Raw genomic sequence first — 57,671 nt, 5'->3', positions numbered from 1 at the left:
AACGGGATGCTCGTTTTTTTTAGATTTTTTGAAGAACCGTGTTCCTGCCGAAGAGCAGTCCCGTCCCTTACCGGTTGCACCCTTACAACCGGGCATCTGTCGGCTTCTATTCGGCAATGTACAAATTGATGGCTATAATTTAATCAAATCGCAACAGACCGAAAAAATAAGGGCAATGGAAGTCTGGTTTCGGTAAATCTATGGGGTTCCAAGAAAGGAAATGGGGCGTTTGTAGTTTGTCGCCGCATTTATAGAAATTGGCACGTACCGATTTCCCGTCTAAAGATTGGATATGATGTAGAAAGAATGCAGAGAATGGGATTATCAATGCAACTTCCCAGCTGCATTCCCCTATTCGTTCTTCAAAATGATCTTTACCCAAAGAGGACCATCGTGACACTTGATTTAAGACCTCTTGGGGAGCATGCCGGCGGTTGGCACGTGTTGCACCGGCACCTATCAACAAGGTGCCGGTGCAATTACACTCCACGTTATAATAAATATCATCACCGCCGGGCATGGAGAAAAACTCCACGCAGGCATCTTCCCAGACGGGGCCATTGTCGTGTCCCGCTACGGCGCGTACCGATTCTTCCGTTACCTGGTAGTGGAGCAATATGGCATTGCCGGTATAGGCAATGCCATATTCTACTTGCGGACGATAAGGGTAACTGTCCTTCCAATTTACATTGGCAATAGACTGATATGTAATGTGCTCTTGCTTGAAGAGAGCAGGAATTTCTTCTACCGATATTGCATCGACATTTATTTTTCTTACAGTCAAATCTTTCATGCCTTTATCTTGATAAGAGTTACCATGCGCATTGAATGACATAAGCATCAGCAAGCCGAAAATCGGTCGGCTGAAATGACTTATCTTCATTAGATGCAAGAAGCGATAAAGTCTTTCATGGCCGCAGTATGCTCTTCTGCACTCTGCAACAGCTTGAATTGGGCTTTTGTACGTACCAGATTGTGTTCGGGATACTGTATCTTGTAATAGGTGTCACCATTAATGTAATCTGCCAAGAAGCGTACACATTGCATGTAAGGGAACAAGGCCGCAGCGTAGGGCAGGTTCTCTATTTCGATGGGAAGCAGGAAATCTTTGGCCGATTCCAAATAACCTTTGGTGAAGGCTTTGAAAATTTCCATGTTGAAGTTTACGTTGTCCAAGTTCTTGTCATCCTCAAGTCCGGTATTGGCTGCCGAGCGGAGGAAATCTCCGTAGTCAGAGAATATGAAAGAGGGCATTACAGTATCCAGGTCGATTACGCAGAGTACGGAGCCGTCTTCGTCAAACATCATGTTATTTACTTTGGTATCACAGTGGCAAACGCGCTTAGGAAGTTTTCCTTCACGATACAGACGTTCGGCTTTGCACATTTCTTCTGCTCTGCGTTCTATTTCGTCCAGATAATGCTGCACTTCTTTTACTCTTCCTGCGGCATCGGCAGCTACGGCATCGTGAAGTTGTTTGAGACGGAATTCCATATTGTGGAAATCGGGGATTGTTTCGCCCAATGTGTCGGGAATGTCGGCAAGCATGGCTTGGAAATTACCGAATGCCTTTCCTGCATAATATGAATATTCAGGATTTACAGTCTCGTATGTTTTGGCGCGGGGGATAAAAATCATGATACGCCAGTAGTTTTCACCATCGAACCAATAAGTTTTTCCATTGTCTGCAGGTAGGAATTGCAATACTTTTCGTTCAATATCGGATTCCCCTTTTTCCTGTAGTTTCGTTCGGATGTGTCGTGTTACAGCTTCGATGTTTGCCTGTAACATGTCTACATTCTGAAAGATTGCATGATTGATGCGCTGCAATACGTAGTCGGGGTTGTTGTTCTCGGTTATGACTTTATAAGTGTCATTAATTAAGCCTGAGCCTAACGGCTTGATTTCACGAACGGCATCTGCCAGCTGAAAGTGAGATACAATAGATAAAAGGTCTTTCATGATTAAAATGATTAAATAAATAAATTAATACTGATGAATGGCCAAAAATAGGCATTTAAATAGACATAACCGAAAAAACGGAAATAAAAAAGAGAAAGATGGCATAAAAACTTTGTATTGATGAGAATGGTATGCTTTGGATTGGTACCGGATATGCGGACTTATAGATTGGAGAAAGATAATCTATACGGTTGGCGTGCTGAAGTGGATAGTTGGCAATGAAAACAAGTATATTGTGATAGAATAAAAGAACTACCCAAGAATACGCCTCGTGTCGTAACCTTGAGTAGTTCTTATTCTTTTTATGGTTTTAATCATGCGTGCGCCTTAAGGGCTTATTTCGCAATAATTAAGTAGTAGTTCTTTTTACCGCGTTGAACCAACAGGTATTTGTCATCCAGCAGGTCGGCTGTGGTAATTACTTGGTCGAAAGCCGTGAGTTTTTCTTTATTCAGTGATACGCCACCTCCTTGAACCAGTTTGCGCATTTCGCCTTTCGAAGCGAATACAGCTGCATTTTCGACGAATAAGTCTACGGCTTTCACTCCAGAAGTCAGTGTATTGCGTGATACTTCGAATTGTGGAACGCCTTCGAATACGGAAAGCAGTGTTTGTTCGTCTAATTTCTTCAGAGCTTCGGATGTCCCGCCACCAAAAAGTATGTTCGAAGCTTCTACGGCTGCGTTGAAGTCTTCTTCGGAGTGTACCATAATAGTTACTTCCTTGGCCAGACGTTTCTGAAGAACGCGCAGGTGTGGAGCAGCTTCATGTTCGGCAGTGAGTGCCTCTACTTCTTCTTTACTTAGAGCTGTGAAGATCTTGATATAACGCTTAGCATCTTCGTCGCTTACATTCAACCAGAATTGATAGAATTTGTATGGAGAAGTATAATGAGGATCAAGCCAGATATTGCCGCTTTCGGTCTTACCAAATTTACCACCGTCTGCTTTGGTAATCAGTGGACAAGTTAAAGCGTAAACTTCACCTCCGTTTGTGCGACGGATTAATTCGGCGCCTGTTGTGATATTACCCCATTGGTCGCTACCTCCCATTTGGAGTTTACAGCCCTTGGTCTCGTATAGGTGGAGGAAATCGTATCCTTGTAACAACTGATAGGTGAATTCAGTGAACGAAAGGCCGTCGCGGGCTTCACCGTTCAGACGTTTTTTCACGCTGTCTTTTGCCATCATATAATTGACGGTAATGTGTTTACCTACTTCGCGGGCGAAATCCAGAAAACTATAATCCTTCATCCAGTCATAGTTGTTTACCAGCTCGGCATGATTGGGAGCATCAGAGTCAAAATCCAAGAATTTGCTCAACTGCTTTTTCATACCTTCCATGTTGTGGCGCAGGGTTTCTTCTGTCAACAGATTACGTTCAGCTGACTTGCCGGAAGGGTCACCAATCATACCTGTTGCGCCGCCAATCAATGCCAAAGGCTTGTGCCCGCAACGCTGAAAGTGACGCAGAATCATGACACTGCACAAGTGCCCGATGTGCAAGGAGTCGGCTGTAGGATCAAAACCAATGTAAGCAGTTACTTGTTCCTTGGCCAGCAGTTCTTCCGTGCCCGGCATCATATCGTGGAGCATGCCACGCCATCTTAATTCTTCTACAAAATTCATCGAATGATTGATTGTTTAATGATTTGATATATAGTTATACCTGCCGCAAAAGTACGACCTTTCTTTGAAGAAACAAAACTTAATGTTTAAAAAAGACACGTCGTATATTGGCGGAAACTGTTTCCATGATTTCTTTGTCGGTTATGCCGCGAAGAAGCGCAGCTTTTTTGTATAAGTCTGCGATAGGTACGTTACTTTCGTCCGTTTCCAGTAACAGACGGTTGGCTGGTGTCTGTTTCAGAGCTTCTTCTTGATAGTTGGCACCGAAGGAAAGATATAGACCATGACGCACAAGTTCAAGAGCTAATTGTACCTTACCACGAAAACCATGGATAATCCAGGGCTCGCGAGGTGACAATTCTTTTTTCAGGGTCAGTAATTCTGCTGTGGACTTTACCAGATGGAGAATTAAGGGTTTGTCGACTGCTTCAGCTACAAGAGCTTGATAGCGTAATGTTTCCATTTGTTGAGGTAAAGGAGTCTTTATGAGCCTGTCTAATCCGGTTTCGCCTATTGCCAGCACTTGCGGATGATATACCAACGACTCGAACTTTGTCTTAGATACGGTTTCCTTCCAGTCGCAATCATTCAGGCTCCAGGGGTGGATGCCTACGGAGTACCAGTTGTCTTTCTGGGGGTAGAAAGCGTTGGGGCGGCAGCAGACAATGGCTTCGCCCGGTACGGATGGAAACTGATGGGTATGGATGTCTATGGGATAAGGTTGCATGGGATGAACTGTTTAGGGGACGGGATCGTAACCCGAACCACCCCACGGATGGCAGCGGAGGATTCGTTTGATAGCTAAGTAGAGTCCTTTAATCGGGCCGTGTTTCTTTAGTGCTTCTACGGCATATTGAGAACAGGTGGGTGTGAAACGGCAAGATGGAGGAAGCAGCGGTGATATGCACCGTTGATAGAAGTAAATGGGGAGTAATAGTAGGTATGTCAATAATTTCCAAATCATTCAGCAGACGGGGCCATCTGTTCGACCGAAATTTCTTCAACGATGCGTGCCAGGGCGGTTTTCATTTTTTCTTCCACCAATGTAGAATCCATCAGCTCGTCGGCCAGGTAAATGAAAGCGATGGCTAATCTGTACTCCTTTTTGTTCAATGCATCTGAATCGAGCAGTATTGGTTTGTTCATGCGGTAAGCCTCACGTATCTGACGTTTTACGCGATTCCGTTTAACTGCTCGTTTGAAGCGGCGTTTGGATACGCTGATCAGAATGGATGCCTGCACATCAAGTTCTTCTACCGGTAGCCATACTACCCGTAAAGGAAAAATAGAGAAGGAACGCGAGCCTCCCGCGAACATCTTCTCTATTATTTTTTTCTTGTTCAGCCTTTCGGGCTTTCGCAATCTGTTCACTTATTCCTTATTGTTCTCCTTAATAAACATGTCAAGAGCCACCGTCATTGAAGGGGCTTTTACACTGGGAGCTTCCAAGTCGAGACGTAGTCCGGCATCGCGTACAGCCTGTGCTGTCGTAGAACCAAAAGTACCTATCTTAATATCTTTCTGCTCAAAGTTAGGGAAATTTTTTTGCAGAGAGGATACTCCTGCAGGACTGAAGAACACCAACATGTCGTAGTCGAATGTTTCACCCGGTTGGAAGTCATTGCTTACCGTGCGGTACATAATGGCTTCACTATGTTGAATTTTGTTCTTGTCCAATGTGTTCTTGATGTCGTCAGTATGTACATCCGACATGGGTACCAAATAATTTTCCGTTTTGTGCTTCAGTATGGCTGGCAACAAGTCGTCAAACTTGCCGGTCTGGCCAAAAAATATCTTACGCTTCCGGTATTGTACATACTTCTGGATATAGAGTGCGATAGACTCGGTTAAGCAGAAGTATTTCATAGTTTCCGGGATCGTAACACGCAGTTCTGCGCACAAATGGAAGAAATGGTCGATGGCGTGGCGGGATGTAAAAACCACAGCAGTATGGTCTAAGATCGAGATCTTCTGTTGTCTGAACTCTTTTGCAGAAATGCTCTCCACTTTAATGAACGGACGAAAGTCTATTTTTACTCCGTACTTTTCGGCTATATTGTAGTATGGAGACTTCTCTGAGGCCGGTTTCGGCTGCGATACAAGCACTTTTTTAATTTTCAACGTCCTAAAATTTTATTATCAAATAATCGTTTAGTTGTATCAGCCCGCTGTATAACATAATGCAAGGGCTGATTTCAAGGGCACAAAAGTATAAAATTAAAAAGAAACTGCCGAACAAATTGTGACAAAAAAGCTTTATCCATTTGTATAACATCAATATTTTAACCAAACCAAGTAGGGAAAGACCGATTATAACATAATTTTGCAGACTGAGATTGAGATAGATTGCCATAAGGATGGAGAGAAAAAGTCCGAAGCCCATATAATATAAGAGAGTGGAATAGGATGTCATCCAGAAATCGACTGTCCCTTTGTCAAAGAAAATCCATCCAAGCATAGAATAGACAGACCATTTTAGAAAGAAATATAATATGCAACCAGCTATGTAGCTGAATAGAAGGAATGAGGACGGTGTCGTGCGGACTATTTCAGGGTAGAGGTCGCTGAAGCAGATGAATAGGTAAATGCCGGCCAGTACGCAAGTTTGGAGGATTAGTATCAGTAGAAAGCGGGTGTCTGTTCCTGATGATATTGCAAAGATGCTGGATCGTTCGCGGTGCATAATGAAGTCTTTGCCTAACTGGAGCAGGAATTTACGGTTGCGGGAGAGCATGTAGGATGATAACAGGAAGCAGCACAGCAGCAACAGCGCGATAGTGTCGTCACGTCCTGGCAGATAAGGCAAGGGAATACCCTGTTCTGAGATGGATAGGGCCTGGAACAGCGGTGAAAACATCATAGGGTAGTGAATTTACGGAAGGAAACGTTCCAGATGGGAGTGGTCTGTATTTGTGTTACGGCCTCTTCAGGTGTATGGGCTACACACCAGATGTCCATGTGGCGGGCACCTATGAAATGCTCTTCGGCCGCGCGAGCGAACATTTCGAGTAGCGGGCCGTAGTAGTCTTTTACGTTCAGAATAACGATGGGGTTCAGATAGAGGCCCAGTTGTTTCCAGGTAATCACCTCGAGTAGTTCTTCCAATGTGCCACATCCACCGGGTAGGGCGATAATGGCATCGCTCAGGGCTGCCATTTTCTGTTTGCGCTCGTGCATGGTGTCGACTTTTATCAGTTCGCTCAATCCTGTATGATGCCAGTTCTGCTCTACCATAAAACGGGGAATGACGCCTGTCACCTGCCCTCCAGCCGCCAATGCTGCATCGGAAACAGCTGCCATCAGTCCCATATTTCCGGCTCCGTTGACTACACGGATACCATTCCGGGCCAGCAAGGTTCCCAATTTACGGGCTGTTTCAAAATATATAGAATCGATTTTCGTACTCGACGCACTATAGACACAGACTGCATTAATCTTATTCATCATGATGACACGGATTGGTTTTGCAGGCAAAGGTACATGATTTCGGTCAGAAAAGTACACTTAGGAACAAAAAAACGAGAGTGCGCCCCTCCTTTGACACACCCTCGGAAAGAACAAATACCGCTTGATTATAATCCGAAAGCGACTTTTACCTTATCTACATAGTCAAGCTTTTCCCAGGTGAAAAGTTCTACCGTAACATCCTTGTTGCCTTCGTAACAACTGCAGAAATGTTTGGTTACAATTTGGGGCTCACGACCCATGTGTCCGTAAGCCGCAGTTTCCTGATAAATGGGGTTACGCAATTTCAGACGATCCTCGATAGCCTTGGGACGGAGGTCGAAAATTTCGTCAATCTTGCGAGCTATCTCGCCGTCGCTCATATTCACATGGCTGCGTCCGTAGGTGTTGACGTAGATGTTGATGGGGCGTGCCACACCGATGGCATAGCTAACCTGTACCAGGATTTCATCAGCCACACCGGCTGCAACGAGGTTCTTGGCAATGTGACGGGCAGCATAAGCAGCCGAGCGGTCTACCTTTGAAGGATCCTTGCCAGAGAAAGCACCACCACCGTGTGCGCCCTTTCCGCCATAGGTATCAACAATAATCTTGCGCCCTGTCAGACCGGTATCGCCATGCGGGCCTCCGATTACGAACTTACCGGTAGGATTGACGTGATAGGTGATGTGGTCGTTGAACAGAGCAAGTACCTTCGGGGCATGGATAGAAGCGATGACACGAGGCATCAATACTTCGATTACATCTTTGCGGATGATGGCCAGCATTTCTTCGTCGGCCTTCAGCTGGGCGGCCTCCGTATCATCGGCCGGCTGGATAAAGTCGTCGTGTTGCGTAGAAACGACGATGGTATCAATGCGTACAGGTGTCCCATTGTCGTCGTATTCGATGGTCACTTGGCTTTTGGCATCGGGACGCAGGTAGGTCATCTGCTTGCCTTCGCGACGAATGTCGGCCAACACCTGAAGGATGCGGTGTGCCAAGTCGAGCGAGAGCGGCATGTAGTTTTCTGTCTCGTTGGTGGCATAGCCGAACATCATACCTTGGTCGCCTGCACCTTGCTCCATTGGATCCTGACGTTCCACACCACGATTGATGTCGGGACTCTGCTCGTGGATGGTACTCAGCACACCGCACGAGTTGCTTTCGAACATATATTCGCCTTTTGTGTAGCCAATCTTCCTGATGACTTCACGTGCAATGAGTTGGAGGTCTACGTAAGCCTTCGTCTTCACTTCACCGGCTAGTACTACCTGTCCGGTTGTTACCAGTGTTTCACAAGCTACCTTCGAACTGGGGTCGTAGGCTAGCAGTTTGTCAAGTACAGCGTCCGATATTTGGTCGGCCACTTTGTCGGGGTGTCCTTCAGACACCGATTCGGATGTAAATAAGTATCCCATTTCAATAACAGTTAAATAATTAATAAAACAAAGTTTGAATGGGAAAGTTCAGCGAGTAGAAGTATCGGCATTGTGGCCGTACTATTCAGAAAAGTATGTGTTTTAGCATTTTTTTCTGTGGTTGCAAGCTACTCAAATCTTTCCACGTAGTTATTTCGGGTGCAAAGGTAGCGTTTTTTCTTCAAAGAACGATGCTTTAGTCAAAATTAACGTTGCTCAAAGATTATTTTTTAGTCTGAAAGTCACCAGTAATCCCTTGTGGTCGGTAGGCCATACACCTAAAGGCAGTAGGAAACGGTCTTTTGATTCTTCGGGCATACGCTTGCTGTTGACAATGGAGCTACGGGGGCCAAAGATAACGGCATCTATCAGTTCAATGGCCGGATGCGGATGGTAGAATACATAGTCTATCCGGTCGCGTTCGTCGACTTTGGGCGCCCACGTCAGTCTTTCGACAGAAATCTGTGGATTGTCGGCAGGGAAAGTAAAACCGGGATAGCCGAGGACGTCAGGATAGAGTTCACGGTATGTGTCTACAAAGCCGTTGTTGTCTAAAAGCAGAGGAACCGTCCAGGGCACAATCAGGCCGTTATGGTCGAACAGGTCTTTTGTTTCGCGCGTCCAGTCGAGGTGCGATGGTTCGTTGAAGTCGCCGCCTAATATTACGATGATGCCTTCGGCAATATCATTCTTTGCCTCAGCAATGAAGTTGCGGATAGCATCATCGCGCAAAGAAGCATCGTTCACCTGCAATACTTCACATACCGTCTGTGGAATGGGAATCTCTTTCCAAGTGAAGCCATCATAACCACGTGCGTTGTAATAAGCGTCGTTCAGGTAGTCTAAATGGGCAGTATAGACAGCTATCCGATGTCCGTGAATGGAACTTACCATTTTGTAAATGCTTCCGTGGTCATCCTTTAAAGGGAAAACGGTCAACGAATCGGTAATTGGATAACGGCTCAGCAGTCCCGAATCGTAGCTGAAAAAGGAATAATAAGTCTCGCCACGTTGCTTCAACGACTGGACGATACGGTCGCAAAAACGGGTATTTTTATAATTTCTCACTTCGCTGAGCGTTACAAAGTCGGGCTTCAGGCGGACTATCTCGTCCACAATGGCATCATATCCTCCTTTCACCTGCGTACCTTCCTGCCAGATATTCCATTGCAGCACGGTAAATTCATTCTTCTGTTGTGCCCTTATACACAAGAAAATCCAAAGAAGCAGGCTGAACAGTCCTAATTTTTTCATATTCCTTTTTGTTTTGACAAGATTTGATGTGCCAGTTCGGGAGCTATTTCATTTAGCGGTCTCATTACAAAATCGCGGAAGTGCATCAATGGGTGGGGCAGCTTCAGTTGCGGAGTGTCTACGAACACTTCTTTCTTTAAAGCATCCAGGCAAATTAACAGGTCAATGTCGATGATGCGATCGTGATAGATACCGTCTACAGATTTATCTGTACGTCCCATCTCGCATTCCACAGCTTGCGTAGCTTCCAGTACCTGCAAGGGATGCAGTGCCGTATCAACCCGGCAGGCTGCATTCAAAAAGCCGTTTGCGGAGTCAAATCCCCAAGGAGCAGTTGCATAAAAAGCAGATAGGGAAACCACTTTCCCTATCCGTTTTTCTATCTTCCAAACAGCATTACGAAGATTTTGTTCCTTATTACCGAGATTGGTACCCAGACCTAAATAATATATAAATGAAGAATCCTTCATTGATTATTTATCTGTGATAAGCATGGCGTCACCATAGGTGCCAAAACGGTACTCTTCCTTTAAGGCCACGTCGTAAGCATGCATCACCTGTTCATATCCTCCGAAAGCAGCCACAATCATTAGCAGGGTAGAAAGCGGCATGTGGAAATTCGATACCATTGCATTGGCTACCGTAAAGTCATAGGGCGGGAAGATAAATTTGTTTGTCCAGCCGTTGTAGGTCTTCAGATGGCCATCGGTGCTGACGGTGCTTTCGATAGCACGCATTACGGTTGTGCCTACGGCGCATACCTGTCTGTTCAGATCCTTGGCATGATTTACGATATTCACAGCTTCTTGATCTACAATCATCTGCTCGGAGTCGGTCTTATGCTTCGTCAGGTCTTCCACATCAATTTCGCGGAAGTTGCCTAAACCTGCATGTAGGGTGATGTATGCGAAGTCGATACCCTTGATTTCCATACGTTTCATCAGTTCGCGGCTGAAGTGCAGGTTGGCTGTCGGAGCTGTTACGGCACCTTCGTGGCGTGCAAAGATGGACTGGAAACGTTCCGCATCCTCCGGTTCTACAGGACGGTTAATGATGCTGTGAGGCAGCGGCGTCTCTCCCAATGCGTAGAGTGCCTTCTTGAATTCATCGTGCGGGCCGTCGTAGAGAAAGCGCAGGGTGCGTCCACGTGAAGTGGTATTGTCAATGACTTCGGCTACCATTGAATCGTCGTCGCCGAAGTAGAGCTTGTTTCCGATACGTATCTTGCGGGCAGGGTCGACGAGTACGTCCCACAAACGCAGTTCTTCATTCAGCTCGCGCAACAAGAATACCTCGATACGGGCTCCTGTTTTTTCCTTGTTACCGTACAGACGGGCAGGGAATACTTTGGTGTCATTGAATACAAACACGTCCTTGTCGTCGAAATAGTCCAATATGTCCTTGAATATCCGATGTTCTATTTCTCCTGTCTTGCGGTGCAGCACCATCAGGCGCGACTCATCCCTGTACCGGGTGGGATGTAAAGCGATCCTTTCCTCAGGAAGCTTGAATTTGAATTGCGACAGTTTCATATCTTTCCTTTCTTTTTATATTAGGTTGATTTTATTGTTCTTCTTCTGTTTCTATCTCTTGTGCATCAATCCAGTCCTTGAAGTCGAGCGGATTAAGGCAGTCCTCAATGCGGACATCCCCCACGCGTGTACGTTCCAGAGCTGCCAGATGGGCACCGCTGTTCAGCGCCTCGCCGATGTCGCGGGCCAGGGCACGGATATAAGTCCCCTTGCTGCATACCACGCGCACCTTTATTTCGGGCAGGTTGCATTCCAGCAACTCTATCTCGTCGATGACGAGCAGCTTGGGCTTCAGTTCCACGTCCTCGCCTTTTCGAGCCAGGTCGTAGGCACGTTTCCCGTTCACCATACAGGCTGAGAAGGCAGGAGGTACCTGCTGTATTTCACCGACAAAACGCTGAAGCGTTTCCTCTACCAGTTCGCGGGTGATGTGATTCGTCGGATAGACGGCATCTATCTCGTGCTCCAAGTCGTAGGAAGGGGTCGTGGCACCCAGCCGGATGGTGGCAATATACTCCTTCGTGTGATACTGAAGCTCTTCTATTCGCTTGGTAGCCCTGCCCGTGCATACAATCATAACTCCCGTAGCCAAGGGGTCAAGTGTGCCGGCATGGCCTACTTTCAACTTCTTTACACCCAGTCGTCGGCAAATGTGGTAGCGTACATGTCCCACCACCTTGAATGACGTCCAGCCCAGCGGCTTGTTCAGGTATAAGAGTTCTCCTTTTTTGAAATTCACGTTTCTCTGTCTTTATAATAATCATCAAAGCAGGTTCAGTACCAACGTCAGTGCACCGGCAATGGCGCAATAGATACCGAAATACACCAGTTTGCCCTTTTTCACGATGTTAATCATCCACTTGCAGGCCAGGCAGCCCGATACGAAAGCGGCTGCGAAGCCTACTATCAGCGAAAGGGCCGGTATGTCGCCTGCAATAGCCTCGCCCTTCATCAGCTTCATGCCGTCGAGCAACGCCTCACCCAGAATGGGAGGAATGACCATCAGGAAAGAGAACTGGGCCAGCTTGGCCTTGTCATCGCCCAGCAAAAGGCCTGTGGCGATGGTGCTGCCCGAACGCGAAAGGCCTGGAAGCACGGCGCAAGCCTGTGCCAGACCGATGATAAAGGCGTCTTTCTTCGAAATTTCGGCCTTCTGACGGGGTTTATAATAATAGGAGAAGGTCAACAGGATTGCTGTCAGCAGCAGGCAGCATCCCACCACTAACAGACCCGATCCGAAGATAGCTTCTACTTTGTCCTTGAAGAATACCCCCACGATGCCGATCGGTATCATTGAGATGATGATGTTGATGACATATCGGGTCTCTTCATTCATCCGAAATTTAAATAATCCTTTGAATATCCAGTCAATTTCCTTCCACAGGATGACCAGCGTACTGAACACCGTGGCAACATGCACCATGATGGTGAAAGCCAGATTTTCCTCTCCTTCGATGCCAAACAGAGCCGAACCTATAGTCAGATGTCCGCTACTGCTCACCGGCAGATATTCTGTCAGTCCTTGAAGAAGTCCAAGGACCAGTGCTTCAAACCATTCCATCTTTTATGATTCTTTCAATTGTTCTTGTTCTTTTCGTGTTTCCTCTGTCTTGGGTTTGCGCAGTACGGCGTATATCATGAACACAAAGCCCAACAGACATACGACGGGGGCCACTTTAATGCGGCGTACACTGAAAATGTCCGACTCGAAGTGCGTCGGAGTGGAAGAGGGCCCCGTCATCAGTAAGAAACCGATGATGACTACAACCATACCGATAGCCAATAAAAGGAAGTTGGTCTTGTCGAAAGCAAACTTTTTCTTATTCATATTCTTAAATCTTTTTTATAATCTGACTGAATTTAAATGCGATAAAGCGCACCGGCTTTCATGCGGAGGTATTTGTTGACCGAGAAAAGGGCGCATAGCCATGTGATAAGCACACCAAAAAGCAATACGGCTATTGATACCAGCAGCATAATTTGAGGCGTAACGACTTTTACCAGTTCAGGCTCCTTTTCTACTAACCAGGTAGCGGCAGCCCACAGAAGGCCGTCGGCCAAAGCAGCTGCCAATACACCTGTCCAGAAGTTACGGTACAAGAAGGGACGCCGGATGAAACTCCAGTTGGCTCCCACCAGCTTCATGGTGTGTATCAGAAAGCGTTTGGAGTAGACAGCCAGCCGTATGGTATTGTTAATCAGTGCGAATGAGATTAAGGCCAGTATGACGGCGAGGCCTAACAGCAGCAAACTGATTTTACGGATGTTGTCGTTCACTGCATTTACTAATTCTTTTTGATAAAGCACGTCCTGTATATCGGTGTTTTTTCGGATTTGCTTTTCTATTTTGGCGATACTGTCCGCGTTGGCATAGGCCGATTTCAACTTCACTTCGATGGAGGCCGAGAAGGGATTATAGCCCAAAAATTCTTGCGGATCGGTGCCCATCGCTTCGGTTTGTTCCTCTAAAGCCTGTTTTTTGGAGATGTATTCGGTGCTCTTCACGAAGGGTTCCTTATCCAAGTCCTTTTGCAGGCGCAGGATGTCACGCTCCTTCATGTCGTCGCTGATGACGATGGAGAAATTGATATTCTCTTTTACATACACCGACAGGTTGTGGGCAGCCAGTACGAAGAATACGACCATGCCCAGCAATAGCAGAACCAGTGTCGTGCTGATGCAGGAAGTAACAAACTGCATGTCAAAGAGGGAGGTCGTGTGATGGGTATGTTTGGACTTCATAAACTCTTTTTTCTGAATACATAAATCATTGAACTGCTGCGCTCTTTTTGCACCAACGAACTGAACCATGCCAGTGTTCCCGTCAGCATCCCGCGCAGGAAGGGGAGCGAACGGTTCATGTAGCGCTCGGAAAGCATGGATACATAGAATGCGTCGAACGGCATCGGATGACGTTCGGACATGATGAAACCATGCTTCGAAGCAAGCTGCTGAATAGTGGAGGGAGTGAAGTGCCACAGGTGCCGGGGCACATTGTAGGCAGCCCAATAGGCTCCATATTTGCGGGCATCGTATGAAGAGCAGTTGGGAACGGCTGCCAGCAGCATTCCTTTGTCTGTCAGCAGGGTGCTCAGGGTTTCCCATGTCTCGTTCAGATGCTCCAGATGCTCCAATACGTGCCAAAGCGTGATGACGTCGAAACTGCCCGATTCATAACCTTTCAAGGCTGTTTCCGGTTGTACATCCAGCCCGAAATGCACCCGGGCAAATTCGCGGGCGGAGGCATTCTTTTCTATGGCTTCCACTTGCCATCCCAACTGCTTCATCGTATCGGCGAAATAGTCCGTACCTGTACCGATGTCGAGCAGGCGTCCGTCTTTTCGGTGGGTGACACGCATCACCAGCTTCGCTTTCCGCTTCAGCATGTAGTGACGCACCCGATGATAGATGCGGTTCATGGCGCCCTTCTTCGTATCCGAATGGGAAATGTAGTCCGGTGTTTCGTAATAACGGCCTATTTCAGCTTCTGTCGGAAAATCTTGCGTGAAGAGGAAACCGCAATGACGGCAGCGGCATAAATGAAAGGCTTCGCCTGTAGCATAGTGGTCTACACAGGTAAGCGTCCTTTCCAAATGATTTCCGCCGCACAGTGGACAGGTTGTTATAGTGAGTGTATTCATTGAAATTCCGGCCTGCGGTGGCATGCCCTCGGATCATTGGGGCATAGCACACCTAAATTTGATGCAAAATAACAAATAAAAAGTGATTTACGTGCCTTTTGTTAAGGAGATTTAAGACATGGGCCTATACGTCTGCATGCTTTGTTCCCTTGTCTTTTCTATCCGTTGTGTCAGGCAGTCATTCCCCGCATTCTCAAATAGTTTCTATCCTTTTGTGATAGGGAAAGCATTGTTTTCTTGCGGGGAAAACATTGCCGGACAGGGAATAATACGTTATATTCCTTTTATATTCCAATGCAGGAAGTATCTATAATCCAGTGATTTGTGATTCGGGGGGGGGTGATTTTAAGATTTTTTTCCCCTTCTTTTGCTTGACAAATGAATATATTACTATATATTTGCACGTCCGTTTTATTTACTTTTAGAGAGAATGCAAACGGGACGGATTCATGACTTTATACCGGGAGCAAGCGGATATAAGAACAAAATTAAGTAAAATAAAACAATCGCGAATATGAAAATAGAAAAATTGATATGGTTCCTATTTTTGCTCTGCGAGTGTTATACCGGCTATGGACAGGAGCGTAAATTCGCCGATGCGTTGAATTTACAGGGGCATTCCAGACAAGGCTACTCGCTCTTCGAACCTACGCTGAGCGAAAACGGCGTCCGTCTGGAGATGCGTGATACGGTTCGTACTTCCGATGTTGCGGTTCCGTCTGGTAAACCTATCTATATGGCACTGAAAACCAATTTGCTATACGACGCAGCACTCGTTCCGAATATCGGAGCGGAGTTCTATGTGGGGCGCGGGTGGTCTGTCGGTGGCTCATGGATGTACGCGTGGTGGAGTAGCGACAGGCGGCATCGCTATTGGCGGATTTACGGTGGGGAGCTGAACCTTCGCAGATATTTCGGGCACCGGGTCGCAGAAAAGCCGTTTGCCGGACACCACCTCGGTCTTTACGGCCAAATGTTGACCTATGACTTTGAAACGGGCGGTACGGGCTATCAGTCGAAATTGAGTTACGGCGGCGGTATCGAGTACGGTTATTCGCTGCCTGTGGGTCGGCGTTTGAATCTGGATTTCAGCGTGGGTGTGGGTTATCTTGGCGGAGAGTACAAGAAATACGACCCCGAAGACGGCTGCTATGTCTGGAAAGAGACGCGACAACGGCATTGGTTCGGCCCCACGAAGGCGGAAGTGTCGCTGGTATGGCTGCTCGACCTCAGAAACTTCAATGACAAGAAAGGAGGCAAGCGATGAAAAAACCGTTCATCTATCTGTTTGCAGCGCTTGTATTCGCTTCGTGCGAACATAAAGAGTTGTGCTACAACCACTCGCATACGATCGACATAGAGGTTGTTTTCGATTGGACGCAAGCCCCGGAAGCTTCTCCGGCCTCGATGTCTCTCTATCTGTTCCCGGAGGCCGGGGTTCCGATCCGCAATGAATTTACAGAGCCTGCGGGCGGTGAAATCCGCGCCACAAACGGCCGTTACGATGCCTTGTGTTTGAACAGCGATACGAAAGTCATCGAATACCGCAATACGGAAAAATGGGAAACATTCGAAATCACGACGGCGACCACAACGCTGATACCGGAGTTCTCCGGGCTGGGAGTCCGCTCCGAAGGGGCCCCTATGGCGCCGGGTGCGGAGAACGAGCGTATCGCTGCGGCCCCTGAAATGATTTGGTACGACTGCCGTGCGGGAGTTCCCCTGTCGATCGAGGAACATCGGCTGACGCTTTATCCCTCGGCGGCGGTGGGCCGTTGCACGGTGGAGATCCGTAATGCCGCGAACCTCGCTCATGTCAAGGGTTTGAGCGCCTCTCTTTCGGGCATGGCGGGCGGTTTCCTTGTCGGTGCAGGCATTGCCTCCGCCGAACGTGTAACGATTCCTTTCGAAATGGCGAAGAGTTCCGAAACCACCCTTGCCGGCTCGGTGCAGACTTTCGGCCACTGCCCCTCAGAGCAGACCACGCACACGCTGATTGTCTATGCCGTATTGGCGGACGGCAGCAAATGGTATTACACCTATGACGTGACGGATCAAATCCATTCGGCCCCCGATCAGCGGGACATCCGCATTCTGCTGGACGGGTTGCCTCTGCCGGAGCCGAATCCCGCCGGATTTCAACCTTCGGTGGAGAATTGGCAAGCTGTGGACGTAGATATAGAAATGTAATTCGCTCTTGTTAGACGAAACAGACAAATTATTCATTACATTATATTATATTATGAAAAAGTTTTTATTATTTCTCGTAGCAGCGACAAGCGTCGCCTGCTCGCAGGACGAAACGACCGATGCCGTCGGCAAAGGTCTGCCAATCGACTTCCGGGCCGCAGTGGGAACGAGGGCCATGGAAATTACGAATGATAAGATCAGTGAGATTGCCGTTACGGCGATCGGCGAGGCGGGTGTAAATTATTTCGACAATGTGAAGTTCTCCAAGAGTGGCAGTTACTTTACTTCCGAGTACCCTTACTACTGGCCGTCGGACGGCAGTACGCTGAGTTTCTATGCCTATGCTCCCACGCCGCTCACAGGTATCGAAGGCGGGTCGGTGACTATTAAGTCCGACAACAAAACGGTGGATTATACGCCGGATAGTGACATTTCGTTGCAAGAAGACTTCATCACGGCTACGGCCACAGGTAACAAAACTGCCAACGAGGCGACGAGTGTGACACTGGCATTCGGACACCGGTTGTCTCAAATCGAGGTCAAGGCCAAGAACTCCAATACTTCCAATGTGTATAAGGTGCAGGGCGTTCGTATCGCGTGGCCCGTGTCAACGGCGACGTTCGATTTCGATAAGTGCACTTGGGTTCTGGGCGTAGACAAAATCACCTATGAAGTGACCTACGCGGGAAGCGAGAAGACACTCGGCAGCGAGGCTGTCTCAATCATGGGAGCAGACGACAACGCGATGCTCATTCCTCAGAAGCTCACGGCTTGGGATCCGAGCAGCGATAAAACGAACTCAAGTAAGGGAGCGTATTTGTCCGTATTGATCAATATTACGGGGGCTTTTGAATATCCCCCTTCCGGTGGTTATGGCTGGGCAGCCGTACCCATCGACACGAATTGGGAAGCGGGCAAGAAATACATCTATACGCTGGACTTCTCGGGCGGTGCCGGCAAGGTCGATCCTACGCTTCCAGGTGGCGGAGAAGACATTATGGGCAGTCCGATCAAGTTCTCCGTTACGGTCGATGCGTGGCAGCCTGTCGAACCTTCGAGTGATATAAATATGTAAACGTCACTCCGGGGCATCGCTCCCGGAAGATTTACCCGGCGGGGTTGAATGTCCCCGTCCGGGTGCAAAGAATATCGAAAATACGTGTATGATGAAAAAGAAGAACCTGTTTCACAGAATATACCGCCTCGGAACGTTGTGTATGCTTTCCGGTGTGCTTGTGTTTGCTGCTTGTACCGACGATTTGACAGCAGAACTGCCGGCGGACGGTACGGCGCTCCGTTTCAATATAGGGTTGTCCGGTACTTGGGCACCGGGTGTCTCCGCGCTTTCGGCAGGGTCGGCTGCGGAACGTTCCGACACGCTCGCGGAACACTCTGACACGCTCGCGGGGCACTGCCCGGAGGTCTATATCCTGCGGGGGCCGACTCCGGCCGATACGCTGTTCCTGCACGCTGCGGTCACCGACAGCATCGCTCCGAATGCAAAGACCGACCAACCGCAGACGCGTGCCGTACCTGTCGGGACGGATTCTTTTTACGATTCGTTCGGGGCACTGGCCTATGTTTATACCGATACATGGAACGAGACATTGACGCCGGACTATATGTATAACGTCGAAATCACCCAAACTTCGGGCTGGACGGCGACGGGCTACGACTGGCCCGGAGAGGGAAAGAAGATCCGCTTCTTCGCCTATGCGCCCTATAATGCCGAAGGGGTGGAGCTTTCGGAGAAACAGACCGGAGGAGCACCGAAAATCACCTATACGACTCCTGCGAAAGTCGAAGACCAAAAGGATTTGCTTGTCGCTTCCACCGAGATGGACGGTGCATTCGCATCGGATAAAACCGCGTCGCTCACGTTCGGACACGCGCTTACGGCGGTGAAATTCACTGTCGGCGACAAAATGCTGGCAGGGCGTATTACGAAAATCACGCTCAAGAATGTGTACAGTCATGCCGTCTATGACATGGGAAAGAAGGAGTGGAGCGATTTGAAAACCAAGACCAAATTTGAGCAGACCTTCAAAGATAAAGAGGTGGACGGCACGCCCGACGCGGAGATTACAACTGAAGAGGAGACTTTCATGATGATACCCCAGACGCTCGAAACTGCAAGCGTCGAGGTGGAATATACCGACAACCGGAGCAGTACGAAACGAACGCTCAAGACCCCCACCCTCAAGACGGTGTGGCCCGCCGGCGGTACCGTTACCTACCGCATATCCACGACCAGCATAGCTACATCGACGATTGAGGTAACGCCGTCGCTGAAGTTTACTTATGAGGGAGGTACGAAAACGTGCACGGTGACCAGCACCGCAAACTTTACCAGGCGCGCACCATACCCCACACTGAAAGTGCCGTTGTCATGGACTGCGGAGTTCGTCGAGGACGATGGCGCGGGCGGTTACCACACGATCGAACAGCCTGCTTGGATCTCGACATTCACCCCAGACCCAGAAAATAAAAAGATTACGGTTGCGGTGGCGGCCCAGACAGCAGAGAGAACGCATAACCAGGTATTGCAGGCGGCGACGCCTGTGGGTAGTGACACCGAGCCCTACGATCTCTCGACAAACGGGGGAACGACAAGCATGAATACGGCCAACTGTTACGTCATCAACGCGCCGGGGTACTACTCCCTGCCGCTGGTCTATGGCAACGCTATGAAAGGCGGCAGAAAGAACTCTTCGGCATATACCGGCTCGTCGTCAAGCACATCTATGCTTACAACATTCATCAACCACACCGGAAGCCCGATTAGCGACCCGTATATCTACAATAATACGGATTGCAGTCCCGATAATGCCATATTGGTTTGGCAGGACCGCCAGAATTTGGTGACGAATGTAGCACTGTCTTCCGATAGACATAGTTTGGTTTTCGAGGTTCCGGCGACAAGCATCGGACAGGGAAATGCGGTCGTAGCGGTAAGAAACAGCGACAATCAAATCATGTGGAGCTGGCATATCTGGGTTACGGATTATAAGTTAGGGGCTGATTTGGAAACAGTAACTGCCAAATACATGTACAACGGCCGCTCCAAAACCAAAGACTTCTCCATGTTGCCTGTCAATCTCGGCTGGTGCTACCGCGACGATGCGATGTTTTACGAAGAGCGCAGCGCGAAGGTGCGCTTCACGCAGGCGGAAACAAAAGCCGAGCAAATTATCGAAATCACCCAGACGCCGTGGACCGATCATACCGGCGGCAATTCGCCTTATTATCAATGGGGACGCAAAGACCCTGTGCTGCCTTGGAGCGGGACAGACGTAATAACGGATATGGAAGCATACAACCAAGGTGAGTCAGGTAGTCCTGCCTATACAAATAAGACATGGTATGACGCTTCGGGGAACACACACGGCCCTTCGACGCAGTTTGACTATGGAGCACAACAGCAGGGGGTTACCTGTGAATCTGGGGACTATAATGCTAAGGCTATTGCCAAAAATATTTTGTATCCCGGAACGTTTTGCTGCGATCGAATGGATAATTGTTATTCTAATCTGTGGTCCGTCGGAATCTCGAATTTAAATGAGGGGAGCATAAATATCACCGTGGAGACCTCTACAAAAACCGTTTACGACCCTTGTCCGGTAGGTTACCAGGTTCCGCTCGTTTTTGCGTTCCGATTTTTCGAGTCCACCGATGAGAAGATCCTTGGCACGTGGGACAGTAAGGAGAGAGGTTGGTATTTTGATTGTCATGATGAAGGCAAGGTATTCTTTCCCGCTTCGGGATGGCGCGATGGCTTGAACTCAACGCATGTCAAATTGGCATGGGTCGGCAACTCAGGTAAATATTGGTCGGCAACTCCTAACAGCTCGCTATCGGGCCACATCTTGGATATCAACTCCTCGGGGGACCCCTCTTCGGGGAAGTATATGGTGAAAACAAGTCAATCTATGCGTGAAGATGGCTGTTTAGTGCGTCCCTTCAAAGAATAGATGTGAAACGGCGATTCGATGGATTCTGATTTCCGCCGCACAGCGAACAGGTTGTTATAGCGAGTGTATTCTGGTCTTTTCTATCCGTTTCGGCATCCGTTCTGACACAGTGCTTTGTCAGGGTGCGACACAGTGCTTTGTGAGGGTGTGATAAAGCACTGTATGGGGAGGCCAGGAAGCACTGTATGAGAGGGTCAGGAAGCACGGTGTCAGGCAGCCACTTCCCGTATTCTCAAATGGCTTCGACCCATTTGGGACAAGGAAAGCATGGTTTTCTTGCGGGGAAAACATGGCTTTCTTTGAAGAAAGGCATCGTTCTGCTTACAGCAGCTTGAACGCATACCCTTCCTCCTCCAGGAAGTTGAGGGCACGGGGAAGGGCGTATTGCAGGTTGCCGTTGTCCCACGACTTGAAGGAATCGTGGAAGGTGATGATGGAGCCGTTGCGGGCGTAGCGCATGACGTTGGCCAGTACCTGCGGGCCGCGCAGCTTCTTGCTATAGTCGCGGGTGACGAGATCCCACATGACGATTTTGTATTTATGCTTCAGCAGCATGTATTGGGCCCATCCTATATGGCCGTGAGGCGGACGGAACAGGAGCGGATGGAGGGCTTTGTCGGTGGTTTCGGGATCGCAGATGGAGAGCATGAAGTCGTGTGCCTCTTCCGTATTCTCCAGATAGCTGTAGGAGGTGAAATATTTCCGGCTGAAGCCTCGGATGTGGTTGAAGGTGTGGTTGCCGATGCGGTGGCCGCACTCTACGACCAGGCGGAACACTTCGGGGTATTTTCGTATATTGTCGCCCACCATGAAAAAGGTGGCTTTGATGTTGTGTCGGTCTAACAAATCGAGCACCCAGGGAGTCACCATAGGAATGGGACCGTCGTCGAAAGTCAGGTAGACGGCTTTCTCGTCGGGGTTCATCCGCCACAGCGCGCTGGGGTAAAGCTTTCGGAACAGTTCGGGAGGTTGTTCGATAAACATGTGGATAACGGTTAGGGGTTAACGGTCGACGGTCAGTGGCGGGCGGCTTTCCGAATGGAGTTCCGACGGTGTGCCACTGACTGCCGACCGTTCATTTACCTTTTCAATCTGTTTGCATACATCTCATACAGTTCTTCCAGCTTGGCGCGATAGGTCTCGGCAAGCGGCGATTTGTATTGCTCCATCTTCTTGACTTCTTCGCTGAGGAGTGTCCAGTGGTACTCGAACTCGCGGAGAGAAATCATGAAGCGGCCTTCGTCGAGGCTTAGGTACCAGGTCATGTATTCCACAGCCTTGTCGGCAAGGGCTTGGGCGATGCGGTCTCCTTTCTCCGTTTCGCCCATCTTGTACCAGGCTTCGGCCATCTGGAGGGAGCCGTTCTGCCAGTCGTAGGGTACGTTCCCGGCCGGAATCATCTTCTCGGCATACTCTAATGCAGCCCGTGCCTTGTCGTTCTTGCCTTCGGTCAGGAGCTGTCCGATGAGCTGTGCAAAGATACGGCGGTGCGAATAGCACATGCGCATGGCATTCTCGTCGATGTAGATGCCGGGTTTGTCGATGCCTCCGAACTTGAACTTGTTCATCAGGTTGTCGTACATCTTTTCGCTGTCTATCTTCACGCCGGTCTTGTTCGTGTCGAAGGGAGTGAAGCGGTAGGCCAAACCTTCCTGGATGAAGTAGTTGTCCAGGCCGAGCTGGTTCTCCTGCCCTACGCTGACGGCGATGTAGATGGGGCGCTCCCAGTTGGCTTCGGCCAGCATTTCGAGCATCATCAGTTCGTTCTTGTAGAGGGCCCGCTTGGGGTGGTAGTTGCCCTGCGAGTCTTTGGTGCGGAGCTTAATGGGCATATAGTCGGGGATGGAGTCGCCCGGCAGCAGCATGCCGCTGCGGCGTACAGCTTCCTTGTCTATCTTGATGACCATGCTGTCCGTAGGGATCACCTGCAACTCCTTGTTCTTGTTGCGTACCCAGTGCTTCAGGATGTTCTTCAGTTCGTAGGGATTCTCGCCAAATTCCTTCTGCACGTTGACCTTGGCTTCGGGGTTGCCTGCAAGGGCTTCCTTCTCGGCCTGTGCATAGAGGGCATCTATGCTCTTCTTGTATTCGGGCTGGACGGTGATGTATTCATTGGTTCCCTCGACGTAGTCCATACGATCCCACGTAATGGGAAGCGACGGCGAGTCGTAGGCCGGGCGCTTCATCTGGTCAATGTACCAGTCTGTTTGCAAGTACGAGAGGTTGCAGGTACGGGCGTCGGTGCGGAAGCCTTCAGTCTCCTGGTTGTACCACAGGGGGAAGGTGTCGTTGTCGCCGTTGGTGTAGATAATGGGGTTGCCGCTCTCCTGGAGAGACATCAGGTAGTTCTGGCCGAAGTCGCGGGCCATGTAACGGTCGCTGCGGTCGTGGTCGTCCCAGGTCTGGCTGGCCATCTGGATAGGGATGAGGAGGCAGACGACAGAAACAAGGAGGGCAACGGCCGGCGAGGTTTTCAGTTCGGACACTTCATCTTTGTACGCTGTTTCGGCCTGGGAAGCAGCTTTGCCCTGCATCCGTTTGTTAAGTAGCTGTACCAGTCCGGCTACCCCCATGCCGATCCAGATGGCAAAGGCATAGAACGAGCCGGCGTAGGCATAGTCGCGCTCACGCGGCTGGCTGGGCGTCTGGTTCAGGTAGAGCACGATGGCGATACCGGTCATAAAGAACAGGAAGAAGACAACCCAGAATTGCTGGATGCCTTTCTGTCCGCGATAGGCCTGCCACAGCAGACCGATGATGCCGAGCAACAGGGGCAGAGCGTAGAACACGTTGTGTCCCTTGTTCTCTTTCAGTTCGGTGGGGAGCAGGGTCTGGTCGCCTATGAGTAGGTTGTCGATGAAGTCGAAGCCGGTAATCCAGTTGCCGTGCTCTATCTCGCCGCTACCCTGGATGTCGTTCTGACGGCCCACGAAGTTCCACATGAAGTAACGCCAGTACATCCAGTTCAGCTGGTAGGAGAAGAAGAACTTGATGTTTTCCCACTGGGTAGGCATCTTCACCATAATCATTTCGCCGCACTGGTCGTAGGGCACCTCGTGACCCTTGATGTCCTGCCAGGCTTCATACTGCTGGGCGTGCAGACTGCTGTACATGCGCGGGAAGAGCATGTTCTGTGCATACTCGTACTCGATGCGTCCGGGTATTTCGATGTAGCTGTCTTTTTCATCGGGAGTGGCTTTCTCTTTACGGATGAACTTGGTGCCGCTGTCCGAAATGCGCGGCTGGCAGTAGCCGTCTTTCACGTCAAGAGCTACCTTCGAGGTGTAGGCGGGGCCGTAGAACAAGGGGCGTGTGCCGTACTGCTCGCGGCCCAAGTATTCGCCCAGTGTGAAGATGTCTTCGGGTGAGTTCTGATCCATCGGCGTGTTGGCGGTGGAGCGGATGACGATGAGGGCATACGACGAGTAGCCGATGACCATCATCATGGTGCACAGCAGGGCCGTGTTCAGTGTGCGTGCACTGACGCGGTATTTCTCTTTCAGGCGGCCTTGCGTCTTCGGATTGAGGTAGAACCACAGCAGAGCGATGACGATGATGCCGATGACTACGGCGCCTGCCCCGTGTCCGTAGAACGGGATGCCCAGCATGGCGATGGTTAAGATGAACGAAAGGGCCATGCGCAGCTTGGCTTTCTCCGTGTAGCTTTCATATACACCCCAGACGAGGCAGGCAGCCAGCAGAATGATGTAGACGATGACGCCTGTGTTGAACGGCATGCCCAGCGTGTTGACTAACAGCAGTTCGAACCAGCCGCCTACCTTTACGATACCCGGCACGATGCCATAGAGCACTACGGCTACCAGCACGGCAGAACCCGCGAGTGCCAGCAGCGAACCGCGAACGTTGGCATTGGGCACTTTCTTATAGTAATAGACCAGCACGATGGCGGGCAGGCAGAGCAAGTTCAGCAGGTGGACGCCGATGCTGAGGCCTGTCAGGTAGGCTATCAGGATGAGCCAGCGGTCGGAGTGAGGCTGGTCGGCTACGTCTTCCCACTTCAGGATGAGCCAGAACACGATGGCGGTGAACAGCGACGAGAACGCATATACCTCGCCTTCGACGGCCGAGAACCAGAATGTATCGCTGAACGTGTAGGCCAGTGCGCCTACTACGCCGCTACCCATGATGGTGATCATCTGTCCGCTGGTGATGCGGTTTTCGTCTTTCACCACGAGCTTGCGTACTAAGTGCGTGATGCTCCAGAAAAGGAACAGGATGCAGGCGCCGCTCATCAGGGCACTCATGTAGTTCACCATCCGTGCCACTTCCGAAGGGGCGGAGGCAAAGAGTGAGAAGAAGTTGGCCACGAGCATGAAGAACGGTGCGCCGGGCGGATGTCCCACTTCTAATTTATAACCGGTGGTGATAAATTCCGGGCAGTCCCAGAAACTGGCGGTCGGCTCGATAGTCAGGCAGTAGACCGTAGCCGCGATGAGGAAAATAATCCAACCTGTCAGGTTGTTGACGAACTTGTACTGTTTCATACAGTTGTGTAGATATAACGTTATAATCTGCGGGTTTTTATAAAAACGGGACAAAGATAAGCATTTCATATTTAAATGCGTGCCGGCGAGGCCGATTATTAGGATAGGTTAAAGATTGAAATTTATCGTTTTCTTTTGCCGTTGCTCTCACCTTTTACTACTTTTGTGACAGATAATCAGATAAAACGAAGAAAACCATGAACAGAAAAATCAGTGCATGCCTGCTGGCAGCCCTGCTGCTGGCGGCCGAGGCTTCGCCGGCAGTGCAGCTTGCCGGAGAGGAACAGGAAACAGAAGTGGTGAAGAACCAATGGAAAGGGAAAAGAGTGGCCTTCCTGGGCGACTCCATCACGGATAAGCAACACCTGGGCACCACGAAGTGTTATTGGGAATATCTGGCCGAGTTGCTGGGGTTAGAGGCCTTCTCGTATGGAATCAACGGCAACCAGATGGACGGCTTGCTGGCGCAGGCCGAACGCCTGTACCGGGAGCAGGCCGACGATGTGGACGCTATCATCATCTTCGGCGGGACGAACGACTACAATGGCGGCGTGCCCTTAGGTGAATGGTATGAGGAAGTGTGGCGTAATGTCCCCCTGCCCGACGGTAAGGTGGGCAGCCGCCGCTACCGCAAGCCGGCGATGGATGCGGAGACCTTTCGCGGACGCATCAACCGCCTGATGGACTACCTGAAGACGCACTTCCCCACGAAGCAGATTATTGTGCTGACACCGCTTCACCGAGGCTTCGCACAGTTCAGCGCCGGGAACGTGCAGCCCGAAGAGGCTTATCCTAATCGGATCGGGATTTATGTGGACGAATACGTACAGGCGCTGAAGGAGGCGGGCAATGTGTGGGCCGTGCCGGTTATCGACCTGAACAGTATCAGCGGCCTCTACCCCATGAACGACGCGCAAGTGGGTTATTTTCATCGTGCGGACACCGACCGCCTGCATCCCAATGCCGAGGGACACCGGCGCATGGCTTTAGCCTTGATGTATCAGTTGCTGGCTTTCCCGGCTTCGTTCGATTGAGCTTAGTCGTGGCAGTGCTTGCCCAGGATGCGGTGGGGTAAATTGCCATGACCCAGCAACTCGATGGGGCAGTTGAAGTTCTGCTCCAACCATTCGCTCGTAATGCCCGTGTCGGGATGGTAGTGGAGGGTTTCGTTGACGCAGGCGATGGACTTCACCTGCTGGAGAACGGTGCCGATGTCGTGGCTGACAAGAATGATGGTGCAATTGCGGTTGATTTCGGTCAGTAGCTCGTAGAGACGGGCTTCGAAGCGGCGGTCCAGATAGGTGGAGGGTTCGTCTAAGATGACCACTTCGGGGTCGGAGATGATAGCGCGTCCTAACAGGGCGCATTGCAGTTGTCCGCCGCTCAGGGTGCCGATGGCCTTCTGCTCCAATCCCTTGAGGCCCATGCGGTCGATGACGCGGGCGGCACGCCGGCGTTCGTCAGCGGTGAAACGTGTACTGAGGCCCTTGCAACTGCTCAGACCGGAGAGAATGACCTCTTGAACGGTGATGGGAAACTTGCGGTCGATACTGGCATACTGGGGCAGGTAACCGATGGTAAGCGGTGCGTGTCCGTTCGCAGGGCGTTGCGGATGGAAGGTGATGCTGCCGCTCTGGGGTTTCAGCAGGCCGAGAATGCACTTGATGAGCGTGGTCTTACCGCCTCCGTTAGGGCCGATGATGCCTAAGAAGTCGCGGTCGTAGACGGTGAGGTCGACGTCGCGCAGGACGGTGCGGTTGTCGTAGCCGGCGCTGAGGTGCTGTATTTCGATAAGTGGCTGCATGAGGGTTGTAGGTTTTGTTGATGATCCGTGTCGTCCGCGTATCAATTACTTTCAATTCTTCATGATCAATTCTTTAACCGTTTTCAGCATCTCTGCCTCCCAGTCGTAGGTCAGGGGGTTGATTTCCACCACACGGATGCCCGTCTGTCCGGCGATGAGCTCGGCGTTGCGGCGGTCAAACTCTGGCTGCACGAAGATGACGTGGATGTTTTCTTCGCGGCAGGCGGTGATGAGTTCTTTCAGATGGGCGGGCGATGGTTCCTTGCCTTCGTCTTCGATGGAAAACTGGAGCAGGCCGTAGTCGCGGGCAAAGTAGCTGAGAGAGGGATGGTAGATTATGAAGGCGTGGTCGGCTCCGGGTTGGGCAAGCATCTGACGACAGAGACTGTCGGTACGGTCAATGACGGTGCAGAGGCTGTCGTAGCGTGCCAGATAGTCATCGCAGTGCTTGTTGTCAAGTGAACACAAGGCTTTGAAAATATTGGTCGCGATGATACGGGCGTTGACGGGAGAACTCCAGATGTGTGGTTCGGGGCCGTGATGGGAATGCCTGCCTTTGGCGTGCGGTTCCTCCTCGGACAACCTGTCCGGGAAGATGAGGTCGATGCCGCGCGAAGTGTTGAATATTTGCAGGTGTGGGGCGGTATTCGTCAGCTTGTCCATCCACGCTTGCTCGAATCCGATGAAGCCGATACGCAGGTAGGCCGTACTCTGCGAGAGCGACATCAGCTGGGCGGGCGTGGGGTCGTAAGTTTCGGGACTGCTTCCTTTGGGTACCATGCTGACCACGTCGAAGCGGTCGCCGGCGATGGCTTCGGTGAAGTAGCGCAGGGGTTCGATGGTGACGGTAATGACCGGTTTGTCATCTGGAGTATCTGTTTTTTTTTCTCCTCCCGGTTTGCAGGCGGCGAGCAGGAGGACGAGCATCCATATCGTATGTATTCTTTTCATCTTCTGTTAATTTTATTTGGGAAACGCACAAAGATACGAAGAATATGTTAATTAACAATAAAGTTCCGGCATATTTTATGGGGCATTACCTCTTATAAATCGTCAGATGCCGATTGCCGTTCTATGGATAAATTCCACATCGAGTGTAAAATAAATCATTCAATCTCCCTCCCTCATCCTGTTCAATCACCTTTTCCACGCATCTCAATTGCTCCTTGGGGAATGTTTCAAACATAGAGGAGGTATGTTTCAATCATTCGACCCTTATGTTTGAAACATAAGACCCTTGGGGTTAAAAGCTGCTTCTTGGGAAGAAGAAAAGATTAACAATTCTCTTTATCCGGTGTATTTGCAAGTTCTTTTATATCAAAAACTTGCATCTTAAACGGTAGAAAAGTGGCGACGTAGATTCTGGAGAAAACAAGAAAGACGAAGATTTAACATATTTATCTTTCTTAAAGGCAACTTGAATTCAACAAGCAAGAACATAATTCCTTTTTATCGATTTAAAAGTATTGATTTTGTAGAAATATTAATATACTGATAATCAACTATTATACAGGCGTAAATAGCTTATGAGCAATAAATTCGCAACAAATAATTGGAAAAATGTTGTCCTTGATAATAAAACAAGGGGATTAGCAGATTGAAAATTTATTCCTACTGAGGGATAAGGGATAAATGGCCGTTTCCCTGAATCTTTGATTTAGGTTTGGTATTGCGTTGTTTTTACGGAAATACAACCCGAAAGTTGTGTGATCTCGAATATTTGCATTACCTTTGCGCCCGATAAGACAATATAATCATTCCAATGAATGCAGTGACAGATAAAATGCCTTGCGAGACTTTGGAAATCGATCCGCAGGCTGTCAAGACAGGACAGGATAAAAAAGATTGGACGCAATACTCGCAATGGATAGCCGAGGTCATGTCCAAACGGATATCGGAACTTGGCATGACGCAAAAGATGCTTGCCGAGAAAATGAGCTGTACCCAGCAATATATATCCAAAATGTTGAACGGGAAAAAGAATATGTCGCTGGAAACCATTTGTAAGATAGAAAACGCATTGGGTATCGAGATTATCAAAGGTCTGAACGAAAACGAGCAATAAAGCAGGACGATGGCGAAAAAAAGGAAAAAGACAGAGGTCAAAGCAAGTAAGGAGGTCGCAAATTGCGACCAGTTACCTATGGCAGTGGAACAACAACTATCCGAGCGGGAAGATATTGCCCGACTTATCTTGAATATAAGAGGGATGCAAGTAATGGTTGACCGTGATTTGGCTGTTCTATATGGTGTTGAAACCAAACGTCTTAATGAGCAAGTCCGACGTAACATTGAACGTTTTCCTGAACGCTTCCGCTTTCAACTGACAAAAGAAGAAACAGATAAGCTGGTCGCAATTTGCGACCACCTCAAACCGTTAAAGTATTCCAAAGTCACGCCCTATGTCTTTACAGAACAAGGCATATCCATGCTTTCGACAGTCCTTCACAACCCAACGGCCATAGCTGTCAGCATCAAGATTATGGATGCTTTTGTTTCTATGCGCCGTTTTATTGCCACCAACGCACAACTTTTCCAACGGCTTGAAACAATTGAATATCACCAACTGGAGATGAAACAGCATCAGGAAGTGACAGGACAAACGTATTGACGAAGTTTTCAAACGTCTGGATGCAGGTATTCCTCCGATGCAGGGCATATTCTATGACGGGCAGGTGTTTGACGCTTATCGTTTCGTGTCCGATCTGATACGGAAAGCAAAAAAATCCGTTGTGCTGATTGACAACTATGTGGATGACTCCGTACTTACGTTGCTTGATAAAAGAGAGGAAGGTGTATCTTCCATTATCTACACGTAGCGTGTCAGCAACCAGTTCCAACTGGATGTTGACCGTCACAACGTCCAATATCCGCCTATCGAAATAAAGCGATTCAACGAGGCGCATGACCGTTTCCTACTCATAGACGAAGAAGTGTACCACATAGGGGCTTCAATTAAAGATTTGGGCAAAAAGTGGTTCGGTTTCACACTTATGCGAGACATCACGGCAACAGAACTCATCAATAAAATAAGGGATTGACTATTCTATTACAACAGGTTATCACATAGACTTCATTTTGACGCTTAGTTCATTACGCCATCACGTTGCTCTATGATTTAAAAATTTCGATAGGCTAATGTGCTTAGTATAAAAATGGTATATTCTACCTACTTAACAGGGCATCAACAACCGTTCCTTCTCTGACCGCAGTTGTTACGCTCAATATAGAAAAATCAAATATCAATGATGTGAGAATAGCAAGAATAACCATGGACACATCAAATTTAATCTTTGTTTTCCAGAATTGCAGATTCCATCTTTTGCATGTATAGTAAACAAAAGCTTCTGCACTCATCATGAATACATTAGCACCCACCTGTAATCTTTGCTGATTTAGGAATACTATCCTTTATTCCTAATTTTAAACTTGAAGGTATCTTTCCCAAATCAATATTACACCATGACTTTCGAATATCTGATTGTTTAATCTTCATAACTTGTTAATTTATTTTATAATATTCAACATTTAGGAGTTTTGCCACATTCGCATCAATCTCGTCGTTGCCACAAAAGAAGAGGCAATGTGTTGGCAAAATTTTAAGGTATGACATATAAAAGACTATATTATCATATTTTGATGTAAAAGTATCATTACGCCCAACTATACCCATAAATGAATAAGAAGGGAATAAGACAGAACATATCTTTTCTGCAATCTCCTGTTTCTTATTAGTCAGCACGATTATACCTAATCCTCTTTGCTTTGCATCCTCTAAAAGGTGTCTGGTTTTTTCTATTACAGTCACTCCCTCAAGGCAGTCATCAAAGTGCATTTTGTCAAAAATGGATTTGAATGACGCCATAGATATTCTACCGTTCATTGTTTCCACCGCAAACGAGAACAACTCATTTAGGCCTTTATGGCGATATTCCTCAAATTGGGAATTTGTACATACAGAACTACCAAAATGAGCCAAAGTCTTGTTTACATTCCGACAGATACAATCAAAGGAATCTATCAGTGTCCCATCCAAATCAAAGATTGCATATTCTTTCATTTTTTGCTATCTATTTGTTGAAGTTGAACAGAATCTTTATGGTTTTACGCTGCTCTGCATTGCCGTCCTTTTCGTTTGCTCCGAAAGGTTGTGGACGAGTTTCTGCACTCCTGTTGGAATATCCTTGTCCTGCAAATTCACCAGTTCTTATCATATCCGCATCTGGTTGTGACAGCAATGTGATATTATAATTACCATCAATGACATAATCATTGGGAATAATTACACTATATGACAGCAACCCGTTTGACGGATTGATAGAAACTTCATAACCTTCATGGATCGAAACAGGATGTAATCCGTTTTTTTCTACTGTAACTTGCGCTTTGTTTAAAGCCGCAACCAGAGGCCGCATATCAGGGCGTTTTTCTCTCTCACCTTGAATCGTCGCTTTTACCTCTCCCGGATGATGGGCAATTTTATCGCCGACATTCTTTGCGGATGGAAACGTGATCACCGTTGTATCTGTTTTTACTCCATATAAATGTAGTTGAAAACCCTGCATGAGCAATGTTCTGAGTGCAACAGGATCTGAAGTTTCCAATGTCAATTGAATGCCATCATCAGCATCAGAACGGTTCAATGTAATTTCTCCTCTATCCTCAAAAGGCACAGAGCATTTACTTATATTGCTTGAAGTAGAACATGCTGTTATAACACATATCAACACCAATAATATACTTGTATTCGTTTTCATCATTCAATACCAACTTTAAAATTATCTTCCTCCAAGCCTAAACAGTAAAGTCGCCGATAGAGACCAAGAATGAGTATTAAAGAACGTGGAATGCCCTCCGTCATTTACCGTATATTTATTACTACCTCCAAGTGGATATTCTCCATCAATTTTTATTGCATTACCATTTTTAAAACCAAAAGATATTCCACCTGTAATGGATAAGTTCACTTTATCCCTTGACAAATCGACTGAAGAATTCTCATCTCCATGATACTCAGATGCGTTAATGATTGGAAAATGTCCTTTCAAACCCAAAATGATGTTGTGCATCTTTATATAATCAGCTTCTTCACGTACCCAGATTTTCCAAAATGGTATTTTAAAACCAACAGCAACATTCGTGCTTAATTGGTTAACCGTCCAATCCCATTTATCTTCTCCTTGTGTTACTTCGGTATAATAAACGCCCCACCAAGGGTCATAATAGGTGTTATCATAATCCTCACCAGAAGTAAAAAGCCAAACGGTGTTATATTGTAGCCCTAATCCAACATATGCTTGTATTTTCTGATAATTTCCTAAAAACCAACGGAAATCAAGTGGCATTATAAACTTGACTTTGGTCTCATTGTCTGCAGATTCAAGAGTATTGACGGAAGAACCTATAAATGATAATTGCCATTCAAAAGCATATCCGTCCGTTACATTGTTGTGATAAAGATAGGTCAAACCTCCATTTCCATCTACATAATGAGACTTGTCTGTAAGTTTTTGCAAGGCAGGTGGGTTGCTCGTAAATGCAACACCTCCAAGCAATCCCAACATGTGCGCTTTGTTTTTGTCTTGCGCCATCATTGGCAACGTCATTACCATGAATAATGTCGTTACAAGAATTGGTCTTAATACTGTTTTCATGGTATAAATTTTAATCATTTAATGAGCATATTTCAGAGAATGAAAAGACTATCCATTCTTCAATGTCTTTCATTAATAATCTTCGCATATCTTCCGAGTCTGGTATTTGTTTATTTCCATTCGTTTGTTGTTGTCTATCAGTTTGTTTATGCCCAAACTCAGGATTTTCTCCGAATCCGGGTCCTCCTTCACCTTGCCTCCCTCCCTGCGAATAAAGTCCTATACGCCATTTGTCTGAAAGTTTCTTTTCTTTCAACATCTTTTCAACAGGAATAAGCACTGTGTATATAAGAGAAGCACTCGTTTCATTTAGGTTTATTACAAAATTTCCGCTATCAATGAAAGTACTCTTTCCATTTATATCAAGTATTGCACCGTATTTAGAAAGGGAATTAATCAATGGTTTTATATCAGGACGTTGCACTTTCGCATCGTCCCGACTTGCCCTTTGTGGTTCCATCATCTGCATTTGCTCTTTGACATCATTAGCAGAAGGAAGAATAACAGAATACTTTTCTTTTTTTCTACCTGTAGGGTCTATATAGAATGTCAAACCTTGCATTAGCAACCGCATTTGTATTGCCGGATGCAGGATTTTGAACTGAACCAATAAAGATTCTCCATCAGAACATAACAGGATGTTGCAGCCTTCGTACACAACCTCTTTAGACCAGCATCTGGAATTCTTTTTGATGAATGTCTGTAATGTTGATAGAGAATCCTTTTGAACTTCTGACCTTACCACTTGAGGCAAGAAAAATGTCAAAATAAAAAGAATAGTAAATATCTTTTTCATAATCAATTATTTTTTCTATTATCTATTTTTTTATGTATTAAAGTTATACGTAAATGTCAACATTGCATGCCTTCCAATCACATTCGCTGTAGATTTTCGTCTAAATAGTTCGTTGGTTTGTTGCGTAAAACAATTGTTTTGATTTAGAATGTCATCACATGACAAACGTAGTTCACCCTGTTTGCCCTTCATAAACTTATAAGCTAATGCCATGTTCCACATTACAGCATTCATTTCATTTGTTCCTAATCCGTAATATCCGGTACGTCCACATTCTATTACGACTTTGAGAGGGGAACAAAACTGCCAATTCAGCTGACCACCAAAAGATAAAGTCCAATAGTTTACCTTTAATAGAGGATGGGCATCGTTCTTGTCATTTAGATACTGTAAATTACAATCTAAAACAAAATCCACTTGCTTGCTGATATTGCTACCTATAGTCAGCGAGCTGTTCCAATTTATTTGTTTATTATATGATTTTTCCGTTTCCCAATATCCAGGAATATGGCTGTAACGCAACAACGTGGAGATATTTACATTGGATTTTATTGGCTTAAACGGGAAACCATACGCAACAAGAGAACTTGCGGAATAATACCCATCTTCGTTGATATATGAAAGCATCTGACTTTTTGATTCAGCCGCCCCCAAAGCCCCACCAGCTATTGAACGTTTGTTTGCTATATAGTTATGGATTGTTTCTGTATTTACAAAAAATACAAATATTCCACCGTTATTCTTACTGGGAATAAGCAGACGAACTGTTGCAGAATGGGTATATGACGGTTTCAGTTTTATGTTTCCACGGATAGAGAGCGTTGGATTTGTATTGTTGATAGCATCTTGCAATTGTTGCATACTTGGAAATGTCTGCTCCGTCTTATATTGAAAGTGAAGCTGACAATCTCGTTCACCCCATTGGTGCCTAATATGCAGAAATGGAAGTATTGAATTAGTTTCCACTGAATTGGACGTAATATCATTTATGCTGTACATACGATAAGCATGATACTCCGCACCCCCAACTATTTGAGTATGCCTACGGTTATATAAAAAAGACAGACCGGATAGGAAACCTCCATAATCAGATGAGGTTTTTCCACTTAAAACAGAATCGACAGACATGATATTGGTCAGAGAATCCAAACGATTGGTTGCTCTTTTTATTTCGCGATAAGTTACACTCCATCCTGCATCGGTTTTCAAGCGGATGTAACGACCAAAGGGATGGATATAAGAGAGAACGGCTGCCAAACCAGAAGACTTGTTATTAGACCATGTTTGTTGCTTTGATTCAGTGTTGCTTTGTACATTGTTTAACCATAGTTCAAGGTCTTCTTCTGTATTTTCATATGAATACTTGATGTTTGCACTAAGAGAACCTCCCATACTGGGAAAACGGTGTATGTACATCAACTCATTATTTGTATTTATTGCTTCCTGATTAGTGTATTGCTCCTGTGACATCAGGTCGTTTATATCAAGTGTCGTATGATCTTCTTCTGATATATGTAACAGTGAAGATTCATTTTGATGTTGATAAAGCAATGACGGACGTAGCATCAAGTGGTCGTTATGGCTTAAATCCCAATCTATCTTTGTGTTAAAACGGTGGTTTGTGTTGTCCGTGTGAACATTCTGTTTTTGAAGATTGGCATTTGCACCCTCATTAAAGTAATCGTCACGAATGTCATAATCTGTTTTATTCAAGGCATTATTGAATAGATAATGTCCTGAAAAAGAGATCTCTTTCCTTTTGCCCCATATGTCAGAGAAGTTACTCCCAATGGCATGGGATGTTGTTTCACCGGATGAATATCCTCCAACCATTAAATCGGAAACATCATTGGATGTTGCCGGATGAAAAGTATTGTCACTCGTACTTTTACTATATGGAGATTGTTGTGGGGCTGTATTCATTGCTGTTCCTGAAGTGGACAGAAGATCTATAATTGAGAAGTTTTGTTCACTCGTGTTGTTATCTTGAGCAAAAACAGACAATTGTCTGTCGCCTCGGAACCAGTTCAACATTCCGTATAGTTTATAATAATCATCAAGTCCATATCCAGCGTATGCCTTGCCAAACAAGTTATCTGATATACCTTTTTGTGTCACAATATTTATTGTTTTTCTCCTTGTTCCATCATCGAATCCTGTTAGCCTTGAATAATCCGACATTTGGTCAAATAACTGAATTTCATTAATAATGTCTGCCGGCAAATTTTTTAATGACAATGTAATATCACTTTTGAAATACTCCCTACCATCAATCAGGATCTCTTTCACAGTTTCTCCATGAGCTTCCAGCTTACCATCCCTTATACCTATACCGGGAAGTTTCTGTGTTATCAGGTCGTATGCTGTTGCATCATGATTTACTTTGTAGGCATTGGCAAAATATACAGTTGTATCGTTTTGTTGTTTTACTCTTTGGACATCTGTCGTTACAACCACCTCATCCAATGCGTTGGATTTAGGCATAAGAGAGAAATTTTCTGTAACAGCTTTATTACATATTACCAATCGGGATTGAGACCTATAGCTAATATGCGAGACCTTCAGTATCATACGGGTGTCATAAGGCATTTTTATATGATATTCTCCCAAGGAATCAGTAATTGCGCTATATGTTTTACCATTAAAATTTCCAGACAAAGCCACATCTGAAATAGGTTGCAATGTTTCTGCATCAGTTACCGTCCCGTGCATAACATATTCTTGTGCTTTTGTAGAAAGAATGACAAGTGTCAAAAAGGATATGATAAGATATAGCTGTTTCATATTCGTCTGTTTTACTCGCCATTAATAATAATGAACAGTCCTGTTAAGGTTATCATTGTTCCAATTACTTCTTGTTTTGTAATCTTCTCCTTATTAATCAAATATGCAAACAAGAGGACAAATACGGGTTCTGTAGTACCCAATACGGAAACTAATGATACAGAGATCAGTTTTATAGCAATCGTTGATAACAGGAAGCCTCCATAGGTTATTACAAAAACATTGAGAATGAATAAAGCTAAAAGTCGTTTATCCCTCAAAGGCTTTATCCATGAGGGCAGTTGCTTTCCCATTACACCGAATCCAAGCGTGAAAACCGTACCGAAAGCCATCCTGTAAAATGTAGCCGTTACAACTTCAACATCAGCGATAGCCTTTTTTACCATGATTGCGGAAACAGAGAAACACAGAATTGACAATAGCCCGCATATGATCCCACGTATTTTATTCGGATGGTTTTCCTGTTTTCCCCAAATGACAACGACAATGCCCGTCAACAAAATTATGGCACCAATGTATTGTTCGAGAGATAACAATTCATCTAATAGAAGGAGTGAAAATATCATAGTGAATATCTGTCCTAATAGAAAAAATATCACCTGAACTTTGGCTCCAAGATCCTGCAAAGACTTAAAAAAAAGAGAATCTCCGACTGATATGCCAATAATACCGCTTAGGGCAAGAAAAGAAAATTCCCATATTCCAATGTCATGCAGTCCTCCCGTAAATATCAACAAAGCAATCATTAGTATAATACTGAATATGCCTTTCAGAAAAGTTATACCAACGTATGGCACAACTTTCCCGATTCTGTCAAACACCACAGTGGCAAAAGCCCATGATGCTGCAGAGAGCAAAGCAACGATTATACCAAGATACATCATAACAAACGATTAAAAAGCATATCCGATACCAACGGTTACAAGTGGTATTTCTTTCCACATATAAGTTGCACCACATTGAAGATGCAAATGTTTCCAGCAATTTATACACAATCCCAACTCTACAGGTACAGTATTGTAGATGAAAGTCTTCTTAGTGCTTGAACTCGTCGTTGTGGAAGTATCTTCATCTGCCGGGCTGCCAAAGTCAGCAAGAAAGCCCCAACTTACTTGCGTATAAAATCCAATGGAATGGTTAAAATAATGAATCCATCCCATTCCAATCTTTCCTCCATATACATCATCTGTATTCATTGATCCAAACAATTCTGCTTCTTCCTCATTTGAAGGTATTTGTTGCTTGGGTAGAAATTTTCTCCATGCGTTTTTGGTATTTACCGGATAACCAACACCTATTCCAAAATATAGAAAATTTGCATAATGTTCAAAATCAGAAACATTCCATCCTACATTGACTTCATAGAAAAGTTGTGACCATTTGCCCATGATCAATGTGCTTTCATCGTCATCATCCCACCGGGCACTTCCATCAAACATTTGGGCATTTGCTGGATTTGAGATAAAAAGAGACGTAATGAATAATCCTAATATAATAACCTTTTGTTTCATATACGTTTTAATTTGACCGTTTAAATTTTAGCATATAACGTTGAGGGATTATCTGATAATAGTCAACAAGATGAAGTCCGTAGAACCTTAATTGATATTCTATTAATTCCCGGGATATGTATGGGCCGTGATATGGCAATGTGTCATCATCTACAGGACCATTATCGACAATAATCAGTTCTCCATTGGGCTTTAGCAGTTTTACTAAACTCTGAAGGTATTTATCCCTATCTGCATCTGAATTTACACCGTATAAGACATGGTATAAAGAACACATAAACATCTTATCTACTTGTTCTGGAAGTTCAATGGCATTATCCATTCCTTTGATGACAGATACATTTTTAATACATTCATTATTTAGATACTCATTAAGGGTGTTGATATGCTCATCCTTTATTTCTATGGCATATACTTTACCTTTCTCGCCTACCAATCGTGAAAATTTGTCAGTAAAGAAACCTGAGCCACAGCCAATATCTGCAATTGTTTCTCCATCCACTATATTCAAATGGGCTATTAAAGAATCCGTATGTTCCCATTGTGGGCGACGAGGATTTAATGCAAGAATATAATCCTCTAAATAAGAACGGTGTGTTCGTCCCACTTCCCCGCTTTTTTCCAAAATAGAGTCAGACATCATTCTTATGGAATCATTCCCTAATTTGTATTTATGAAGAAGATAATACCGTATGACTTTGCAACTATCATCTGTCAGTTTATGGTAGAAGCTTCTTGCCAATCTATCTTCCAACATCTGTTTACGGGTTTCTGTATCCGCTTTTTTAACCTCACAAAGCCATTGTAAGGCTGAATATTCTCCTCCAAAATTTTCTGTGGGCAGCAGTTCTTTGTATTTTTCAATGGCAATATCGGCCAGTTCTGTTTGTTCGTTACCCATAAAGTCATAAACATACTGGGCGGCATCAACACCACGATCTGTAATGTCATAAGAATCGAGACTTCCTATGTGGATAACAGATTTCTGACTTTGTATATTTAGAATTGGATTAGAAGTTGCAGCTTTTACTGTTATATTAGGAATATAATTGTCATTGTGACGGAATACAAGCATATATCTTTGTTCTGATAAACAAATATCAGATATAGGCTCAAATCCCCAATATCCTAATTGAGCTTCAACAAGTCTTGGATTGACATGGCAGTTATTAAGTTCCCGTCCGTTCTGGGCTACATTGTCAACAATCACGATATACCCACCTTGCTTTAACCGTTTTTTGATTGACTTTAGAAATGAGCTACGTTCATCTTCCCGTGACCACGTATATAAAATATGATAGAGTGAACTCATAAAAATCACATCTACGCTGTCATTAACAGACAAGTCATTGCTGGTAGATGTTATCGGATGGATATTTTTTATGTTGTTCCTCTTTAACAATCTGGCAAAATAATCTACATAAGATGCTTCCGTATCAGTCGAATAGACAGTCCCCGTTTTACCAACGATATTACTGAATCTCCAAGAATTATACCCAAATCCGCAGCCGACATCAACAATCTTGTCACCCTTATGCAAAGGTATATTTTTGAGAACTTCATCGGTTTTATCCCATTGTTCACGATTCGGGTCATTGAACATCAACATGTCTTCATAAAAAGTCCGTTGTTGAATATACTCTTTCACACTTCGTGGACGATAGTTATTCAATTCATATTTCAATACCAAATAATCTTTCAAATGACTGCAAGCATCATTCATGAAATACGAATATAAATCTTCTGTAAGGACATCCCGTTTTTCTATTTTTACATTTGACAAATCACACAGATAACGTGAAAGCAGATAATCCAAAGAGCTATAAGCTTTGTCTTTAGTAAAGTTTGCATCCGCTTTTTTATGCCATTGATCTCTCACATACGCAATAGAATCGACATTATTATTATCCAAAGCACCTAATAATGTATATGCAAGTGCAATATCCGTACTATCTGTAGGATGTGGATCCATCCCCACTCTTACAAGAGAGGATGGATCTTTAATCTCAATTTGATACTGTGCCTTTGCCTGTTGTATCATCAATGCCATTACCAATATGCAAATTGGAAGTATTTTTACAGTTTTCATTGGTTATATGGATTAAGACACCCTGTCCTGAAATCTTCTGGTGGGAAAGATTGGTGTTGATTCTCATAAAATACATGAACTATCTCATCCGAATAGAATGCCCCTTTAGGGGTAAGTTCTATCTTCTTGTCCGTTTCACTAATGAAATCGTATTTTTTCAATAGTTCGAATTTGTCAGCAAAAACAGATCCTATATCAACCTTATTGATTTTCTTGAATAAAGCTTTGTCGATAAAATAATTCTTCAATGGAAGTATTATAGACCATCGTATTTGCTGTTCCGATGAGCGTAACAATCCTCTGTTTACAGCCAAATATCCTTTAGCAACACGCTTATAATAGTCTTCAAAATCGGGAGTGTTGATAAGGAAACGGTCATTCAGACTACTAAATGCTGATATACCAAAACCAACTTCGTCACGCAGACGGCAACATTGATTATAAGCATATATAGAAATATTCTTCTTGCTTTTTGTGAATACTCTACGCAAGTTCTCTGTATATCCGTGGTCTGCTAAAATGAGATTGGATATTTCCTTCATTCTGATAGTATCTTCCACAGAAATCAATTCCTCATTGTGGTAGGCAGAGAATTTCTTTATTGTCCCTTCTTGATCGCCGTAAGGTTCGATTTTCAAACGGTAAAGCTGAATTTCGTCAGCCTCCAGTGTACAAGCCTCTTCTATAACATCAATCCAATTCTGCAAGGTTTCTCCAGGATGCCCATAAATAAACTCTATATTAACATTAAATCCCATCCGCAAGCAGTTGCTGATCGCCTCCTTTGCAACAGCGGCATTATGAGAACGATTCATCTTTTTCAATACATCATCATTCAATGATTGAACACCAATTGTCAAGCGGTCTCCTTTAAAATCTTTAATAATGCGCAGCCTTTCTAATCCGTCTTCTCCTACAAGAGTTGAAGGGTCAACGTCATAATTGAACTGAGGACATTTACTTATATCCACATATTTGCAAAAAAAAGTGAGGAAGCGTTTCAACTGAGACGGAGACAAATCCGTAGGTGTTCCTCCACCCATTAAAATAGAGCGTGATTTTATTCTGTTGAGTCCATGAAAAGCCAGCCAGTTTTGCATTTCCTTTTCAAGAGCAGTCAGATAAATGTCTTTCTCTGCATCAGAACAACGATAATGGGAAGGATAATGGCAGAACAAGCATCGACGATGGCAAAAGGGAATATGCACATACACATCAAACTCTCCTTTTACTGTTTCTGCATAGTCCTTATAAGCTTCCTCTTGGGTAAGAGGTTGATAATTTGTTATCGGAGGATAGTGAACTCCAGCAGGTGAGAAATCTCCATGCACAGGTATTAATCCCAATCCTTGAAACTCCTGAAATTCTTTCCAGCGAGTATCCGATAAAGATATATAGTCTTTTGCCATCGTTTAACTCAATTTATCTGTTTTCAAATTCGCTCTTTCTAAAATGTCTTTGAAATGTTCTATTTGTGGACGGATGCGTTTAGCCGAATAAATAGGGAAAAACTGTTGCAACTCTTCTGGAGTGCCATCATGAATCGTAACAGTATTCGCTCCAGCCTGCAATCCAAGATATTGTCCGTCGGGTATCATTTTCTCCAAAGAACTTGTTGTTGGCATTAATCTATTCGGATTCATGATACGCATTAATGCCATCATGTTCAACGTATGTATAGGATTACCAGCAGGCTCATTTGCAAAGGCCGAATTCTCAGCCGGAATAAAAATGGTTGTACTGTTCATAGATAAGGGTAGTTCATGAATCAACTGCAAATCAGTGACCAAATCATTCAATGTCTGCTTGGGCAATCCTACTATATTTCCAGAGCCTATACGATAACCGATTTTATGCAATTGTTTTATACATTCAAGTCTGTTTTCCAATGAGTCATTGGGTTTACAGTATGAAAATAAATCTCTGTTAGACGCTTCAAATTTGAGTATATAATCAGTTGCTCCTGCATTAAAAAGTCTCTGATATTGTGATTCGCTCAAATCTCCCATGCACAAGATTATTCTTAAATCGTCATGATGCTGTTTCACGAAATCAATAGCGTCCACTACATCATTAATAAAAGCATCATTCACATTTTCTCCCGATTGCAGGAGAATATTACGGCGGCCTTTATTATAGAGGTATTCCATCAATAAGGAAATTGCATTGGAGTCAAGTGTATAATTAAACTTTTGTTCCTTTCCTCCAATTGCACAATACCTGCATTTTTGACGGCATACATTAGATATTTCAATCACACTTCTAACCTGAACTTCATCATCTGGAAATGCGATATGCCTTGCTTGCTGTGCAAGTTCAAAAAGCTGAAGCTGTGTCTCACCTGTCAGCTCAAGAGCTTCGGTCAGCACAGCGTCAGTAAATTCATTTTGCCTGAGACTGCTAATGATATGTCCTGTTGTCATTGCTTGTTTATTACATATCTTAAATCACCTTTGTTCCCTGCCCGTTTAAGGTAAGTGTCCAGTGTTATCCAGCCTCCTTTATATGTGCCAGATTCTTTAATAAGACACTTTTCTTTATAAGTATCAAGGGTATATGTTTCCATTACCATTGTCTCATAATTCACACGTTGGTCGGAATTTGGGCGATATGTGATTTCTCCATTGGAAGAGTTATATGACCATGTACCAGTTTCAATTTCCCACTCTCCAAATTCTGTAGTAGAAAGAGAAGAGCCATCTTTTGCCTGTGTAAGATGCCCACGATACTTATTCTCATAACTTCCATCACTGTTAAGAGTCAAACCGCGTGCAATGACAACATCTTGTTCCAACCGGGGTTCCCATCCTTGATAATTATTGCTCTGCCAAGTTCCAATTAATTCAGATTGCGGAGGTATTCGTCCAGTTCCATCATCTTCAATACCAGAAGCAATCTCATCTTCCTCTTCATCTCCTATACATCCTGTACAAAGAGAAATGCACAGGAACATTGCCATCAAAGAAAATAACTTTTTCATATTCGATTATTTTATGTTAATATTATCGTTGAATTCCATATTCTCTAAATTTATTTTGCCAATTATTGGTAGTTACGACATAGGCTACTATTTGAGTAGACCATGTTCCAGAAGCATCCTGTGTGTATATTGTGCCATTAGGATACACCACAAAATTATCTGCTGCCCAAGGAATATAAGGATTTGTTTTGGGGTTATAACAGTTGATGTAAGAAGTGCAATTTCCCCACATATCATATTGTTTAGTAAGAACTGCATCCTCTTGTACCCATACCCAACCTGTTCCTGCTATAAATGTTTTTACTTTCAATATACCTTTATTATTGGGATATAAGACCAATAAACCTGTGTAATTCTGGTTATATACATTCCATGAAATTTCCGTTACCACTGACTGTGCCTTAGTTACCAATGGTATTGTTAAAAGGAATAACATAATGAATGCTTTCCTCGCATTTGTTGTTATAGTTTTCTGTTTCATAAATACTTTATTTATCCCTCTCTTCCTATGAGACGGATATTTGGCTACAAAGGTATTTATTTAATTGCAAAATCCATCTTACTAAATGTTAAATGGGGAAACCGACTTTATAAATGCCACTTTTTCACTTATAAATCGTCAGATGCCTATTGCCGTAATAGCTTCTTGGAGTGCCCACAGCATGATGCCGTAGCGGAGCAGTTTTCCGACAAACATGGAGAGTGTGGTTAGCACAAGGTTGCTGCGCATGAAACCCAAAGCAATAGCAATGGTTTCGCCCACGAACGGGAGGAAGGCGAAGAAAGCCATCAGTGCGCCTTTTCCCTGGAGGAAACGCATTATACGCTCCACTTTCTCCTGCTTCACTTTGAAGTATTTCTCAATCCATTCCGTTTTGCCCAATCGGCCCATGTAGTAGCATGTCAGCCCTCCTACTGTATTGCCTACGGCGGCGGAGAACACGCAGAGCGTCGGACTCAGCCCTAATTTGACCAAAGCGACGAGCACCAGCTCGGAACTGAAGGGAAGGATGCTGCCTGCCAATAGTGCCGACAGGAAAAGGCCTGCATATCCCCAGTCGATAAGGAACCGGACAAGCGAGTCTATAAAAGTATCCATACGTGATAGACAAACATGACTGAAATTCCAATCAGGGAAATGACAAAAAATACGTTGGAAAGTTTATTGCTTGTAAGGGCAAACAGATGGCCTGCCAGCAGACTGACGATAATCAGCAGCAAGGGGCAAAGTGCAGTCAGCAGATAGGGTTGCAGACCAATGTAGGCAAAGAGGCAAGTACCAAAGAGAATCAGGAAGTACAAATAGGCCCGCGTGCGAATTTTGTCGTCGTATCCATTGAATAAATAGTGGAAGGAACCGGTAACAAAGAGTAGAAAGAGAAATCCCAATGGAAACGCCATCCAGGATTCGAAGCCGTAGCCGATGGGGCGGTATAGGAGTGTTTCGTCGAACAGTTGATGGAAGAATGTCTGGTTAGTGCCTGTCAGGACGGTGTAACTCAGCAGTATCCACCATGGCAGGATGAAGCCGATGATCGAGGCAAGCAAGCTCTTCAGGTTGAACGATTGGAAATTAGCTGCACCGATCCAGAGCAAAGGAGTAAGCAACAGGGTTTGGGGAACAAACAGGCTGGCAATACCCGCGAAAGCAAAAGCATTGAACATCGCTCCTGAAGACCTTTCCTGGCGGTAACTGCCAAACAGCTGGTAGAAGGCCGTGAGAAAACTGAGGCCGACCAGCAATCCCGGCAATTCTGTGTAGAGTTGTGGAAATGCAGTGATTAAAAGCAAAAAGAGAAAACTCTGAATGGAAGTTTGGATGCGGATGATGGAGAAAATGTTGTTCAGGTTGGTTAGGAAGAACGTAGTCAGGACGTATAGAGCAAAGCCAATCAGAGGCGAAAAGATGCCTTGAGGAAGCCGGTCGCTTACTTCCTTGAACCAAAGTGGCCAGTTGGAATCTTCCGTGCCTGTACCCGTATCAGGAAACAGCGTAACGGTTACTGTCCAGCAGATTGCTGAAATCAACAGGGCAACAGGTAGGATGAACCTGCCTGTCGCCACTTTGTTCTGAAAACGTTGCTGTCTCATGCTTCAACTATGTTTTACAGGTCGAAGCCGATGTCGCGGCGGAAGTATTTTTTCTCAAAGTTGATTAGGTCGGCTACGCGGTAGCTTTTCTGCCGGGCTTCTTCTTTGGTGTTTCCGTATGAACAGACAGCGATGACACGTCCGCCGTTGGTCACTACCTGTCCGTCCTTCAGCGTCGTGCCGGCATGGAAGAGGATACTGTCCGTAGCGGTTGCCTGCTCTAAGCCGGTTATCACTTTGCCCTTCTCGTAGGATTCAGGGTATCCACCGCTGACGAGCATTACACAGACTGCCGTGCGCGGGTCAAGGACAAGTTCTTTGGTATCGAGGTTACCGTCGCGTACACCTTCGAGCAGGTCTACCAAGTCACTCTGGATCCGTAGCATGACGCTCTCCGTCTCAGGGTCGCCCATGCGGACATTGTACTCGATAACCATCGGTTCGCCTTTCACATTGATGAGGCCTAAGAAGATAAAGCCTTTGTAAAGGATGTTCTCTTCGATGAGGCCGTTTACGGTGGGTTCGATGATGCGGGTGCGCACCTTCTCCATGAATACCTCGTCGGCAAAGGGCACGGGAGTCACGCTGCCCATACCGCCTGTGTTCAGGCCTTTATCGCCCTCGCCGATGCGTTTGTAGTCCTTGGCTACGGGCAGCACTTTGTAGTTCTTGCCGTCGGTCAGTACAAAAACGGAGCACTCGATGCCGCTGAGGAATTCCTCGATGACCACCGTAGCGCTGGCGTCGCCGAACATGCCGTCCAGCATTTCTTTCAGTTCGCGCTTGGCTTCGTCCAGCGTAGGCAGAATGAGCACGCCCTTGCCGGCACAGAGGCCGTCGGCCTTCAATACATAAGGAGCCTTAAGGTTTTCGAGGAAGGCGAGGCCTTCTTCTATGTTGGTGACGGTAATACTCTTGTAGCGGGCGGTAGGAATGCCGTGACGCAGCATGAAGCCCTTGGCAAACTCCTTGCTGCCTTCCAACATGGCACCTGCTTTTGTGGGGCCTATCACGGCAATATGGTGTGTGGCTTCCTCTGTAGCGAAGTAATCGTAGATGCCTTTCACTAATGGGTCTTCGGGCCCCACTACAATCATTTCCACTCCGTTCTTTAAGACAAAGTCTTTAATGGCGGGGAAGTCTGTGGCTTTGATGTCCACATTCTCACCGGCGGCGTGTGTACCTGCATTACCCGGAGCGATGTAGAGTTTCTCCACTTTGGGGCTTTGGGCTATTTTCCATGCCAGTGCATGTTCGCGGCCGCCCGAACCTAAGAGTAATATTTTCATGATGAATGCTTGTTTATATTATAATTTTATTCGTTTTTGGATAAGATGTTTATCTGTCCGGGTGTTTACAGGTAATCCTCGAAGTATCTCGTTATCTTCTCGTGCAGATGCACGCGGTCATGACCCAATACATTGTGTTTGTGGCCGGGGTAGATGAAGAGGTCGGGATAGGTGCGTGCGTCTACGCAGGCCTTCATGAACGATAGGGTATGCTGGGGCACACAGGTGTCGTCGTGGTCGTCGTGGATAATCATCAGGCGCCCTTTGAGGTTGGGGGCCAGGTTTTTCAGGTTGCACTGCTTGTAACCTTCAGAGTTGGCCTGCGGGGTGTCCATGTAACGTTCGCCGTACATCACCTCGTAATAGCTCCAGTCGATGACGGGGCCGCCTGCCACACCTACTTTGAACAGGTCGGGATAACGCAACATCAGGGCCGTCGTCATGTGGCCGCCGAAGCTCCATCCGTGTACACCGATGCGGTTAGCGTCCACGTAGGGCAACGATTGGAGGAATTCGACGCCTTTCACTTGGTCCTTGCCCTCTTCGATGCCGAGGTGGCGGAAGGTGCAGTTTTCAAACTCCAGACCTCGGTTTGAACTGCCTCGGTTGTCTACGGTGAAGAGGATGTAACCTTTGTTGGCCATGTAGAGATCCCAGCCACGGGCGGCGTAGTTCCAGTTGCCTGCAATCATTTGGGCGTGCGGGCCGCCATAGACATAGATAATGGCAGGATATTTCTTAGTCGGGTCGAAGTCGGCCGGCTTGATGATGCGGTAGTAAAGGTCGGTTTTGTCGTCGGCAGCCTTGAGGGTGCCCACTTCCACACTGGGCATTTTGAAGCCTTCGAACGGATTAGCAGCAGTGAGCAAGCGGACGGTCTCCTTACCGTTGGTGGTGGAGGCGATGTTGATGGCGCGTGGCGCATCGGGGGCCGACCAGTTGTCCAGCAGGTACGTACCCGAGGCGGAGAGTTGTGCGTTGTGTACGCCCTGACCGTTGTCTATCGGAGTCAGCTTGCCGTTGGCGATGCTTACCTTATAGAGATTGCTCTGTAGGGGCGACTCCTTGGTGGCGGCGATGATGACTTCCTTCTTCTTGGCATTGAAGCCCAGGACATTCTGTACGAGCCATTCTCCCGAAGTGAGTGGCTTCATTTGATAGAACGCTATATGGTCGCCGCCGGCTTTGTCTTCTACCCGCTGTGCTTCCGTTTTTATGCGTGTATCAAACAGATAGAGGTGATTATATCCATCCTTTTGGCTTTGATAGATAAATTTTGTATGATCCCAAGGCAGAAAAATGATGGGCTGCTGAGGTTCTACATACTTGGTGTGTCTCTCCCGGTAAAGGGTGTTCAGCAATTTACCTGTTTCCGCACTATATTGCTGTAGGCAAGCGGTGTTTTGGTCGCGATTCAGCTCGATGAGAAAGAGGGTCTTCTCGTCGGATGCCCACGAGATATTGGTGAAGTAGCGGTCGGTGGGGTCGCCCGTATTTAGGTAAAGAGTCTTGCCGGTGGCAGGGTTATAGATGCCTACCTGCACCTTGTGACTTGTCATGCCCGCCATCGGGTAGCGGATGTTGTTTACTTCACCTACGCGGGCGGTGATGTCTACCAGCGGATATTGGGTCACCATCGACTCGTCCATGCGGTAGAAAGCCAGCAGTGTGCCTTTCGGGCTCCAGAAGGTTCCTTTCGAGATGCCGAACTCGTTGCGGTGTACACTCTGTCCGCAGACGATGCCTTCGGGTTCGTCGGTTAGCTGCTTGTTGTCCACGTAGAGATTGTTTTTCAGCGTGTAGGCCACGTGTCCGCCTGCTGCGGTATAGTCAGTGTTGGCAGCTTGCTTGTCGAAGGTCAGGACGTTTGTTGTCTTTCCCGCTTTCCAGTCGTAAATGATGTATCGGCCGGGCAGGGGAATAAGGAGTTGCGTCTGATTCTCCCACAGTAATTGCACATTGTAGAGGTGCGACAACTTGCCCAACTTTTCGGCTTCGAGTGCCTGGTTAATGCTTTCGCGGGTGGTAAGCAGGGTTTCTTTACCGTTCTTGGGGTTGACGGCCATGAGGGAGTCGATGCCCGGTTTGATACACTGGTCGCCCCACCATTGCAGGCCGTAGAGGCTTTCGGTATAGCGGTAGGTCGCCCCACCGGGGATAAGATCTTCCAGCGTGGGGTATTTCAATTCGTTTGTTGCAGTTTCTTGTGCCATAAGGTGGGTACTGGTCAGGGTGGCTGCTGCCATCAGCAGGGCTACCATGTTCTTACTGATTCTTTTCATCTTTGCGGAGATTATTTTTAGGATTATTGCGTAGTTCTCTTTTTTTCCTTTCAGGATACGATTCGCCCGAACGGGGTTTCCGTTCGTGTTTGAATTCTTTTTTCTCCCGCGAGGCGAAGTCTTTCCGTTCACTACGGGGTTTGAATTCTTTCTTTTCACCGTCGCCAAAGCTGCGGCGTTCGCGTGATTTGAAGTCCTTGCGAGGGGCGGAATGACGTTCATGCTGTTTCTTGTCCAGCTCTTCGCCTTCAGCACGGAAGTCTTTGTATTTGCCGTCGAATATTTCATATTTACGGAACTGACATTCCAGTGCACCGTTGAAGAGCGGGATGCGTGCGCTGGCCTTCAGGCCTATCTGGTCGAAGCATTCGTTACGGTAGGACAGGATCCAGGCGCTGTTGCCCGTAAAGGCATGCTTCAAGCGTTCTCCTATCATTTCGTAAAGTCCCAACAGGTCGTTGGTAGAGATGCGTTCGCCGTAGGGAGGGTTGGTGATGATGATGGACTTTCTCTGTGGCTGTTCGAATTGCTGGAAGGGTTGCAACTTCAGGACAATATCCTTCGTAACGCCGGCCGCCTTAACATTATGAGTGGCGATTTCGTTGGCTTTCGGATTGTTGTCGTAGCCGTATATCTTGTGGGTGAATTCACGCTCCTGGCTGTCGTCGTTGTAGATGGAATCGAAGAGGTTGCGGTCGAAGTCGGGCCACTTCTCGAAGGCAAATTCCTGACGGAAGACGCCGGGCGCGATGTTGCGGGCGATAAGAGCAGCTTCGATGGGGATGGTTCCCGATCCGCACATGGGGTCAATAAGGTCGCACTCGCCTCTCCAACCCGTCATCAGAATCATGCCGGCGGCCAGCACTTCGTTCAGCGGAGCCTCGACGGCTTCTTGGCGATAGCCACGGCGATGGAGTGATTCGCCGCTTGAGTCGAACGACAAAGTGCAGTCATTTTCGGCGATATGAATGTTGAGCAACACGTCTGGCTTGTTGATACGCACGTTGGGGCGCTTGCCCGTCTTCTCGCGGAAGTAGTCTGCGATAGCATCTTTCACGCGATAAGACACGAATTTGCTGTGGCGAAACTCTTCACTAAACACAACGGCATCTATGGCAAACGATTTGTCAACCGTCAGATAGTCTTCCCAGCGGATAGCTTTCACCTCGTTATACACTTCGTCGGCATCGTGAGCAGTGAAATGTTTCAGTGGCTTCAGGATGCGGATGGCGGTGCGCAGGCAGAAGTTGGCTTTGTAAAGCATTGCTTTGTCACCCGTAAAAGATACCATTCTTCGGCCTATCTCTATGTTATCGGCACCCAATTCCGTCAGTTCCTGTGCCAGTACTTCTTCCAGACCCTGGAAGGTCTTGGCTATCATCTCAAAAGAAGGTTGTTCGTTCATTCGTATGGTTTATGAATATATGTCTGATTTCCGATTTATTTCTTGGCCTTGGTTTGTACGATGCGTGCTCCGGCGGGCACGTCTTCGGTCACCCAGATATTGCCGCCCACGATAGCTCCGCGCCCTATGGTGATGCGGCCCAGAATGGTGGCATTGGAGTAGATAATGACGTCGTCCTCCAGAATGGGATGGCGGGGGATGCCCTTGATGGGCTTTTCGTCGGCGTCGAGGGGAAAACTTTTGGCCCCCAGCGTGACACCTTGGTATAGCTTGATGTTGTTGCCGATGATGCAGGTCTCGCCGATGACCACACCCGTGCCGTGGTCGATGGTGAAGTGGTGGCCTATTTGTGCGCCCGGATGGATGTCGATGCCTGTTTCGCTATGCGCCATTTCGGTGATGATACGGGGGATGAGGGGTACGCCAAGACACAGCAGTCGATGGGCCATGCGGTAGTTGCTGATGGCACGAATGGCCGGATAGCAGCTGATGACTTCGCCGAAAGAGTGGGCGGCCGGGTCGCCGTTATAGGCGGCTTCGACGTCGGTAGCCAGGATGTGACGCATTTCGGGCAGGGTGGCGATGAAGCCTGCTGCTTTCTCGGCAGCCTGCTGGCGGAGCTGTTCGGTGTAGTAACCATCCTCTTGTCCGTCACCTGCAAAACAGAGACCGGCCAGTATCTGTTCGGTCAGCTGTTCGAAGAGCTGTTCGATGTAGATGCCGATGTGGTATTTCAGTGTGCGGCTGTTCACGTTCGAGATGCCAAAGTAGCCGGGGAAGATGATGGCGCGTGTCAGTTCGACAATCTGCTGCAACACCTTGCCCGACGGAAGCGGATTGCCGTCTGTATGCTGGTGAAAAAGGCCTTTGTAGGACTCGCTTTCCGAAAGCTTGTCTACCGTCTGTGCCAAGATGTGGGTAAAGTTGAGTGGACTCATCCAATGATCCTTTATAGTTCATAAGTGGCAACAAAGGTAGCAAAAACTTGCTAAATATCCTACATCCTTTTCGTTGATAGTTCACTTGGGCGTAATCCGAAGGATTTGCAGGTCATATCCTTTACTTGTATCCGCCATACTACTACGTTGCGCACGGCTGGGTCTCCCATTGTGCAAGGATAGTCCGTGTAATGTTTCATAAGGAGAGTCAGAATACGGCGTTTCTCGTCCATGTCTTCTACGAACTCGACACACCCTCGGCAGATGACGCTGCGGCTCTTCATGCTGTACGAACAGGCCACCTGCTGATGCATCCACACCAGTTCGTGTCCGTCGCAGAAAGTGATGCACACATCTGGACGCTGGCGGAGCATCGCGAGCTTGCCGCCGTCGGGGCCGGAGTGCAGGTAGATGATACCTTTTTCGTAAGCAAAGTTCATAGGGAAGACGTAGGGATGGCCGTTTGTATCAGTGATGCCTACCATGCAATAGGGGCATTGTTGGATGATGTTTTCTATTTCTTTTGAATCGGTGATACTGATTGTTTTCATGTAGTTGCTTTTTTGTGGCAAAGTTACAGATTTGCGAGGAAAAAGCAAGAAGAATGTTTTCTAATCATGGCGGAAATAGCAAACATCGCTTTTTCGTTTCCTTTTGGTTGTCGTTTTGTGTTTCAGGGAAAAATTAAAAAGCCTCGTATTGACATCCGCAGAATGGCATTACTGCGGATGCAATACAAGGCTCCATTTTTAAAACTCTAAATAAAACAATCGCTTGCTTTTACCTTAAAAATGGATAATCAGTATCCTGGGTTTTGCTTCCAATTAGGATTAGAACTCAATATATTCGTATGTAATGGGAAAATACGGCGTGTCTTATCGAAATTGGCTGTCGGGAAATCGTGATAATGGGGGAAATATTCGTTTTCAAATGTCCCGAAACGGATCATATCGTTCCTGCGCCAGTTCTCGTCGAAGAATTCACGCCCCCGTTCGTCCAATATATCTTGCAGGCTCGGTTCTGTTGTAAGGAGCGGAGCGGTAGCATAAGTACGAATTTGGTTAAGCAGACTCATCGGAGTGTCGCCGTTGGTAGCTGTTCCACCGCGTTTGATAGCTTCCGCCTTGGTCAACAGAATGTCTGCATAACGGAATATCGGTAGGTCGTTGGATTGGTCTCTTCCATTCTTATAGTCATCGTCAATCACAAAGAACTTCACAGACCGATAGCCTTGATTGTAACCGGCAATGTTATCGCCAACACCTAACTGGATGTCTCCCGGATTTTCAAGGGTAATGCTCTGAGTCAAGACGATAGGATTTCCGTCTGGATCCAAAGCGACTTCGGATGTCGGTTGATAGGTTTTGGGGTCATAAACATAGGCTGTACCGCGAATTACACTGTTATTGCGTGCGTCTCCTTCCAAACAGAAGAGTTTAGAGAATTCTGGAGTCATGGTCATATAACCACCGGCCGAATTGCTGAGAGACATGCCATAATAGCTCTTTGACACATCGCCGGCCTTTTTCCATGTGCGTGCACGACCGTATTGCAAGCCTTTTGCCGTGTAAGTATCGTAGGGCATTGCATAAATGAAATCCTCTACATGGGAACCGTTCGTGGGGCCAAACTTTTCGGCATAGGGCATGGAACCCAAGTTGAACAAGCCGGACCGGATGATGTTGTCGCAATGGGCGATGCAGTCGTTTAATTTCTCATTGGCAGCTGTAGCGGCGTCATACCGGTCTACAGACGGGGCGGTATATACGGCCCAGTTGATATAGAGTTTTACCAGCAGGGCCTCCGCCATCCATTTGGTCGGTTTGCCATACGTATTGTCACTGACTTCATCCGTAAGTTGGGGAATGATTTCCAACAGTTCTTTTTCAATGAAGCGCGCTACCTCTCCGCGTGGAGAACGATCTACTAATTCGCCTTCAGCAAGCAGATGGTCCAAAATAGGAGCATCACCCCAGCAGTCCATCAGTATGAAGTGGAAGTATGCACGCATCGCACGGGCGGGAGCAATCGGTTCGCCAGCCTCGTTACCACCTAAGTCGCGGATAACCGTATTGGCTTTTGTTATACCGCCTGTGACGTTTCCCATCCAGTCGATAGTCGCATCTTCTGTTTTGAAATCGTGAAGGCTTGGATGTGCATAGGCTCCATTGTCGTACCAACCGCCACCGTAGGAAACGGCTGTGTATTCATCGCTTGACAAAGACATCGCTTCCATGTATCTGCGTCCGAAATCACCGCGTAATTGGTAATACACATCGGCCATTTTGGCTTCAATTGCAATGTCATTGGTCGGATATTCTGTGTATTGAGATTCAATCTTAACGTCCAGATCCGTACAGCCGGTTAGCAAGGCTGCAGTACAAACAGCAAATAAAGATTTTATATTTGTTTTCATAATTATAAGTCTATTGGTGATTAGAAATTAACCTTTAAGCCAATTAAGGTCGTGCGGGTATGTGGATAAGTGCTCCAACGATGGTCTACACCGGGAGCCAGGCCGCCCATATTTACTTCCGGGTCAAGTCCTTTGTAGCCACTGATGGTAAATAAATTGTTGCATGTGATGTACAACTGTACGTTTTGCAGCCAATTATTGAAATTCTTAAATGTGTAACCTAATGTAAGATTGGCTAAACGGAGGTAGGAACCGTCTTCTATGAAACGGTCGGAAGGTATGTTGCCTCCTGTATCCGTAGCGGGACGTTCGTAGATAAACTCTTTCAACATATTTTTACCGGCGGTATAGATTTCCGGGCTGGTGTAGTTCGCGCGTGCACCATTATAGAGGTCATTGCCAAGTACACCGGTCAAGAAAATCGTTGCATTCCAGTTCTTCCAGGAGAATGTATTGTTCCATCCGAAGTTCAACTTAGGTTGTGCACAGCCTGTGATAGTTCGGTCTTTGTATTCCGGGTTGATTGTTGTTTCTCCCGTGCGCTCTCCGGTCTCTGCATCTCTTACATAATAAGAAGCCATACCGTCTTTATTGTATCCTGCAAATTCCCACGTATAGAAAGTTCCGAGTGGCTCGCCTTCGATGATGCGCTGGGTAAATCCTTCGCTTGAAACTCCTGCAATCATCGGGTCTCCTTGCGTAAATCTGTCGGTCTTAAATTGTTCGTTGGAAAGTTTGTCAACGGTATTTTTATTGTGAGCGAGTGTTAATGTTGTGTTCCATTCGAAGCTTCGGGTGCGAATTGGAATGGCGTTGATGAAGATTTCGACACCCCGGTTCGTCATTTCGCCTACGTTGGCATTGATGTCTCCGAACGGATACAAATTCTGAGATACCGGATAATTCCAAATCAAGTCTTTTGTTTTCTTGTTATAAAATTCAACGGTACCGTTAATGCGTCCGTCGAGGAAAGCGTAGTCCACGCCGACGTTAAACATACCCGTAGATTCCCATTTCAAATCGGGATTGGCGTTTTTGGTAGCTGCCAATGTACGCCAGCTCTTTCCGTTGTAGGTGAAAAAGCCTGATGCACCGTAGGTTTCGTAAGGGGTATAAGCGCCGAAGCCGAGGGCGTTACCGCTGACACCGTAACCCAAACGGAGCTTTAAGTTGCTCAGAACGTTCTGGCTCTTCATAAAATCTTCTTCCGTGATGTTCCATGCCACGCTGACAGAGGGGAACGTACCCCAGCGGTTGTCCTTGCCGAATACGGAGGAGCCGTCGCGGCGAACCGTAGCCTGAATCATGTATTTGCCATTGTACGAATAGCTGGCACGGGCGTAAAACGAAATATTGCGGATGGTTTCCTTCGTACCGCTTTCGATGGCGGGAATACCGTCGATGGTGCTGGCGTAAGTCAGCTGATTCCATTTCAACACGTCATCATAGAAGTCGTGTACGGTCAGTCCGAAGCCGTCGTTGTACATCTTTTCTTCCCAGGAGTAACCTGCCATGACGGATAACTTGTGGGCATCGTTGATGGTGATATCATAGTTGCCATAGGTTTCGAAGATATGTTCGTGCCCGAAGTAAGTATTACGCTTGGCCTGTCCGTTTTGGGCGTTGATGCCCGGTTGCTGGGTATTGTGCGTATGATATTCGCTGTAGGTAGATTGGCTGTTGGTGAAAGAGTAGTTGGCACTCCACTTCAAACCTTTCAAGATTTCCAGTGTCGCCTTACCGATAATCTGGGTGTTTTTCCAGATGGTTTCGGATGTGTCTTCGTAAATCAGAGACATCGGGTTCATGTTCTGGCTGCCGGAAGCCACGCTCCAGTTGCCGTTTTCATCGCGGAGAGGAAGTCCCGGTGAGAAATAGTTCATGGCGTCCAATACGGAGATACCTTCGCTGCTCATGGGGACGCCTTGCGATTTCCCGTAGCGGGAGTTGACGCCGGCTGACATTTCCAGCCGGTCTTTAAGGACTTTCGTCGTAATTAAAGAACGGACGTTCAGGCGATCCATGTTCGTACCCAGGATGACGCCTTCGCGGTTCTGGAAGTTGACACTTGCCATGTAGGTCGTCTTATCGTTGCCGCCCGTGATGGAAAGGTTGTGGTTATGACTGATGGCCGTGCGGAGCACCTCGTCCTGCCAGTCCGTGTTGGCTCCCTTGTCATTGTTCAAAGTTTTCCCGTTCTTTTGTGCATACGTGCGGAGCTCGTCGGCGGTAGCCACATCCATCTTCTTCAAGATATTGTCGAAAGCCACGTAGCCGCTGTAGGTTACATTCGTGCGTCCCTGGCCGGCTTTCCCTTTCTTGGTATTGATGATGATGACGCCGTTGGCAGCCTTCGAACCGTAGATGGCCGTTGCGGTGGCGTCGCGCAGCACGTCGATGCTTTCGATGTCGTCGGGAGCCACCATTGAGATGTCTACGCCGGGAATACCGTCGATGACGTAATAAGGTTGCATGGCTGCGCCTTCACGCAAAGAAGAGGCACCGCGGAGCGTGATGCTGGGTGAGCCGTTCGGGTCGCCTGTGGTCGTGATGTTCAGACCGGCTACTTTGCCTTGCAACATGCTGGCTGCATCGGAGAATACGCCGATATTCAATTCGTCGGCCTTCACGGTCGTAATGGAGCTGGTCACGTCCTTGCGCTGCATGCTGCCGTAGCCGATGACTACGACTTCCTCCAACGCCTGTGCGTCTTCCTGCAAAACCACGTCGATGACACTGCGGTCTACTTTGATGTCCTGAGTCATAAAGCCGATATAAGAAAACTGCAAGGTTTTGCCTTTCTCCACATTGAGGGCATATTTCCCGTCCACATCCGTGATGCTTCCGTTGCTTGTTCCTTTTTCAAGGACGTTTACGCCGGGAAGCGGCATACCGGTTCTGTCTGTTACCTGACCGGTCACTCTGTTTTGTGCAAATGCTAAGGTACTGCTTAGCAGAAACATGACAAAGACTGCGCTTTGCGTCAATGTCCACCTTTTTTTAGATTGTACATTCGGCATAAAATTAGATTTTTAGTTTGATAAATTGTTAATTGTCTGTATGCTGTACCAACATCAATAATGTTTTTAATATCGGATTTACGGTGCAATGATACTTTACGTGTGTTTCATTCGTATGACAGAATGATTAAATTCTCGTTGCATCTTTTGGTTTTTTCGCAAAACTACGTCCTTTGTAAATAGTGTAGGGAGAATTTTGTGCAAAACAAGTAGAATATAGTAAATGGCTTTTTCGGCCTGTCTCTTCCGATTTTTCGGGATTAGCAGGCGGCCGGCTATAAGTCTACAGCCACTCGGATAGAAACCGATAGTTGCCCGGCTGTAAGTTTAACGTAAGTTCGATATAAAATCAAGAAATAGAGAGTTGTCCGTCCTTGATAAAGTTCACTTCAATGGCAGGCTTTTTTTCAAAAAAACAGTATGCAGCGATGGCTGACAATGAATCGGCAATGAAATGTCTATTCCCTTACCCCGTCACACAGCACTTCCTGAAGTCCCGACGCAGTGCTTCGTGAAGGTGTCATGCAGTGCTGTATGAGGAGGAAACGAAGCATATCGTCAGAGGGTGACGAAGCACGGCGTCAGTTCGGCGTAGAGCGGACGACAGCGGTGAATCCAAAAAGTGAGACGACGGACGGCCTGTTCGGGATTGGCATCGGGAAAATAAAGGCAGGCTAAGGAACGACGGGTGTAAGTAACGGTTTTTATAACGGAAAACAAAGATTGAAAACAATAATTATCATCGCAAAAAAAACATTTTTAGTCCTGTCAACAATATCGCTTCATTCTCAGCAAGTTACGGCGACGTTGACAGGAGCTGTACAAACTTTATGAAATACAATAAAAAATAGGCTGCCTTTAAAGGCAAGGTATTTTTTATTTTTTCACGGAAATGTTTACCAAAGCCTCAGTCCTGTCAACAATATCCATTGATAATCAGGCGATATTGTTGACAGGACTATTTTGGGCCCCTCCCGGATTATTTCTAAAGTGATTTGGGAGCTTTCATAGACAAGATTGACTAGTCCTGAATAACCGTTACAGTTATTGGACAAAAATAAATT

At 46.5% G+C, this 57,671-nt stretch carries 51 protein-coding genes and 2 pseudogenes; 8 read left to right on the top strand and 45 right to left on the bottom strand.

The genetic code is table 11. The features are described from left to right. Positions 1-139: 139 nt before the first annotated feature. From Q0Z70_RS00265 to Q0Z70_RS00180, 18 genes are all read right to left on the bottom strand, one after another. Entirely contained in the window at positions 140-841 is a 702-nt protein-coding gene (locus tag Q0Z70_RS00265) for a carbohydrate-binding family 9-like protein (RefSeq protein ID WP_298071634.1), read from the bottom strand. 41 nt (positions 842-882) lie between these two features. Continuing rightward, entirely contained in the window at positions 883-1,962 is a 1,080-nt protein-coding gene (locus Q0Z70_RS00260; protein WP_298071516.1) for an aminoglycoside phosphotransferase family protein, read from the bottom strand. Between the two features lie 335 nt (positions 1,963-2,297). Continuing rightward, the gene (gene tyrS, locus Q0Z70_RS00255) at positions 2,298-3,590 is read right to left on the bottom strand and encodes a tyrosine--tRNA ligase (protein ID WP_298071514.1); all 1,293 of its coding nucleotides are present in this window, start codon (positions 3,588-3,590) and stop codon (positions 2,298-2,300) included. Positions 3,591-3,669: 79 nt separating this feature from the next. Continuing rightward, positions 3,670-4,317, bottom strand: a complete 648-nt coding sequence (locus Q0Z70_RS00250; RefSeq protein ID WP_298071511.1) for a TatD family hydrolase — start codon at positions 4,315-4,317, stop codon at positions 3,670-3,672. A 12-nt stretch (positions 4,318-4,329) separates the two neighbouring features. Continuing rightward, the gene (yidD, locus tag Q0Z70_RS00245) at positions 4,330-4,551 is read right to left on the bottom strand and encodes a membrane protein insertion efficiency factor YidD (RefSeq protein ID WP_298071632.1); all 222 of its coding nucleotides are present in this window, start codon (positions 4,549-4,551) and stop codon (positions 4,330-4,332) included. Beyond that, positions 4,551-4,961, bottom strand: a complete 411-nt coding sequence (gene rnpA, locus Q0Z70_RS00240; RefSeq protein ID WP_298071509.1) for a ribonuclease P protein component — start codon at positions 4,959-4,961, stop codon at positions 4,551-4,553. The genes yidD and rnpA overlap by 1 nt, the downstream gene beginning before the upstream one ends. Further along, positions 4,962-5,711: a uroporphyrinogen-III synthase gene (locus Q0Z70_RS00235; RefSeq protein ID WP_298071507.1), complete on the bottom strand. Its 750-nt coding sequence runs from the start codon at positions 5,709-5,711 to the stop codon at positions 4,962-4,964. Positions 5,712-5,715: 4 nt separating this feature from the next. After that, the gene (locus tag Q0Z70_RS00230; protein WP_298071631.1) at positions 5,716-6,447 is read right to left on the bottom strand and encodes a DUF4271 domain-containing protein; all 732 of its coding nucleotides are present in this window, start codon (positions 6,445-6,447) and stop codon (positions 5,716-5,718) included. Beyond that, a complete protein-coding gene (locus Q0Z70_RS00225; protein WP_298071629.1) occupies positions 6,447-7,034 on the bottom strand; it encodes a TIGR00730 family Rossman fold protein in 588 nt (195 codons plus the stop codon). The genes Q0Z70_RS00230 and Q0Z70_RS00225 overlap by 1 nt, the downstream gene beginning before the upstream one ends. Before the next feature lie 128 nt (positions 7,035-7,162). Next, positions 7,163-8,455 (bottom strand): methionine adenosyltransferase, encoded by a 1,293-nt coding sequence (gene metK / locus Q0Z70_RS00220; RefSeq protein WP_298071504.1) that lies wholly within the window; start codon positions 8,453-8,455, stop codon positions 7,163-7,165. Between the two features lie 216 nt (positions 8,456-8,671). Then, the gene (locus Q0Z70_RS00215) at positions 8,672-9,709 is read right to left on the bottom strand and encodes an endonuclease/exonuclease/phosphatase family protein (protein ID WP_298071502.1); all 1,038 of its coding nucleotides are present in this window, start codon (positions 9,707-9,709) and stop codon (positions 8,672-8,674) included. After that, positions 9,706-10,179, bottom strand: coding sequence for a 2-amino-4-hydroxy-6-hydroxymethyldihydropteridine diphosphokinase (gene folK, locus Q0Z70_RS00210; RefSeq protein WP_298071501.1), 474 nt, complete (start codon positions 10,177-10,179; stop codon positions 9,706-9,708). The genes Q0Z70_RS00215 and folK overlap by 4 nt, the downstream gene beginning before the upstream one ends. A 3-nt stretch (positions 10,180-10,182) precedes the next feature. Beyond that, positions 10,183-11,241, bottom strand: coding sequence for a tRNA preQ1(34) S-adenosylmethionine ribosyltransferase-isomerase QueA (queA, locus tag Q0Z70_RS00205; RefSeq protein WP_298071499.1), 1,059 nt, complete (start codon positions 11,239-11,241; stop codon positions 10,183-10,185). Between the two features lie 31 nt (positions 11,242-11,272). After that, positions 11,273-11,980, bottom strand: a complete 708-nt coding sequence (truB, locus tag Q0Z70_RS00200; RefSeq protein WP_298071497.1) for a tRNA pseudouridine(55) synthase TruB — start codon at positions 11,978-11,980, stop codon at positions 11,273-11,275. Between the two features lie 24 nt (positions 11,981-12,004). Further along, positions 12,005-12,802, bottom strand: coding sequence for an undecaprenyl-diphosphate phosphatase (locus Q0Z70_RS00195; RefSeq protein WP_298071495.1), 798 nt, complete (start codon positions 12,800-12,802; stop codon positions 12,005-12,007). Between the two features lie 3 nt (positions 12,803-12,805). Further along, on the bottom strand, positions 12,806-13,069 hold the full coding sequence (locus Q0Z70_RS00190; RefSeq protein ID WP_298071493.1) for a DUF3098 domain-containing protein: 264 nt from the start codon (positions 13,067-13,069) through the stop codon (positions 12,806-12,808). 32 nt (positions 13,070-13,101) lie between these two features. After that, positions 13,102-13,983, bottom strand: a complete 882-nt coding sequence (locus Q0Z70_RS00185) for a permease-like cell division protein FtsX (protein WP_298071491.1) — start codon at positions 13,981-13,983, stop codon at positions 13,102-13,104. Then, positions 13,980-14,882, bottom strand: coding sequence for a class I SAM-dependent methyltransferase (locus Q0Z70_RS00180; protein WP_298071490.1), 903 nt, complete (start codon positions 14,880-14,882; stop codon positions 13,980-13,982). Before Q0Z70_RS00180 ends, Q0Z70_RS00185 begins: the two co-directional genes overlap by 4 nt. A gap of 724 nt (positions 14,883-15,606) precedes the next feature. Here Q0Z70_RS00180 and Q0Z70_RS00175 point away from each other — a divergent pair. From Q0Z70_RS00175 to Q0Z70_RS00160, 4 genes and pseudogenes are all read left to right on the top strand, one after another. Then, a pseudogene (locus tag Q0Z70_RS00175) lies at positions 15,607-16,149 on the top strand (DUF3575 domain-containing protein); the annotation flags it as partial. Next, positions 16,146-17,072 carry a DUF5119 domain-containing protein gene (locus Q0Z70_RS00170; protein ID WP_298071488.1) on the top strand — a complete coding sequence of 309 codons (927 nt, stop codon included), beginning with the start codon at positions 16,146-16,148 and terminating at the stop codon, positions 17,070-17,072. The pseudogene Q0Z70_RS00175 and the gene Q0Z70_RS00170, both read left to right, overlap by 4 nt. Before the next feature lie 52 nt (positions 17,073-17,124). Further along, entirely contained in the window at positions 17,125-18,147 is a 1,023-nt protein-coding gene (locus Q0Z70_RS00165; protein ID WP_298071486.1) for a fimbrillin family protein, read from the top strand. Positions 18,148-18,235: 88 nt separating this feature from the next. Continuing rightward, positions 18,236-21,043 carry a fimbrillin family protein gene (locus Q0Z70_RS00160; protein ID WP_298071485.1) on the top strand — a complete coding sequence of 936 codons (2,808 nt, stop codon included), beginning with the start codon at positions 18,236-18,238 and terminating at the stop codon, positions 21,041-21,043. A 321-nt stretch (positions 21,044-21,364) separates the two neighbouring features. On the opposite strand, the gene Q0Z70_RS00155 is transcribed toward Q0Z70_RS00160, so the two are convergent. Together Q0Z70_RS00155 and Q0Z70_RS00150 are read right to left on the bottom strand one after the other, a co-directional pair. Beyond that, a complete protein-coding gene (locus Q0Z70_RS00155) occupies positions 21,365-22,027 on the bottom strand; it encodes a polysaccharide deacetylase family protein (protein ID WP_298071483.1) in 663 nt (220 codons plus the stop codon). A 95-nt stretch (positions 22,028-22,122) separates the two neighbouring features. Next, positions 22,123-25,548: a DUF2723 domain-containing protein gene (locus Q0Z70_RS00150; protein ID WP_298071481.1), complete on the bottom strand. Its 3,426-nt coding sequence runs from the start codon at positions 25,546-25,548 to the stop codon at positions 22,123-22,125. Positions 25,549-25,745: 197 nt separating this feature from the next. Here Q0Z70_RS00150 and Q0Z70_RS00145 point away from each other — a divergent pair, with 197 nt between their 5' ends. Beyond that, complete coding sequence (locus Q0Z70_RS00145) at positions 25,746-26,582, top strand: SGNH/GDSL hydrolase family protein (RefSeq protein ID WP_298071479.1); 837 nt, start codon at positions 25,746-25,748, stop codon at positions 26,580-26,582. A gap of 2 nt (positions 26,583-26,584) precedes the next feature. Here Q0Z70_RS00145 and Q0Z70_RS00140 read toward each other — a convergent pair whose 3' ends face one another. Together Q0Z70_RS00140 and Q0Z70_RS00135 are read right to left on the bottom strand one after the other, a co-directional pair. After that, the gene (locus Q0Z70_RS00140) at positions 26,585-27,352 is read right to left on the bottom strand and encodes a metal ABC transporter ATP-binding protein (RefSeq protein ID WP_298071477.1); all 768 of its coding nucleotides are present in this window, start codon (positions 27,350-27,352) and stop codon (positions 26,585-26,587) included. Positions 27,353-27,403: 51 nt separating this feature from the next. Then, entirely contained in the window at positions 27,404-28,303 is a 900-nt protein-coding gene (locus Q0Z70_RS00135) for a zinc ABC transporter substrate-binding protein (RefSeq protein ID WP_298071475.1), read from the bottom strand. Positions 28,304-29,114: 811 nt separating this feature from the next. Here Q0Z70_RS00135 and Q0Z70_RS00130 point away from each other — a divergent pair. The 3 genes from Q0Z70_RS00130 to Q0Z70_RS00120 are packed head-to-tail and all read left to right on the top strand — an operon-like array spanning position 29,115 to position 30,171. Beyond that, entirely contained in the window at positions 29,115-29,417 is a 303-nt protein-coding gene (locus Q0Z70_RS00130; RefSeq protein WP_298071473.1) for a helix-turn-helix transcriptional regulator, read from the top strand. Positions 29,418-29,426: 9 nt separating this feature from the next. Further along, positions 29,427-29,963, top strand: a complete 537-nt coding sequence (locus Q0Z70_RS00125; protein WP_298071471.1) for an ORF6N domain-containing protein — start codon at positions 29,427-29,429, stop codon at positions 29,961-29,963. A gap of 37 nt (positions 29,964-30,000) precedes the next feature. After that, on the top strand, positions 30,001-30,171 hold the full coding sequence (locus Q0Z70_RS00120; RefSeq protein WP_298071469.1) for a hypothetical protein: 171 nt from the start codon (positions 30,001-30,003) through the stop codon (positions 30,169-30,171). A gap of 683 nt (positions 30,172-30,854) precedes the next feature. Here Q0Z70_RS00120 and Q0Z70_RS00115 read toward each other — a convergent pair. From Q0Z70_RS00115 to Q0Z70_RS00005, 23 genes and pseudogenes are all read right to left on the bottom strand, one after another. Then, complete coding sequence (locus tag Q0Z70_RS00115) at positions 30,855-31,412, bottom strand: HAD hydrolase-like protein (protein WP_298071467.1); 558 nt, start codon at positions 31,410-31,412, stop codon at positions 30,855-30,857. A 10-nt stretch (positions 31,413-31,422) separates the two neighbouring features. Further along, positions 31,423-32,112, bottom strand: coding sequence for a hypothetical protein (locus tag Q0Z70_RS00110; protein WP_298071465.1), 690 nt, complete (start codon positions 32,110-32,112; stop codon positions 31,423-31,425). Positions 32,113-32,130: 18 nt separating this feature from the next. Continuing rightward, positions 32,131-33,006, bottom strand: coding sequence for a hypothetical protein (locus tag Q0Z70_RS00105; protein WP_298071463.1), 876 nt, complete (start codon positions 33,004-33,006; stop codon positions 32,131-32,133). A 10-nt stretch (positions 33,007-33,016) separates the two neighbouring features. Further along, positions 33,017-33,802, bottom strand: coding sequence for a hypothetical protein (locus Q0Z70_RS00100; RefSeq protein ID WP_298071461.1), 786 nt, complete (start codon positions 33,800-33,802; stop codon positions 33,017-33,019). 30 nt (positions 33,803-33,832) lie between these two features. Further along, complete coding sequence (locus Q0Z70_RS00095) at positions 33,833-36,586, bottom strand: outer membrane beta-barrel protein (protein WP_298071459.1); 2,754 nt, start codon at positions 36,584-36,586, stop codon at positions 33,833-33,835. Between the two features lie 11 nt (positions 36,587-36,597). Further along, complete coding sequence (locus tag Q0Z70_RS00090; RefSeq protein ID WP_298071457.1) at positions 36,598-37,470, bottom strand: DMT family transporter; 873 nt, start codon at positions 37,468-37,470, stop codon at positions 36,598-36,600. Positions 37,471-37,479: 9 nt separating this feature from the next. Next, positions 37,480-38,097 (bottom strand): hypothetical protein, encoded by a 618-nt coding sequence (locus tag Q0Z70_RS00085; RefSeq protein WP_298071455.1) that lies wholly within the window; start codon positions 38,095-38,097, stop codon positions 37,480-37,482. A gap of 7 nt (positions 38,098-38,104) precedes the next feature. Further along, on the bottom strand, positions 38,105-40,186 hold the full coding sequence (locus Q0Z70_RS00080; RefSeq protein WP_298071453.1) for a methyltransferase domain-containing protein: 2,082 nt from the start codon (positions 40,184-40,186) through the stop codon (positions 38,105-38,107). Next, entirely contained in the window at positions 40,183-41,595 is a 1,413-nt protein-coding gene (locus Q0Z70_RS00075; RefSeq protein WP_298071451.1) for a radical SAM protein, read from the bottom strand. Before Q0Z70_RS00075 ends, Q0Z70_RS00080 begins: the two co-directional genes overlap by 4 nt. 3 nt (positions 41,596-41,598) lie before the next feature. Next, positions 41,599-42,609, bottom strand: a complete 1,011-nt coding sequence (locus Q0Z70_RS00070; protein WP_298071449.1) for a radical SAM protein — start codon at positions 42,607-42,609, stop codon at positions 41,599-41,601. Then, the gene (locus Q0Z70_RS00065; RefSeq protein ID WP_298071447.1) at positions 42,606-43,166 is read right to left on the bottom strand and encodes a hypothetical protein; all 561 of its coding nucleotides are present in this window, start codon (positions 43,164-43,166) and stop codon (positions 42,606-42,608) included. Before Q0Z70_RS00065 ends, Q0Z70_RS00070 begins: the two co-directional genes overlap by 4 nt. A 22-nt stretch (positions 43,167-43,188) precedes the next feature. Next, positions 43,189-43,647, bottom strand: a complete 459-nt coding sequence (locus tag Q0Z70_RS00060; protein ID WP_298071446.1) for a hypothetical protein — start codon at positions 43,645-43,647, stop codon at positions 43,189-43,191. Positions 43,648-43,785: 138 nt separating this feature from the next. Continuing rightward, on the bottom strand, positions 43,786-44,265 hold the full coding sequence (locus Q0Z70_RS00055; protein WP_298071444.1) for a YqaA family protein: 480 nt from the start codon (positions 44,263-44,265) through the stop codon (positions 43,786-43,788). Continuing rightward, positions 44,250-45,257, bottom strand: coding sequence for a hypothetical protein (locus Q0Z70_RS00050; protein WP_298071443.1), 1,008 nt, complete (start codon positions 45,255-45,257; stop codon positions 44,250-44,252). The genes Q0Z70_RS00055 and Q0Z70_RS00050 overlap by 16 nt, the downstream gene beginning before the upstream one ends. 14 nt (positions 45,258-45,271) lie before the next feature. Continuing rightward, positions 45,272-46,546 (bottom strand): phosphoribosylamine--glycine ligase, encoded by a 1,275-nt coding sequence (purD, locus tag Q0Z70_RS00045; RefSeq protein WP_298071442.1) that lies wholly within the window; start codon positions 46,544-46,546, stop codon positions 45,272-45,274. Between the two features lie 65 nt (positions 46,547-46,611). Beyond that, a complete protein-coding gene (locus tag Q0Z70_RS00040) occupies positions 46,612-48,828 on the bottom strand; it encodes a DPP IV N-terminal domain-containing protein (RefSeq protein WP_298071441.1) in 2,217 nt (738 codons plus the stop codon). Then, positions 48,812-50,233 (bottom strand): THUMP domain-containing protein, encoded by a 1,422-nt coding sequence (locus Q0Z70_RS00035; protein WP_298071440.1) that lies wholly within the window; start codon positions 50,231-50,233, stop codon positions 48,812-48,814. The genes Q0Z70_RS00040 and Q0Z70_RS00035 overlap by 17 nt, the downstream gene beginning before the upstream one ends. 35 nt (positions 50,234-50,268) lie before the next feature. Further along, positions 50,269-51,171, bottom strand: a complete 903-nt coding sequence (locus tag Q0Z70_RS00030; protein WP_298071438.1) for a serine acetyltransferase — start codon at positions 51,169-51,171, stop codon at positions 50,269-50,271. Between the two features lie 59 nt (positions 51,172-51,230). Further along, positions 51,231-51,722, bottom strand: a complete 492-nt coding sequence (locus Q0Z70_RS00025; protein ID WP_298071436.1) for a pyridoxamine 5'-phosphate oxidase family protein — start codon at positions 51,720-51,722, stop codon at positions 51,231-51,233. A gap of 248 nt (positions 51,723-51,970) precedes the next feature. After that, the gene (locus tag Q0Z70_RS00020) at positions 51,971-53,587 is read right to left on the bottom strand and encodes a RagB/SusD family nutrient uptake outer membrane protein (RefSeq protein ID WP_298071434.1); all 1,617 of its coding nucleotides are present in this window, start codon (positions 53,585-53,587) and stop codon (positions 51,971-51,973) included. A 20-nt stretch (positions 53,588-53,607) separates the two neighbouring features. Then, entirely contained in the window at positions 53,608-56,607 is a 3,000-nt protein-coding gene (locus Q0Z70_RS00015; protein WP_298071432.1) for a TonB-dependent receptor, read from the bottom strand. A gap of 349 nt (positions 56,608-56,956) precedes the next feature. Next, positions 56,957-57,064, bottom strand: a pseudogene (locus Q0Z70_RS00010) (IS982 family transposase); the annotation flags it as partial. A 101-nt stretch (positions 57,065-57,165) separates the two neighbouring features. After that, positions 57,166-57,327 carry a DUF4248 domain-containing protein gene (locus Q0Z70_RS00005; RefSeq protein ID WP_298071430.1) on the bottom strand — a complete coding sequence of 54 codons (162 nt, stop codon included), beginning with the start codon at positions 57,325-57,327 and terminating at the stop codon, positions 57,166-57,168. Positions 57,328-57,671: the final 344 nt, after the last annotated feature.

The organism is uncultured Bacteroides sp. (genome assembly GCF_947632445.1).
Classification (GTDB): Bacteria; Bacteroidota; Bacteroidia; order Bacteroidales; family Bacteroidaceae; genus Bacteroides.
The sequence above is the reverse complement of the archived record's forward strand: the minus strand, read 5'-3'. Positions and strand labels throughout refer to the sequence as shown.

What these genes read in the sequence shown, in the direction of transcription:
- Q0Z70_RS00265 (WP_298071634.1), bottom strand. Translation starts at nt 841, where the DNA reads ATGCTTATGTCATTCAATGCGCATGGTAACTCTTATCAAGATAAAGGC.
- Q0Z70_RS00260 (WP_298071516.1), bottom strand. Translation starts at nt 1,962, where the DNA reads ATGAAAGACCTTTTATCTATTGTATCTCACTTTCAGCTGGCAGATGCC.
- tyrS (WP_298071514.1), bottom strand. Translation starts at nt 3,590, where the DNA reads ATGAATTTTGTAGAAGAATTAAGATGGCGTGGCATGCTCCACGATATG.
- Q0Z70_RS00250 (WP_298071511.1), bottom strand. Translation starts at nt 4,317, where the DNA reads ATGCAACCTTATCCCATAGACATCCATACCCATCAGTTTCCATCCGTA.
- Q0Z70_RS00230 (WP_298071631.1), bottom strand. Translation starts at nt 6,447, where the DNA reads ATGTTTTCACCGCTGTTCCAGGCCCTATCCATCTCAGAACAGGGTATT.
- Q0Z70_RS00225 (WP_298071629.1), bottom strand. Translation starts at nt 7,034, where the DNA reads ATGAATAAGATTAATGCAGTCTGTGTCTATAGTGCGTCGAGTACGAAA.
- metK (WP_298071504.1), bottom strand. Translation starts at nt 8,455, where the DNA reads ATGGGATACTTATTTACATCCGAATCGGTGTCTGAAGGACACCCCGAC.
- Q0Z70_RS00215 (WP_298071502.1), bottom strand. Translation starts at nt 9,709, where the DNA reads ATGAAAAAATTAGGACTGTTCAGCCTGCTTCTTTGGATTTTCTTGTGT.
- folK (WP_298071501.1), bottom strand. Translation starts at nt 10,179, where the DNA reads ATGAAGGATTCTTCATTTATATATTATTTAGGTCTGGGTACCAATCTC.
- queA (WP_298071499.1), bottom strand. Translation starts at nt 11,241, where the DNA reads ATGAAACTGTCGCAATTCAAATTCAAGCTTCCTGAGGAAAGGATCGCT.
- Q0Z70_RS00195 (WP_298071495.1), bottom strand. Translation starts at nt 12,802, where the DNA reads ATGGAATGGTTTGAAGCACTGGTCCTTGGACTTCTTCAAGGACTGACA.
- Q0Z70_RS00190 (WP_298071493.1), bottom strand. Translation starts at nt 13,069, where the DNA reads ATGAATAAGAAAAAGTTTGCTTTCGACAAGACCAACTTCCTTTTATTG.
- Q0Z70_RS00185 (WP_298071491.1), bottom strand. Translation starts at nt 13,983, where the DNA reads ATGAAGTCCAAACATACCCATCACACGACCTCCCTCTTTGACATGCAG.
- Q0Z70_RS00180 (WP_298071490.1), bottom strand. Translation starts at nt 14,882, where the DNA reads ATGAATACACTCACTATAACAACCTGTCCACTGTGCGGCGGAAATCAT.
- Q0Z70_RS00170 (WP_298071488.1), top strand. Translation starts at nt 16,146, where the DNA reads ATGAAAAAACCGTTCATCTATCTGTTTGCAGCGCTTGTATTCGCTTCG.
- Q0Z70_RS00165 (WP_298071486.1), top strand. Translation starts at nt 17,125, where the DNA reads ATGAAAAAGTTTTTATTATTTCTCGTAGCAGCGACAAGCGTCGCCTGC.
- Q0Z70_RS00160 (WP_298071485.1), top strand. Translation starts at nt 18,236, where the DNA reads ATGATGAAAAAGAAGAACCTGTTTCACAGAATATACCGCCTCGGAACG.
- Q0Z70_RS00155 (WP_298071483.1), bottom strand. Translation starts at nt 22,027, where the DNA reads ATGTTTATCGAACAACCTCCCGAACTGTTCCGAAAGCTTTACCCCAGC.
- Q0Z70_RS00150 (WP_298071481.1), bottom strand. Translation starts at nt 25,548, where the DNA reads ATGAAACAGTACAAGTTCGTCAACAACCTGACAGGTTGGATTATTTTC.
- Q0Z70_RS00145 (WP_298071479.1), top strand. Translation starts at nt 25,746, where the DNA reads ATGAACAGAAAAATCAGTGCATGCCTGCTGGCAGCCCTGCTGCTGGCG.
- Q0Z70_RS00140 (WP_298071477.1), bottom strand. Translation starts at nt 27,352, where the DNA reads ATGCAGCCACTTATCGAAATACAGCACCTCAGCGCCGGCTACGACAAC.
- Q0Z70_RS00135 (WP_298071475.1), bottom strand. Translation starts at nt 28,303, where the DNA reads ATGAAAAGAATACATACGATATGGATGCTCGTCCTCCTGCTCGCCGCC.
- Q0Z70_RS00130 (WP_298071473.1), top strand. Translation starts at nt 29,115, where the DNA reads ATGAATGCAGTGACAGATAAAATGCCTTGCGAGACTTTGGAAATCGAT.
- Q0Z70_RS00125 (WP_298071471.1), top strand. Translation starts at nt 29,427, where the DNA reads ATGGCGAAAAAAAGGAAAAAGACAGAGGTCAAAGCAAGTAAGGAGGTC.
- Q0Z70_RS00120 (WP_298071469.1), top strand. Translation starts at nt 30,001, where the DNA reads ATGCAGGGCATATTCTATGACGGGCAGGTGTTTGACGCTTATCGTTTC.
- Q0Z70_RS00115 (WP_298071467.1), bottom strand. Translation starts at nt 31,412, where the DNA reads ATGAAAGAATATGCAATCTTTGATTTGGATGGGACACTGATAGATTCC.
- Q0Z70_RS00110 (WP_298071465.1), bottom strand. Translation starts at nt 32,112, where the DNA reads ATGATGAAAACGAATACAAGTATATTATTGGTGTTGATATGTGTTATA.
- Q0Z70_RS00105 (WP_298071463.1), bottom strand. Translation starts at nt 33,006, where the DNA reads ATGAAAACAGTATTAAGACCAATTCTTGTAACGACATTATTCATGGTA.
- Q0Z70_RS00100 (WP_298071461.1), bottom strand. Translation starts at nt 33,802, where the DNA reads ATGAAAAAGATATTTACTATTCTTTTTATTTTGACATTTTTCTTGCCT.
- Q0Z70_RS00095 (WP_298071459.1), bottom strand. Translation starts at nt 36,586, where the DNA reads ATGAAACAGCTATATCTTATCATATCCTTTTTGACACTTGTCATTCTT.
- Q0Z70_RS00090 (WP_298071457.1), bottom strand. Translation starts at nt 37,470, where the DNA reads ATGATGTATCTTGGTATAATCGTTGCTTTGCTCTCTGCAGCATCATGG.
- Q0Z70_RS00085 (WP_298071455.1), bottom strand. Translation starts at nt 38,097, where the DNA reads ATGAAACAAAAGGTTATTATATTAGGATTATTCATTACGTCTCTTTTT.
- Q0Z70_RS00080 (WP_298071453.1), bottom strand. Translation starts at nt 40,186, where the DNA reads ATGAAAACTGTAAAAATACTTCCAATTTGCATATTGGTAATGGCATTG.
- Q0Z70_RS00075 (WP_298071451.1), bottom strand. Translation starts at nt 41,595, where the DNA reads ATGGCAAAAGACTATATATCTTTATCGGATACTCGCTGGAAAGAATTT.
- Q0Z70_RS00070 (WP_298071449.1), bottom strand. Translation starts at nt 42,609, where the DNA reads ATGACAACAGGACATATCATTAGCAGTCTCAGGCAAAATGAATTTACT.
- Q0Z70_RS00065 (WP_298071447.1), bottom strand. Translation starts at nt 43,166, where the DNA reads ATGAAAAAGTTATTTTCTTTGATGGCAATGTTCCTGTGCATTTCTCTT.
- Q0Z70_RS00060 (WP_298071446.1), bottom strand. Translation starts at nt 43,647, where the DNA reads ATGAAACAGAAAACTATAACAACAAATGCGAGGAAAGCATTCATTATG.
- Q0Z70_RS00055 (WP_298071444.1), bottom strand. Translation starts at nt 44,265, where the DNA reads ATGGATACTTTTATAGACTCGCTTGTCCGGTTCCTTATCGACTGGGGA.
- Q0Z70_RS00050 (WP_298071443.1), bottom strand. Translation starts at nt 45,257, where the DNA reads ATGAGACAGCAACGTTTTCAGAACAAAGTGGCGACAGGCAGGTTCATC.
- purD (WP_298071442.1), bottom strand. Translation starts at nt 46,546, where the DNA reads ATGAAAATATTACTCTTAGGTTCGGGCGGCCGCGAACATGCACTGGCA.
- Q0Z70_RS00040 (WP_298071441.1), bottom strand. Translation starts at nt 48,828, where the DNA reads ATGAAAAGAATCAGTAAGAACATGGTAGCCCTGCTGATGGCAGCAGCC.
- Q0Z70_RS00035 (WP_298071440.1), bottom strand. Translation starts at nt 50,233, where the DNA reads ATGAACGAACAACCTTCTTTTGAGATGATAGCCAAGACCTTCCAGGGT.
- Q0Z70_RS00030 (WP_298071438.1), bottom strand. Translation starts at nt 51,171, where the DNA reads ATGAGTCCACTCAACTTTACCCACATCTTGGCACAGACGGTAGACAAG.
- Q0Z70_RS00025 (WP_298071436.1), bottom strand. Translation starts at nt 51,722, where the DNA reads ATGAAAACAATCAGTATCACCGATTCAAAAGAAATAGAAAACATCATC.
- Q0Z70_RS00020 (WP_298071434.1), bottom strand. Translation starts at nt 53,587, where the DNA reads ATGAAAACAAATATAAAATCTTTATTTGCTGTTTGTACTGCAGCCTTG.
- Q0Z70_RS00015 (WP_298071432.1), bottom strand. Translation starts at nt 56,607, where the DNA reads ATGCCGAATGTACAATCTAAAAAAAGGTGGACATTGACGCAAAGCGCA.